This is a genomic window from Micromonospora sp. WMMD964, assembly GCF_029581455.1.
Classification (GTDB): Bacteria; Actinomycetota; Actinomycetes; order Mycobacteriales; family Micromonosporaceae; genus Micromonospora.
The window spans coordinates 3,541,558-3,590,000 of the sequence record NZ_CP120860.1 but is presented as its reverse complement, the minus strand read 5'-3'; the positions used below and the strand labels follow the sequence as shown (position 1 = coordinate 3,590,000).

Genomic DNA, 48,443 nt, shown 5'->3' with positions numbered 1-48,443 from the left:
CTGTACCGGCCCCGCACCCCGCCGGCGCACGTAGTCGACGCCCGCGGTGATGTTGCCCCACTGGTCGGACCCGCCGAACTGGAGCTGACAGCCGTGCCGGCGGTGCAACTCGAAGAAGTCGTTGGCCTGGAGCAGCTGGTAGCTGAACTCGGTGAAGCTGATGCCGGTCTCCAGCCGGGCCCGCACCACCTCCCGCGCGAGCATCTTGTTCACCGGGAAGTGCTTGCCCACGTCCCGCAGGAACTCGACGACCGACATCTCGCCGGTCCAGTCCAGGTTGTTGACGACCTGGGCCGCGTTCTCGCCGGTGTACGACACGAAGGGCGCCAGCTGGTCGCGGATCCGTTCCACCCATCCGGCGATCACGTCGGGCGGGTTCAGGGTCCGCTCGGCGCTCTCCTTCGGGTCGCCGATCTGCCCGGTCGCCCCGCCGACCAGCAGCAACGGGCGGTGGCCGGCGAGTTGCAGCCGGCGGGCCATGGTGACCTGCATGAGCGAGCCGACGTGCAGGCTCGCCGCGGTGGGGTCGAAGCCCACGTAGTACGTGGCGGACTTCCCACCGTCGAGCAGCTCGCGCAGCTCGTCGAGGCCGGTCGAGTCCTGAATCAGGCCACGCCAGAGCAGGTCGTCGGTCAGGGAGTCCCGCCCGGGCGGCGGGAGGCTACTGTCGGTCACGGTCACCGATTCTCCCCCATCGCCGGCACCGACCCGTACCGGGTTTGCCGCAACCCGCCGCGGTTAGGCTTACGCCGAGTTGATCGAGGAGGGTTTTGCCGTGGAGATGCCGGACGTGACGGGTGGTCTCGTCGCCCTGCTCGGCCTGACGTTCAAGGAAGCATCCCCCGACCGGGTGGTCATCAGCTGGCAGGTCCGACCGGAGCTGCACCAGCCGTACGGCATCCTGCACGGCGGCGTGTACTGCTCGGTCGTGGAGACCGCGGCGAGCGTGGGTGGCGGCCTCTGGCTGGCCGACCGGGGCACCGTGGTCGGGGTGTCGAACCAGACCGACTTCCTGCGGGCCGTCCGCGACGGGGAGCTGACCGCCGTCGGCACTCCCGTGCACCGGGGCCGCAGCCAGCAGCTGTGGCAGGTGGAGATCACCGACGCCGACGACCGGCTGGTCGCCCGCGGCCAGGTGCGGCTGCAGAACCTCTCGCGCGACTGAGCGGCGGCACCGGGCCGACTCAGCTCCGGGCCTCGTCCAGCACCGGCTCCGCGCTCTGCTCGGCGTCGCCGTCCGCGTCGGCCTCGACCTCATCGGGTACGCGGCTGACCCGTACCTCGGTGATCGCCCGGTGGTCGATGCCCGCCACCATCAGCACCCAGCCGTCCAGGGTGACGTCCTCCCCGGCCACGGTCGGGATGTGCCCGAGTCGGGCCAACACCAGCCCGGCGACGGTGGTGTAGTCCCCGGCGGGGCGCGACGGCAGCTCGACGCCGATGTCCGGAAGGTCGTGCACCGGGAACGTGCCGGGCAGCAGCAGCGCGCCGTCGGCGTCGCGGCGCACCGAGCTGACATCCCGGTCGGTCTCGTCGTAGATCTCTCCGACGATCTCCTCCAGGATGTCCTCCAGCGTCACGATGCCGTCGACGGCGCCGCGCTCGTCCACGACCAGCGCGATGTGCTGGCGCTCGGCCTTGAACTGACGCAACGCGTCCACCACGGGGAGCGAGTCGGGCAGCAGCATCGGGGGCCGGGCGATCTCGTCGACCGGACGGTCGTCGGGCACTCCCACCAGGTCGCGCAGGTGGATCACGCCCGCCGTGTCGTCCAGGCCGCCGTGCCGCACCACCGGCGCCCGGGAGTGCCCGGTGGCGGCCAGCACGAGCCGTGCGGCCTCCGCGGTGGTCCCGCTGTCGAGCGTGAAGACCTGCAACCGGGGTACGAGGACGGCCCGCAACCGCCGGTCGGCGATCTCCACCGCCCCGGCGATGATGGTGCGCTGTTCCTTGGTGAAGCCGTGGTTGCCCGCGACGATGTCGCGCAGCTCGTCCGGGCCGATCTCCTCCGGCTCGTGCTTGGGGTTGAGCCCGACCAGCCGGACCACCAGGTCACTCGTGGCGCCGAGGGCCCAGACGGCCGGGCGGGTGAACGCGGCCAGCAGATCGAGGGGACGGGCCACCAGCAGCGCCCACCGCTCGGCGGACTGCATGGCGATCCGCTTGGGGGCCAGCTCGCCGAAGACCAGGGTGACGAACGTCAGCACGAGGGTGACCGCCACGATCGCCACCGTCTCGGCGGCGCCACCGAACACCCCGAGCAGCGGTACGAGGGGCTTGGCCAGCGAGACCGCGGCGGCGGCGGAGGCCAGGAACCCGGCGAGGGTGATGCCGATCTGGATGGTGGCCAGGAAGCGGTTCGGATCCTTGGCGAGCCGGGCCAGCACCCGCCCCGCCCGGCTGGTGCGCTCCAACCGCTGGATCTGGCTGTCCCGCAGTGACACCAACGCCATCTCGCTACCGGCGAAGAGCGCGTTGATCACGATCAGGATTCCGACCAGGGCCAGTTGGCTCCCGTAGCTCTGCACGCCCGGTTCGCTCCCTCTCCGGTGGTGGCACCGGCCGGTACGCGCGGCGCCCCGCCGGTCGGCGAGCCCGCCCGGCGTAGGCGTCTAGTTGCCCCGTCCCGCGCCGGCCGAATCCTGCCCGAGCGAGGGTACGCGAATGAGTGCGGTTGCCGCCGTCGGTGACGCTGCTGCCGGACCGACCGTCGGCGCGGCTAGGCCCGATCGGGTGTCGGTGACCCGGGCAGGTCGAGGACGTACGAGTCGCCCTCCGGGCGGAAGCCGAGCCGGTGGTAGTAGGGGGCGACCATCCGGGGTGGGCTGACCACCCGGTGGAAACCCCGTTCGGTGAACAGGTGACTGCGCCGGTAGACGAACTCACCCGGGGTGAAGTCGCGGAACTTCGGGGTCACGTAGTCCAGGTCGATCTGGGCCACGCCCCGCGCCTCGGCGTGCGAGAGCACCACCCCGACCACCTCGTCGGCGGTGACCACCAGGAACGCGGATCGCCCCGAGGCGTCCGGGTCCCAGTGGAAGCCGGGGTTGAAGCGGGCGATGTCGGCGGCGTGCACCCGCAGCGTGTGAGCGAGGAACTGGTCGCCGACGCCGACCTCCACCACCTGGTAGGTCTTCTCGTCGTGGCGGGTGGCGAGCATCCCGCGCAGGTACCAGATGTTGATCACCGCGAGCACGATGTTGAGCCCGACCATGGGCCAGACGCCGATCGCGGCGTTGTAGCCGATCAACACGACGCAGCCGACGAGGTTGAGCGCGCGCAGCCGCAGGACGCGCGACTGCAACAGCGACCACACCAGCACCGCGGAGCCGGCCCAGCCGACCAGATCCAACCAGTTCACCCCGCGAGACTAGTGCCCGCCCAGGTCAGCGCCCTCGGCGGGCAGCTCCAGCAGCCACTCCTCGACGTCTTCGCCGCGACCGTTCGCGTACCCCGAATCCTCACCGACCACCACGAACCCGCACTTGCGGAGCACCGCGAGGGACGCGGCGTTGTCCTTGGCGGCGCGGGCATGCACCGGCCGGGGCAGCTCGCGCAGCAGGGCGGTCAGGGCGGCCGTGGCGTGACCACGGCCCCAGCGCCGCCGGTCGATCCAGTAGCTGACCTCGGTCTGGTCGCCGGCCGGCCAGGCGCTCACGTAGCCGACCACCTCGCCGTCGACCTCGACGGTGCGGACCAGGTTCGCCGGGTCGGTCAGCACCCGGGCCCAGTGCTGGGCGAACTCACGACGGTCGGTCGGGTCCTTGGGACCGAACGCGGCCATCCGGTTGGCCTCCGGGTCCTGCTGGTGCAGGAAGAACTCGACGAGGTCGTCCTCGCGGACCGGTCGCAGCACCACATCGGAGGTCATCAGGCGAGGGTACGCAACGGGTGCGTCAGAAACGGTCGGCGGATGAGGACCAGCGCGGCCGGCTCCGGCGGCGACGGCCGTGGGCGCTCGAAAACACGCCGCGGGAGTGCCGCAGGCGGCGCGTCCGGACCCGCCACCGCTGTCGTACGGTCGACAATGACCTGACCGACCCAGGGAGCGCCGATGAACCGACCCGTCGTGGTGGGCGTGGACGGATCGCCGTCCAGCCTCGTCGCCGCCGAGCACGCGGCCCGCGCCGCGCTGCTCCGGTCCCGACCGCTGCACCTGGTGCACGGCTTCCTGCACCCGCTCGGCTACGGCGTGCCGCTCAACCCGTACGACCTCGGGGTGCCGGCCCCCTCCGAGGAGGCGCAGAAGATGTTGGAGCGTACGGCGGCGGAGCTGACCGACCGGTGGCCCGGCCTGGCCGTCGAGGTGCGTCAGGTCGCCGGCGGGCCCGGCATCACCATGATCGAGGAGTCCCGCCGCGCCGACCTCGTCGTGGTGGGCAGCCGGGGGTTGGGCGGGTTCGCCGGGCTGCTGCTCGGGTCGGTCGGCACGCAGGTGGCCGCGCACGCGCACTGCCCGGTGCTGGTGGTCCGCCCGGACGAGCAGCCGATCCCGGTGGACGGCCCGGTGCTCGTCGGCGTCGACGGGTCGGAGTCGTCGCGGCTCGCCGTGGGCTACGCCGCCGACGAGGCGGCACGGCGCGACGTGCCGCTGGTGCTGGTGCACGTCGGCCCGCCCGACGGGGGCCGGACGGTGCCGGAGGAGATCGAGGAGTCGCAGGCCGCGTACCAGGCCGACGCCGTGCGGCTGCTCGCCGACGCTTCGGCCGCGGTGCGCGCCGCGCATCCCGACCTGGTGGTGCGGGAGCATCCGGTCCGGGCGGCCGGGGCGGCCCAGGGGCTCATCGAGGCCAGCGGCACCGCGTCGCTGCTGGTCGTGGGCACCCGGGGCCGGGCCGGGTTCACCGGCATGCTGCTCGGCTCGGTCAGCCAGGCGGCGATCCAGCACGCGCACTGCCCGGTGCTGGTCGCCCACCCGTACCCGGTCAGCTGACCGGCGCGTCGCCTCCCCGACCGAGCATCTGCAGGAAGTCGGTGGTGAGGGCGAACGGGTCGGCCGGGCCGCCGGTCGGTGGCCGACGCTCGACCTGGTCGGCCAACTCCCCGGCGGCACGCCGGATCCGGCCGCGCAACGCGCCGTCGGCGGCGCCGTCCGACCAGTCCTCCGGTGCGGCGAAGACCGCCGTCGGGACCACCACCGACCGCAGGTACGCGAACATCGGGCGGACGGCGTGCTCCAGGGCCAGCGAGTGCCGGGCGGTGCCGCCGGTGGCCCCGATCAACACCGGCCGGTCGACGAGCGACTCCTTCTCCAACACGTCGAAGAAGGACTTGAAGAGCCCGTTGTAGGAGGCGCTGAAGATCGGGGTGACGGCGATGAGGCCGTCCGCGCCGGTCACCCTGTCGACGACCTCGCGCAGCGCTGCCGGCGGGAACCCGGTGAGCATGTTGTTGACCACGTCGTGGGCGTACTCCCGCAGGTCGACGACGTGCAGCTCCACCTCGGAGCCGCGCCGGACCAACTCGTCGCGGGTGGCCGCGGCGAGCTGGTCGGCGAGCAGCCGGGTCGACGAGGGCTGACTCAGCCCCGCCGAGACCACGGCCAGGGTGCGGCGGGTCATCGCGCCGCCCCCTCCGGTGCCTTGCCGGTCACGTCGTCGACGGCGTGCACGGTGCTGTCCTTCGCGCCGCCGGCGGCGGCGACCAGCGAGGCGTGGGTGGGCGCCTCCGGCACGTGCGCCGGGCGCAGCGCGGCGAACTCCTTGCGCAGCACCGGCACGACCTCCTCGCCGAGCAGGTCGAGCTGCTCCAGCACCGTCTTCAGGGGCAGGCCCGCGTGGTCGATGAGGAACAGCTGCCGCTGGTAGTCGCCGACGTACTCCCGGAAGCCCAGGGTGCGGTCGATGACCTGCTGCGGGCTGCCCACGGTCAGCGGGGTCTCCCGGGTGAACTCCTCCAGCGACGGCCCGTGCCCGTAGACCGGGGCGTTGTCGAAGTACGGGCGGAACTCCCGCACGGCGTCCTGCGAGTTGCGGCGCATGAACACCTGCCCGCCCAGGCCGACGATGGCCTGGTCGGCGGTGCCGTGGCCGTAGTGCGCATACCGCTGGCGGTAGAGCTGCACCATCCGCTGGGTGTGCTCCTTGGGCCAGAAGATGTGGTTGGCGAAGAAGCCGTCGCCGTAGTACGCGGCCTGCTCGGCGATCTCGGGGCTGCGGATCGAGCCGTGCCAGACGAACGGGGGCACGCCGTCGAGCGGACGCGGGGTCGAGGTGAAGGACTGCAGCGGCGTGCGGTACTTGCCCTTCCAGTCGACCACGTCCTCGCGCCACAGCCGGTGCAGCAGGTCGTAGTTCTCGATGGCGAGGGGGATGCCGGCGCGGATGTCCTTGCCGAACCACGGGTAGACCGGGCCGGTGTTGCCGCGGCCCATCATGAGGTCCACCCGACCGTCGGACAGGTGCTGCAGCATCGCGTAGTCCTCGGCGATCTTCACCGGATCGTTCGTGGTGATCAGCGTGGTCGAGGTGGACAGCAGCAGCCGCTCGGTGCGCGCCGCGATGTGACCCAGCATGGTGGTCGGCGACGACGGCACGAACGGCGGGTTGTGGTGCTCGCCGGCGGCGAAGACGTCCAGACCGACCTCTTCGGCCTTGAGCGCGATGGCGACCATCGCCTTGATCCGCTCATGCTCGGTCGGCTCCCGACCGGTGGTCGGGTCGACCGTGACGTCGCCGACGGTGAAGACTCCGAACTGCATGACCAGCTCCTTGCGTGTTGAACCGGGTCATTCGTGGTGCCCGGACGCAGCTGTCAACTTATTTGACGAGTCAACTATTCCGTCGGCGGGCCGGCCCGGTGTGGCGTCGGTCACCTCCAGGAGCGGATCTCGGTCGATATGGGGCGTCGGTCAGCCGCCCGCCACCGACGGCAGCACCTGCACCTCGGCGCCGTCGGTCACCGGCGTGGCGAGACCACCGGAGTGCCGGCAGTCCTCCCCGTCGACGAAGACGTTGACGTAACGCCGCAGCTCGCCGCGCTCGTCACGGATCCGCCGGGACAGCCTCGGATGACGGGCGGCCAACTCGTCGAGGACCGCCCGGAGCGTCCCGGTGGCGGCGATGCTCAGCCGACTGGCACCGCCCGCCTCGCCCCGCAGCGGCCCGGGCAGCAGCACGGTGACCACGTCACACCGTCGCAGCGCGGACGCAGAGCACGTCGGGCAGGTGCGCGGCCACCGTCGACCAGGAGTCACCCTCGTCGCGGCTGGCGAACACCGAGCCGGAACGGGTGCCGAAGTAGACCCCGCCCGGGGTGGAGTCGTCGGCGCACATCGCGTCGCGCAGCACCGCCGGATAGAACGGACCCTCCGGCAGCCCCACCGACAGCGGCTCCCACTTGCCGCCCGCGTCGGCGGAACGGAACACCCGGCAGCGGTGGTCGGTGGGGAACCGCTCGCTGTCGGCCACCAACGGGAAGGTCCACACCACGCCGGCGCGCCCGGGGTGGGCCACCATCGGGAAACCGAAGTCGCTGGGCAACCCGTCGGCGATCGAGGACCACGTGCGGCCGTCGTCGTCGGAGCGGTAGACCCCGTGGTGGTTCTGCGCGTACAACCGCTCGGGGTCGACGGCGTCCCGGGCGACCTTGTGCACGCACTGGCCGAACTCCGGCCACTCGTCGGGCATGAAGTACGCGCGGATGCCGGTGTTGCCCGGCGCCCAGCTGGCCCCCGCGTCCTCCGAGCGGTAGACCCCGCCGGTGGACATGGCGACCAACAGCCGGGCCGGGTCACGCGGGTGCGGCAGCACGGTGTGCACGGCCTGACCACCGAAGCCGGCCTCCCACTGCGGACGGTGCGGGTGGTCCCACAGGGACCGGACCAGCTCGAAGCTGCGACCACCGTCGGTGGACTTGAACAGGGCTGACGGCTCGGTGCCGGCCCAGACCACGTCCGGCTCGTCGGGACCGGCCGGCATCAGCTGCCAGACCCGCCCCAGGGAGACGCCCGTGTCGCTCGGGAACGCGACCGGCGCCTCGTCGGGCTCGTCCCAGGAAGCGCCGAGGTCGTCGCTGGTGGCGACGCTGGGACCGAAGTGTGAGCTGGTCACCCCGGCGAGCAGCCGGGGGGTGGGACGACGCGTGTCGACAGCGACCGAGTAGACACCGGTCATCGGGAAGTGCGGGCCGGTGATCTCCCAACTGCGCCGGTCGTCGCCACTGGTGGCGAGGAACAACCCCTTGGCCGTGCCGATCGCGAGCAGTGTTGCCATCACGTCCTCCGAACCGTCGGTGAGCAGGTGCGGTGATTATGGCCACACCCCCCGACACATTGACCCGGACACACGCCGCGCCCGGCCCGACCACTGGGCACGAAGTCGCCGGTTGGCCGCGGCGGCACGGGTTCTCAGTGGTGGATGAGCCCGCCGACCGGGACGGGGCCGACGTGGCCCGTCGACGGAAGCGTCCGCTCCAGGGCGAGGCCGATGTCGACCACCGCCGATCGGTGCAGGGACGCCACGTCCGGCAGCGGAGTCCAGACCGACTCGGCGGTCTCGCCGTCGGGCTCCGGCCGGAGCGTGCCGCCGACGACGCGGACACGGTAGAAGACCCCGACATTCTGGTGCTCGATCCGCAACCATGCCTCCGCAGCGGGAATCACCCGCGAATCCACACCCAGCAGTCGCTCGACCACCGCCTCGTAACCGGTCTCCTCGGCGACCTCCCGGATCACCGCGTCGAACGGATCCTCCGCGTGCTCGACCTTGCCGCCGGGCAGGGTCCAGTGCCTCTCGCCCGCCGGTGTCACGTAGTGCACGAGCAGCACCCGATCGTCCTTGATGCACACGGCGTACGCCGCCAGCCGGAAACTCACCAGGCACCTCCCGGCGGACCCTATCCCGGTGACCGTGGAGACCGGGTCCGAGTTTCGGCTCGATCGGGGCTACCCCCCGGCCGGTCTCGCGGTCCGACGGCGGGGCGTGTGCCGCCGGTAGCTGCTCACGGTGGCGTCGCCGGTGATCCAGAAACGCCACGGCACGTCGTGCGCGGCGGCCACGCCGACTCGCGGCCCGGCTGAGACGGCCGATCTCTCGACCGGCCTGGTCGGCGGCGTCAACAGCAGCGGCCCCTCGCCGTCGAGCACGGAGGTGCCGTTGGCCGACGCGCTGATCCCGAGCGCGACCACCAGCCGCGCGGGCCCACGGGCGAGGTCGCGATCGGGTACCTGGTCCCCCCGACGCTTTCGGGCGATGTCCAGGCCGTCGACGACCTCGCCGGCCCGTAGCAGGACGGCGGACGCCTCGCCCTCGCGACCGCACACGACGTTCAGACACCAGTGCACGCCGAACACGAAGTAGGTGTAGGCGTACCCGGCCGGACCGAACATCACCTGGGTGCGGGGCGTGGGGCCTCGATGGGCGTGCGAGGCAGGATCCTCCCCCGTGCCCGCGTACGCCTCCACCTCGGTCAGCCTGATCCGGACACCACCTGCCGTGATCTCCCAGCCGAGCAGGGTCCGCGCTGTCTCGGCGACGTCGCTGGCAGGGGCGGTCAGCCAGGGGTAATCCATCCTTGCAGGAAACCCCGCCTCCACCTCGACCTGCAAGCCGAGGATGACTGACGGTGCGGCCACCCCCGTCGGCCAGCACCGTCTTTTCAACATTATGTTGACAACGCTTTGTTGATGGTGTGTGCTCGGGATATGACGACGGACGATCCGTTCAGCGCGCCCCACCCGGCCCGCGCCCGCGCCCACCGCACCCACGAGGCACTCCAGCGGATCAGCGAACGGCACGCCGACACCGACAGCCGGCGCGGACGCTGGGCCCACCCCTACGTGCTGGACCCCTGGGAGGCGGTGGCCCTGATCACCGCCCTCGCGGCGGGCGGAGCCGAGCGCGAACCGGCCGAGGAACCGGTCGACACCGCTGACCTCACCGCCGCGCTGACGCTGCTGCCACACGTCCGCGCCGAGCTGGACGCCCTGGAGGCCGGGCTGATGACCCTGGCCCGCGACCGCGGGCTGACCTGGCAGGCGATCGCGTACGGGCTGGGGCTGGGCAGCGCACAGGCGGCCCGGCAGCGCTACGAGCGGGTCGCCGCCCGCTCGACCGAGCCGGCCGAACCCACCCCCTGACCGCACGGCACAGCCCTGGCGGATCGAGCGCGCCACATCGGCGACGTGGGGGTGTCGGGACGGCGAGAGCGCGCCACGTCGGCGATGTGGAGTCGATCAAGCGGGCTGCGGCGGTGTGGCGGCGGCACGTCGCGTGCCGAGCGGCGGCGCGGCGGGCACACTGTGCGGACGACGAGGAGGCACCCATGGAGCGCGCGGACATGCTGGCGTACTGCCTGGCCAAACCGGGAGCATGGCTGGACCGGCCGTGGGAGGGCGACGAGGTGGTGAAGGTCGGCAGCCGGATCTTCGCGTTCCTCGGCAACGGTGCGGGTAAGCCGACGGTCGGTGTCAAGTGCGGGCCGACCCGGGAGGTCGCCGACGAGTGGCTGCACCGGCACCCGGACGACGCCACGGTGATGGCCTACATCGGCCGGTCCGGGTGGAACACCCTGCGCCTGGACGGCGCAATCGACGCCGAGGAGCTGACCGAGGCGGTCGACGGGTCGTACGACATGGTGGTCGCCAAGCTCCCGAAGCGGGAGCGGCCGACGGCCTGAACCGACCGCGGCGCCGACGCGACACGCCGACGCCGCGGCGAGGTCAGCGCGGTACGACCGACTCGGTGGCCCACTCCCGCCAGCCGGCCAGCCGGTCGGCGGCGGCGGCGAGCTGGTCGGCGACCGGGCCGGGGCCGGTCGAGCCCGGGGTGGTGCGGGCCGCCAGGGCCGAACGGACCGAGAGCACGTCGCGCACCGACGGGTCGAGGTGCCTGCTGATCGCGGCCAGGTCCTCGTCGGAGACGTCCTCCAGCTCGCACTCGCGGGCCGCGCAGAGCGCCACCAACCGGCCGGTGATCTCGTGCGCGTCACGGAACGGCACGTTGCGCCGGACCAGCCAGTCGGCGACCTCGGTGGCCAGGGAGAACCCGACCGGGGCGGCGGCGACGAGGCGGTCCACCCGGACCGACATCGTGGAGATCATCCCCGCCAGGGCGGGCAGCAGCAGCTCCAGGGTGTCGACGGCGTCGAAGGCCGGCTCCTTGTCCTCCTGCATGTCCCGGTCGTAGGTCATCGGCAGGCCCTTGAGCATGGTCAGGACGGTCACCAGGCCACCGACCAGCCGCCCGGACTTGCCCCGAGCCAGCTCCGCGATGTCCGCGTTCTTCTTCTGCGGCATGATCGACGAACCGGTGGCGAACGAGTCGTCCAGCTCCACCCAGCCGAACTCGTGCGACGTCCAGAGCACCACCTCCTCGCCGAGCCGGGACAGGTGCACCCCGATCATCGCGGTGGTGAAGAGGAACTCGGCGACGAAGTCCCGGTCGGCGACCGCGTCCATCGAGTTGGCGAACGACGTACGGAAGCCCAGTTCCTTGGCCACCGCCACCGGGTCCAGGGGCAACCCGGAACCGGCGAGGGCGCCCGCGCCGAGCGGGCTGACGGCCGCCCGGTGGTCCCAGTCGCGCAGCCGCTCCAGGTCCCGCAGCAACGGCTGCACGTGGGCGAGCAACCAGTGCCCGAAGGTGACCGGCTGGGCGTGCTGGAGATGGGTCATGCCGGGCGCGGCGGTGTCGATGTGCCGCTCGGCCTGCTCGACCAACGCCTCGGCCAGCTCGACCAGGCGACTGGCCACGCCCCGCGCGTGGTCGCGCAGGTAGAGCCGCAGGTCGGTGGCGACCTGGTCGTTGCGGGACCGGCCGGCGCGCAGCTTGCCGCCGAGGCTGCCGAGGCGCTCCAGCAGGCCGCGCTCCAACGCGGTGTGCACGTCCTCGTCGTCGATCGTCGGCCGGAACGCCCCGGAGGCGCACGCGGCCTCCAGGTCGTCCAACGCGGCCAGGATCCGACCCAGTTCCTCCGGGTCGAGCAGGCCGGCGCCGGCGAGGACCCGGGCGTGCGCCCGGGAACCGGCGATGTCGTACGGGGCCAGGCGCCAGTCGAACTGCACGCTCACCGACAGTCGGGCGAGCGCCTCGGCGGGACCGCCGGCGAACCGGCCACCCCACAGGCTCGTCCGGTTGGTGGCTGCGCTGTTCTCGGTCAGGCTCTTGTCGTCCACGTCGCCCATCATTTCTCGGCTTGCCTTTCGCTCGCGACTGCGGGGCGCACTCGCGGCGCTCGCTGGATCATGACGTGGTGGTCCCCTCGACGGTGTCGTCGCGCCGGGCCCAGCCGGCGAGCTTCTCGCCGAGCGCGGCCCCACCGACGGCCTCACGGGCCACGACGAGGATGGTGTCGTCGCCGGCGATGGTGCCGACGACCTCCGGCAGGCCCGCCCGGTCCAACGCGCTGGCCAGATACTGGGCCGCGCCCGGCGGGGTCCGCAACACGGCGATGTTGCCGCTGGAGTCGACGCCGTTGAGCAGCTCGTGCAGCAACCGCATCAACCGGGCCGGCGCGGCCTCGGCGTCGCGCAACGGCCGCTTACCGTCCTCGGGGATCAGGTAGACGGCCGGTCCGTCACCCCCGCGAACCTTGACCGCGCCCAACTCCTCGAGGTCCCGCGAGAGGGTGGCCTGAGTGACCCCGACACCGTCGGCGGCGAGCAGGTCGGCCAGCTCGGTCTGCGACCGGATGGCCTTGTCGCGGATCAGCTCCACGATCCGGGCGTGCCGGGCCGCGCGGGTCAACGGGGCGGTCATCGGGACTCCCCGGGCGTGGCGTCCAGCAGGAACGTCAGCAACGCCTTCTGCGCGTGCAGCCGGTTCTCCGCCTGGTCGAAGACCGCGCTCTGTGGACCGTCGAGCACCTCGTCGGTGATCTCCTCGCCGCGGTGCGCGGGCAGGCAGTGCAGCACGATCGCGTCCGGTGCGGCCTGACCGAGCAACTCCTTGTTGACCTGGTACGGCAGGAACGGCGTGATCCGGTCCAGCCCGTCGGACTCCTGACCCATCGAGGTCCAGGTGTCGGTGGCGAGCACGTCGGCGTCGCGTGCCGCCTGCGCCGGGTCGGTCAGCACCCGCACCGACCCGCCGGTCTCGGCGGCGATCCGGGCCGCTCGGTCCACCACGGACGGATCGGGCGCGAAACCCTCCGGCCCGGCGACCCGGACGTGCATCCCGGCCGTCGCCCCGGCCAGCAGGTACGACTGCGCCATGTTGTTCGCGCCGTCTCCCACGTACGCCAGGGTGCGCCCGGCCGTGCCGCCGCACCGCTCCCGGACGGTGAGCAGGTCGGCCAGCAGCTGACACGGGTGGAAGCCGTCGGTGAGCGCGTTCACCACCGGCACGCTCGCCCCCGCCGCCACCTCGGCGATCCGGTCGTCGCCGTGGGTGCGCAGCACGATGGCCGCGACGTAGCGGGACAGCACACGCCCCGCGTCGGCGAGCGACTCACCCCGACCGAAGTGGGTGACCTGCGTGTCCACGACGAGCGGGTGCCCACCCAGCTCGGCGATCCCGGCGTCGAACGAGATCCGGGTCCGCAGGCTCTGCTTGTCGAAGAGGACCGCCACCGAACGGGGGCCGACCAGCGGCCGGTGACCGAACCGGTCCGCCTTCATCCGCTCCGCCAGGTCGAGGACCGCTGACTGCTCGGCGGGCGAAAGGTCGTCGTCGCGCAGGAAGTGCCGGGTCATCGAGTCGTCCCTGTCGTGGTGGTCGGCGTGGTCGGTTCGAGTGCCGCGCCCGCGGCCGCCGGGGCCGTCACGTCCAGCGCGGCGGGCAGCGCGGCGACGAACGCGTCGGCCTGGGCGGCGGTGAGGATCAGGGGCGGGACCAGCCGGAGCACACCCGGCTGCACCGGGTTCACCAGGAAACCGGCCTCCCGCAGGGCGTCGGCGAGCACCGACGCCACCGGCGCGGTGAGCGCCACGCCGAGCAGCAGCCCCGCGCCGCGTACGTCGGCGATCAGCGGGTGGCCCAGCGCCTCGATGCCCCGGCGCAGCCGCTCACCGACCCGCTTGACGTTGTCGAGCAGCCCCTCGTTGGCGATGGTCGCCACCACGGCGAGCGCCGCCGCGCAGCTGACCGGGTTGCCGCCGAAGGTGGTGCCGTGCGAGCCGGGGGTGAGCAGGTCGGCGGCCGGGCCGAAGGCCAGCGTGGCGCCGATCGGCAACCCGCCGCCCAGACCCTTGGCCAGGGTGACGACGTCCGGCTCCACGCCGTCGGCCTGGTGCGCGAACCAGTGCCCGGTACGGCCGATGCCGGTCTGCACCTCGTCGAGGACCAGCAACGCCCCGTGCCGGGCGGTGATCCGCCGGGCCGCCGCGAGGTAACCGGCCGGCGGGACGACCACACCGTTCTCACCCTGGATCGGCTCCACGATCAGCATCGCGGTGGCGTCGGAGACGGCCTCCTCCAAGGCGGCGACGTCGCCGTAGTCGACGTGGGTCACCTCGCCGGGCAACGGCCGGAACGGGTCGGCCTTGGCCGGCTGACCGGTCAACGCGAGCGCACCCATGGTGCGGCCGTGGAAGCCGCCCCTGGTGGCCACCACGTGCGTGCGACCGGTACGCCGGGAGAGCTTGAACGCCGCCTCGTTGGCCTCCGCGCCCGAGTTGGCGAAGAAGACCCGGCCCGGTCGACCGGCGAGCGCCAACAACAGCTCGGCCAAGGCCACCGGCGGCTCGGCGACGTAGAGGTTGGAGACGTGCCCGAGGGTCGCGACCTGCTTCGACACCGCCGCGACCACGGCCGGATGGGCGTGCCCGAGGGCGTTCACCGCGATGCCGCCGACCAGGTCGAGGTATTCCCGGCCGGAGTCGTCGACCACGACGGCACCGGCGCCGGAGACCAGCGCCAGTGGCGGCGTGCCGTAATTGTCCATCATGGACTGCTTCCAGCGCTGCGCCAACGTGCTCACGACACGACCATCCCGTCTCCCGGCACCACCATCGTCCCGAACCCTTCCGAGGTGAACACCTCCAACAACGTGGAGTGCGCCACCCGACCGTCGACGACGTGCGCGGCGGGCACTCCCCCACGCACCGCCCGCAGACAGGCCTCCATCTTCGGCACCATCCCCGACTCCAGACCCGGTAGCAGCTTGGCCAGGTCGTCCGCGGTGATCTCGGAGACCAGGCTGGTGGTGTCCGGCCAGTCCGCGTACAGGCCGGCCACGTCGGTGAGCACGACCAGCTTGCGAGCCCGCAACGCGATCGCCAGCGCCGCGGCGGCGGTGTCCGCGTTGAGGTTGTGCAGCACCCCGTCGACGTCCGGCGCCACCGTGGAGATCACCGGAATCCGACCGGCCTCGATCAGGTCCGTCACCGCCGACACGTCGACCGACTCGACGTCCCCGACCTGACCGACGTCGACCGGCAACCCGTCCACGTACGCCGGGCGGCGCACCGCGGTGAACAGCCGGGCGTCCTCACCGGACAGGCCGACGGCGTACGGGCCGTGCGAGTTGATCAGACCGACCAGCTCGCGGCCCACCTGCCCGACCAGCACCATCCGGACCACGTCCATCGCCTCGGCGGTGGTCACCCGCAGGCCACCCCGGAACTCACTGGCGATGCCGAGCCGACCCAACATCGCGGAGATCTGCGGGCCGCCGCCGTGCACCACCACCGGCTTCAGACCGGCGTACCGCAGGAAGACCATGTCCGCCGCGAACGCCCGCTGCAACTCCGGATCGGTCATCGCGTTGCCGCCGTACTTGACCACGACAGTGGAACCGGAGAAACGCGCCAGCCAGGGCAACGCCTCGATCAGGGTCTCCGCCTTGACCTGGGCCCGGGCGAGATCGGTGGTCAGGCTCACCGCGCCGGCCTTTCGTTCGCGACTGCGGGACTCCGCTCCGCTGCGTTCCTCGCGCTCACGTCGAGTACGCCGAGTTCTCGTGCACGTACGCGTGGGACAGGTCGTTGGTCCAGATCGTCGCCGCCGCCGTACCCGCGTGCAGGTCGATCCGGATGGTCACGCCCCGCCCGGTCAGGTCCACCTTCGAACGGTCCTCGGCGCCCGCACCGCCCCGACACACCCACACCCCGTTGACCGCCACGTCCACCTCGTCCGCATCGAAGGCGGCCCGGGTGGTGCCGACGGCGGCGAGGATCCGACCCCAGTTCGGGTCGTTGCCGAACAGCGCGGTCTTGACCAGGTTGTTGCGGGCCACCGTACGGCCCACCTCGACCGCGTCGTCCTCGTCGGCGGCGTTCACCACCTCGATGGCGACCTCCTTGGTGGCGCCCTCGGCGTCGGCCACCAACTGCTGGGCCAGGTCGTGACAGGCCGCGGTGACCACAGCGGTCAACTCGGCCACCGTCGGCTCGATGCCGCTCGCACCGCTGGCCAACAGCAACACCGTGTCGTTCGTGGACATGCAGCCGTCGGAGTCGACCCGGTCGAAGGTGACCCGGGTCGCCGCGCGCAGCGCCTCGTCCAGCACCGCCGGCCCGGCCACCGCGTCGGTGGTGAGCACGCAGAGCATGGTCGCCATCCCGGGAGCGAGCATCCCGGAGCCCTTGGCCATGCCGCCGACCGTCCAGCCGCTGCCCCGGGCCACTGTGGTCTTCGGCCGGGTGTCCGTGGTCATGATGGCCTCGGCGGCGGCCCCGCCACCGTCGCGGGACAAGCTCCTGATCGCCGACCGGACGCCGGGCAGCAGCTTGGGCATCGGCAGCCGCTCACCGATCAGGCCCGTCGAGCAGACCGCTACCTCACCGGCACCGAGGATCAGCCGCGGGCTCACCGAGGTCAACTCGGCGGCGGCGTGCTCGGCGGTGGCATGGGTGTCCTGGAAACCGCCCGGGCCGGTGCAGGCGTTGGCACCGCCGGAGTTGAGCACCACCGCGCGGACCACACCGCCCTGCACGACCTGCTGGCTCCAGAGCACCGGCGCGGCCTTGACCCGGTTGGTGGTGAAGACACCGGCGACACCGGCGTCCGGGCCGTCGTTGACCACCAGGGCGACGTCCGCGCCGCCGCTGGCCTTGAGCCCGGCGGCCACCCCGGCCGCCCGGAACCCCCGAGGGGTGGTGACACTCACGGCGCCTGCCTTTCGTTCGCGACTGCGGGGCTCCGCCGCGCCGCACTCGTCGCGCTCACGGGCTGACTCCCCAGATCGACAGGCCCGTCGTCTCCGGCAGGCCGAGCATGAGGTTGGCGTTCTGCACTGCCTGACCGGCGGCGCCCTTGCCCAGGTTGTCCAGCGCGCTGAGCACGATCAGCCGCCCCGAGTCGACGTCGACGGTGGCCTGCAGGTGACACGAGTTGGAGCCCATCGTGGCCGCCGTGTGCGGCCAGCGACCCTCCGGCAGCACGTGCACGAACGGCGCGTCCGCGTACGCCCGCGTCAGCACCTCCTGCGGGTCGACGCCGCGCGCCGGCACCGCCGTGACCGTGGCCAGGATGCCGCGCGGCATCGGCGCCAGGACCGGGGTGAACGACAGGCCGGTAGCCCCGGTCGCCTGCTTGATCTCCGGAACGTGCTGGTGGGTGCCGACCCGGTACGGCGACAGGTCGCCCATGACCTCGCTGGCCAGCAGGTGCGCCTTGGCCGCGCGGCCCGCCCCGGAGGTGCCGGAGGCGGCGACCACCACCACGTCGGCCGGGTCGGCCGCACCGTCGGCGATCAGCGGCGCGAGCGCCAGGGTGATCGCGGCGGCGTAGCAGCCGGTGTTGGCCACCCGGGTCGAGCCGGCGATCAGCTCCCGCTGACCGGGCAGCTCGGGCAGGCCGTAGGTCCACTGCCCGGCGTGGGTGCCGCCGTAGTACTGCGCCCAGGCGTACGGGTCGGCCAGTCGGTGGTCGGCACCGAGGTCGACGACGCGCACCTCGGCCGGCAACTGCGCGGCGAGGGCCGCCGACTCACCGTGCGGCAGGGCCAGGAAGACCAGGTCGGCGTCGGCCAGGCTGGTCGGGTCGGTCGCGCCGAACACCAGGTCGAGCCCGGTCAGCTGGGGGTGCACGGCGTCGACGCGGTGCCCGGCCTGGCTGTGTGCGGTGGCGGCGACCAACTCGAACTCCGGGTGCCCGACGACCAGGCGGAGCAACTCGCCCCCGGCGTAGCCGCTCGCACCGGCGACCGCGACTCGAATCCCCATACTCACCTCCGCATGAATATGCAGCGAAGATTAACAGGGGTGACACACGAGTGCAAGTTCATGCAACCCGCTGCATGCTAATGAATAGGGTCAGCTGCACCCGCCTCGTCGATCATGGAGGTGTGGTGGGTGACAAAGCCCCCCGTGTAACACCGAGCCAGGCACCACAACTCCATGATCGACTTGGCTGGCCCTACGCGCCGCGCAGGGTGGCGCCGAGGCGCTCCGTGGCGACGGCGACCGCCGCGTCCCGCGCCGCGACCGCCTCCTCGACGGTCAGCGTGCGGTCCGGTGCCCGGAACGTCAGCTTGTACGCCAGCGACCGGCGACCGGCACCGAGCTGCGCGCCGGAGTAGACGTCGAACAGCCGCACGTCCTCCAGCAGCTCACCGGCGCCCGCCTCCAGCGCCCGGCGCACCTGCTCCGCCGGCACCGACTCGTCCACCACCAACGCCACGTCGATGAGGGCGGGCGGGAAGCCGGAGACCGACGGCGCGGGCGTCACCGGACTCGGCGGCAACGCGTCCAGGTTCAACTCCATCGCGCAGGTGCGACGGGGCAGCTCCAACGCCCCGACGACCACCGGGTGCAGCTCACCGGCGTGCCCGACGACAGTGCCGTCGACAAGCAGCTCGGCGCAGCGGCCCGGGTGCCACGGCGCGTACTCGGCCGCGCGGACCTCGACCTGTTCGCCGGGCACACCGGCGGCGTCCAGCACGTCCCGGGCCGCCTCGATGGCGTCCGCCCAGCCGGCCGGTCGACCGGCACCCCACCAGCCGGCCGGGTCGATGTCGCCGGAGAGCACCGCCGCGACGTGCACCGGCTGCGCCGGGACCACCGCGTCGGCGGCGGCGAACTCCGCGTCGCTGGGACGCCGGTCCACGCCCATCGCCGGCGGGCTGCCCGCACCGACACGCGGGTGGAAGACCGCGCCGATCTCGTACAGGGCGAGGTCACGCTGGCCCCGGCCGAGGTTGCGCTTGAGGACCCCGAGCAGCGGGCCGAGCAGTGTGGTGCGCAGCAGCGGCTCCTCCTCGGACAACGGGTTGGCCAGCCGCACCGCGGGCCGACGCGCGTCGTCGGCCGGCAGGCCGAGCTGGTCGGCCAGCTCCGGCGACACGAACGGGTGCGCGAGCACCGCCACGTACCCCCGCTCCGCCAGCGAGTCGGCGACCGCCCGGCGGCGACGCTGCCGTGGGGTCAGACCACGACCGGGGGGCGCGCTCGGCAGCACCGACGGCACCTTGTCGTACCCGTCGAGGCGGACCACCTCCTCGACCAGGTCCGCCGGGTCGGTCAGGTCGGGCCGCCAGGTCGGCGGGGTGACGCTCAGCACCGTCCCCACGCCGCTGGCCACACCGACCGTGCCCGGGTCCTCGGACAACCGGTCCGCGCCCTGCGCGACGGTGCAGCCGACCCGCTCCAGCAGCGCGACCACCCGCGCCGGCGGGTACTCGACGCCGACCCGCCGGGTCGGCAGGTCCGCAGGCAGGCTGATCGGGGTACGCGGCCGGATGTGGTCGATGTCCAGGATCTCCGCGCTCGGCGTGCCGCCGCCGTGCTCGGTCAGCAGGCCCACGGCACGCTCCAACGCGACGAGCGCCACGGCCGGGTCGACGCCCCGCTCCCAGCGCTTCGCGGCCTCGCTGAACAGCTTGTGCCGACGGGCGGTGCGCCCGACCATCGCCGGGTCCCAGTGCGCCGCCTCGAAGAGCACGTTGGTGGTGGTCCCGGTGACGACCTCGCTGGTCTCACCACCCATCACCGCGGCGAGGGAGATCGGGACGCCGTCGCCCCCGCCCCCGAGGGCGTTGGACAGCCCAGCGTCGCAGATGACCATGTCGTCGGCGGTGAGCACCCGGTTGACGCCGTCCAGGGTGGTCAGCTTCTCCCCCGCCTCGGCTCGGCGGACCACCAGCGACCCGACGATCCGGTCGGCGTCGAAGGCGTGCATCGGCTGGCCCAGCTCCAGCATCACGTAGTTGGTGATGTCGACGGGCAGCGAGATGCTGCGGATGCCGGCCGTGACGAGCCGCTGGGCCATCCACGACGGGGTCGGCGCGCCCGGGTCGACGCCCCGGACCAGACGGGCGGTGAATCGGTCGCAGCCGACCGTGTCGCGGACCTCCACCGGGTACGCGGGCTCCTCGGTGCCGCGCGGCGCGGGCATCAGGGCCGGGTCGCGCAGCGGCACGTCGAACGCGTGCGACAGCTCCCGGGCCAGGCCGCGCAGGCTCAGCGCGTACCCCCGGTCGGGGGTGATCTCCAGGTCGAGCACGACGTCGTCGAGACCGACCACCGGGCGCGCGTCGTCGCCCGGCTTGGCCGCCACGTCCGGCCCCAGCACGATGATGCCGGAGTGGTCGTCGCCCAGGCCCAGCTCCTTCGCCGAGCAGATCATGCCCGCCGAGTTGTGCCCGTACGTCTTCCGGGCGCCGATCGCGAACCCGCCGGGCAGCACACCGCCGGGCAGGATCACCACCACCCGGTCACCGACGGCGAAGTTCCGCGCCCCGCAGACGATCTCCTGCGGCTCGCCGGTGCCGTTCGCGTCACCCACGTCCACCCGGCAGAACCGGATCGGCTTCTTGAAGCCGGTCAGCTCTTCGATCTCGCGTACCTCACCGACGACGAGCCGGCCGGTGACGCTCTCGCGCAGATCCACGACGGACTCGACCTCGATGCCGAGGTCGACCAGGGCCTGCTCCAGGTCACCGGTGGGCAGGTCGGCGGGGAGGTCGACGTACTCCCGCAGCCAACTGACAGAAACTCGCATGACTTCAGACCACCGTTCCCGTGTCTCGTACCCGCATCGCCTACGCCTCGGTCCCGAGCGCGCGGCTGAACCGCACGTCGCCCTCGAAGAGATGGCGGATGTCGCTGACCCCGTGCCGGATCATCAGGGTCCGGTCGATGCCCATGCCGAACGCGAATCCGGAGTAGACCTCCGGGTCGACGCCGCAGGCGCGCAGCACCCGCGGGTTGACCATGCCGCAGCCACCCCACTCGACCCACTGCGGGCCGTCGCGGTGCTCCGGGAACCACACGTCGAACTCCGCCGACGGCTCGGTGAAGGGGAAGTAGTGCGGTCGCCACCGGGTCTTCGCCTCCGGCCCGAACATCGCCCGGGCGAAGTGGTCGAGCGTCCCCCGCAGGTGCGCCATCGTGATGCCCTTGTCGACCACCAGACCCTCGGCCTGGTGGAACACCGGGCTGTGCGTGGCGTCGATCTCGTCGGTGCGGTAGACGCGACCGGGCACGATCACGTAGATCGGCGGCTTACGGCTGAGCATCGTGCGGGTCTGCACCGTCGAGGTGTGCGTCCGCAGCACCAGGCCGGAGCCCTCCGGTGCGATGTGGAAGGTGTCCATCAACCCGCGCGCCGGGTGGTCGGCGGGGATGTTCAACGCGTCGAAGTTGACCCACTCCAGGTCGACCTCGGGCCCCTCGGCCACCTCGTAGCCCATCGCGACGAACAGGTCGCTGATCGACTCCATCAGCGTGCTCAGCGGGTGCCGGGCACCGCGCGGACGCCGGTCGTAGGGCAGTGTGACGTCCACCCGCTCCTCGACCAGCACCCGCTCGGCCTGCTCGCGCTCCACCACCTGGGCGCGCTCGGCGTACGCGGACTCGATGGCGCGGCGGGCCTCGTTGACCCGCTTGCCGGCGTCGGACTTCGCGGCCGGTGGCAACGCGCCGATCTCCCGGCGGGCCAACGAGACCGGGGACCGGTCACCGAGGTGCACCGAGCGCAGCGCGGTCAACGCGTCCGGGTCGGCGGCGGCGTCGAACGCCTTCGTGGCGTCCGCGACGGCCTCGGCCAGGGCGGCGGGGTCGAGCAGGGCGACCTGCTTCGGGTCGTACGGATCGTTGCGGTAGCTCATGGCGTACGGGCACTCCCTCACGGCGGCGCCAGCCCTCATCGGGGCGGCGAAGCGAGTCTACGGACGCGCGGCTGTGCCGCAGCCCGCCGGTAGGAGTTGCGCAGGGAGCAGGTCAGGCCCGCCGCCCGCCGACACCGGCGGGCTGGCTAAACGAACGCCGTGGCGCGTTCATGGACGGACGCTCTCCCCTGCTCTCGGTCGCGCCGGGTGTGTGGACACCGTCAGCGCTGTGCTCTCGCTGAAGCGTACAGGCACACGGCCGCCGCGGCAGCCAGGTTGAGGCTCTCCGCGCGCCCGTACAGGGGAACCCGCACCCGGGCGTCGGCCGCGGCCGTCAACTCCTCGGGCAGCCCGTGCGCCTCCGAGCCGAACAGCCAGGCGGTGGGCCCGACGAGTCGGCCGTAGTCGGTCAGGTCGTCGAGGTCGCTGTCGCCGTACCCGGTGGTGGCGAAGATCGACAACCCGGCGGCCCGCAGCGCGTCGACCACCGCGACCGGGTCGGGCGCGCGGACCACGTCGACGTGGAACAGGCTGCCGGCCGAGGCCCGCACACACTTACCGTTGTACGGGTCGACGGCGTCGCCGGCGAAGACCACCGCGCCCGCCCCGGCCGCGTCGGCGGTCCGCAGCACCGTGCCGGCGTTGCCCGGGTCGCGGATCTCGGCCAGCACCGCCACCAGTCGGGGTCCGCCCGCGAGGGCCTGCTCCAACGGCACGTCCAGGTGCCGGCAGACGGCGACCAGCCCCTGCGGGGCGACGGTCTCGGCCAGCGCGGCGAGGGCCTCGTCGGTCGCCTCGGAGACCGGCACGTCGGCGCGGGCCGCCGTGGCGGCCAACTCCGGGTACCGGTCGAGCGCGGCGGGCGTACCGAACAGCTCGGTCACCACGCCCGGCCGCGCGAGGGCCTCGCGGACCGCCTGCGGGCCCTCGGCCAGGAACCGGCCGGTGGCGTCGCGGTCCCGGCGGCGTTGCAACCGGCGGGCGGCGACAACCCTGGGGGTACGCGGGGTGAAGGCCATGATGTGCGCTCCTCCGGCACGATCGAGGCGCCCCCCGGACGGCGGTGCCGACACGGGAGACGCCTCGCTCTGGTGCGTGGGGATCAGGCGGCCTGAGCCGCCGCGCCGCCGGTGCCCTCGGCCGTGACCGCGGCCCGGGCCAGCTCCACGATCGCCGCGAAGGAAGCGGCGTCGTTGACAGCCATGTCGGCCAGGATCTTGCGGTCGACCTCGATACCGGCCAGGCGCAGGCCCTGGATCAGACGGTTGTAGGTCATCCCGTTCGCCCGGGCGCCCGCGTTGATCCGCTGAATCCACAGCTGCCGGAAGTCGCCCTTGCGGTCGCGACGGTCCCGGTAGGAGTACTGCATCGAGTGCAGCACCTGCTCCTTGGCCTTGCGGTACAGCCGGGAGCGCTGACCGCGGTAACCGCTCGCGGTCTCCAGCAGGGTACGACGCTTCTTCTGGGCGTTCACAGCCCGCTTGACGCGTGCCATCTCAACTCCTTCTTACGTAAAGGTGGCGCGCGTCAGCGGCCGAGCAGCTTCTTGATGCGCTTGACGTCGGCCTTGGCCAGCACGACCGTGCCGGTCAGCCGGCGGGTCTGGGTGGAGGGCTTCTTCTCCAGGTTGTGGCGCAGGCCGGCCTGCTGGGCAACGATCTTGCCCTTGCCGGTCACCCGGACCCGCTTACCCATACCCGTGTGGCTCTTCATCTTCGGCATGTGGAACGTCTTCTCCCCTGTTACTCGCCGCTGGTGGCGGCGGTGCCGGTGTCACCGGCTGCTGCTGCGGTCTCGCCGACCGCCGCGGCGTCATCGGCTGCCGGAGCGGCGGACTCGTCCGCGGCCCGGTCCCGAGGGCCACCGCGAGACGCCGTGGCGGCGACCGCGGAAGCCTTGACGGCCCGGTGCGGAGCGAGAACCATGATCATGTTTCGGCCGTCCTGCTTGGGAGCGGCCTCGACGTATCCCAGGTCCGTGATCTCGGATTCGAGCCGACGCAGAAGCCGGTAACCCAGCTCCGGGCGACTCTGCTCGCGACCGCGGAACATGATCGTCACCTTGACCTTGTCGCCCGCCTTGAGGAACCGCACCACGTGACCCTTCTTGGTCTCGTAGTCGTGCGGGTCGATCTTCGGCCGAAGCTTCATTTCCTTGATGACGGTCTGCTGCTGGTTACGCCGCGCTTCGCGCGCCTTCAGTGCGCTCTCGTACTTGAACTTGCCGAAGTCCATGAGCTTGCACACCGGCGGGCGCGCCATCGGCGCAACCTCGACCAGGTCCAGATCGACGTCCGCGGCCAGCTGAAGAGCGCGCTCCAGCGGGACGATGCCCACCTGCTCACCCTCTGGGCCGACCAGTCGGACCTCACGTGCCCGGATCTGCTCGTTCACGCGTGGTTCGACGCTGATGGGGCCTCCTCGAGTCGTTTCTGCTCAGGTGCCGACCCCCGCGGCTCCCGGATGGGAACCGACCCGAAAAGCAGAAGGCCCCGGCGCATGCCAGGGCCCGCTCGACCGGTCGGCACGATCACAGGATCGCGCATCCGGGACCGGGACATGCCCGGAACCGGTGACCGGACCCGGCCACCGTAGCGGCGACTCGGGTGGGAGCAGGCGCTCCGCTTTCAAGGCTGCCTGCTCGCATGCGGAGACAGCCTGGTCGACTCGACAACACTACACCGACGTCCCGGCCACCCCCAAACCGGGACACCCGGGGCACCGGCCCGGCCCACCTGAACGACCCCGCAGCACTGTCAGACCCGGGCGGCCGTCCCCCGGCAAGCCATGCGCGGAGGCCCTTGCGCTTCCGGCGCACCACGCCCCCGGCGCGGGGGCGCGGGAGCGCCACGCGGGTGCTCCGCACACCATGATCTGCGCACCTTCGGTGAAACTGTTGCCTCAGCGATGCCGGAGGCAGCAGTTTCACCGAAGTTGTGCGGATCTTGCGGTCCGGGGCGGGGTCAGGGGTCAGGGGTCAGGGATTGGCGGCGAACGCCCAGGCCGGCCGGCGCGGCGATCGTCAGAGACCGGCGGCGCGTTCGGCGAGGCGGGCCTGGTGAGCCTGGTGCAGTCGCCGCAGCGCGCGGACACCGTCGACAGCCAACTCCTTGTCGGCCGCCTGCAGGGCGACCATGGGCAGCAGGTCGTCGTCGTGCAGTTCCAGGCTGGCCCACGGCGCACCCCGATCGAAGCGGACTCCCCGCACGACCTCCCAGGGCAGCTCGTAGGAGCTGATCACGTTACGCACCCGGATGCCGCGCTCGTCCGCCTCCACCCGGGGACGGGTGAACAGCAGGAACCCCAGCGCACCGAAGACACCCAGGCCGATCATGGCCACCTGGTCACCGCGCTGGAAGCTGCCGTAGCCGTCGCCGGTCGGCCCAGTCAACGAGGTGGCGACCAGACCGAACACCACCACCAACGCGACCGCCGCCGACCAACACACCACGCGGATGCGGCGGGGCTTCAGGCGGACCAGCTCGGTTTCACTCACCCCACCAGTCTGCCATCCGCACCCGGCCCCTCAAACGCACCACCCACTGACCAACGCCTCAAACCTCAGCGTCAACGGCACGGTCCCGAGATCGCGATCGTGCCGGCCGCCGTCCGGGACGACAACCAGTTAGGTCACGCTCGAACCGGCCGTCCTCCGGGACCACAACCGCAAGATCATGCTCGAACCAGGATGTAGTGGCCTCGGCTCGACGTGGAGGCCACTACATCAAGGTTGGAGCGCGCTCTTGCCGCGCCCGGGGTGGTTTTCCAGCCCTCCGGACCCGAGGCCGGCGCGCGGCAGTAGATCCACTCCGGTTCGGCGAAATGGGGGTGTCGCGGCGAGCGGGACACCCCCACTTCGGGGAAACCGAGTTGATCAAGGCGCAGGGGGCAGGCGCGAGACGCGAGGCGCGACACGCGCAGGCGGGCAGGCGCGACAGCGCGTGCGGCGGGCAGGCGAGACGGCGCGCGCGGCGGGCAGGCCCGACGGCGCGCGCGGCGGGCAGGCCCGACGGCGCGTGCGGCGGGCAGGCCCGACGGCGCGCGCGGCGGGCAGGCGCGACGGCGAGACGGCGCGCAGCCCGACGGGCAGCCGCGAGGCGTAGGCGTCAGAGGCGGCAGGCGTGGATGTTGGTGACGAGGATGGCGCGGGCACCAAGCTCGTACAGCTCGTCCATGATCCGGTGGACGTCGTCGCGGAGCACCATCGCCTGCACCGCCACCCAGCCCTCGCGGTGCAGGGGCGAGACGGTGGGCGACTCGATGCCCGGGGTGAGCCCGCTGGCCCGGTCCAGCAGACCGGCCGGGACGTCGTAGGCGAGCATCACGTAGCGGCGGGCGACCAGCACACCGTGCAGACGGCGCAACAACTGCTCGGCCTGGGGGTGCGCGGGCGCGTCGGCGCGTCGGACCAGCACCGCCGAGGAGCGCAGCAGCGGTTCGCCGAAGACGACCAGGCCCGCCTGGCGCAGGGTGGCGCCGGTCTCCACCACGTCCGCGATCACGTCGGCGACCCCGAGGCGTACGGCGTTCTCCACCGCGCCGTCGAGGCGGATCACGTCGGCCTTGACCCCCGCCTCGCGCAGGTGCCGCTCGACCAGCCCCGGGTACGCGGTGGCGATCCGGTGGCCGCCCAGGTCCTGCACGGAGGCGATGTCGTCGGGGCGGGCGGCGAAGCGGAAGGTGGCCCGCCCGAAGGCGAGGTCGACGACCTCCTCGGCCGGCGCGGCCGAGTCGATCAGCAGGTCCCGGCCGGTGATGCCGAGGTCGAGGTCACCGGAGCCGACGTAGGTGGCGATGTCCTTGGGACGCAGGTAGAAGAATTCGACGTCGTTGGCCGCGTCCCGGCAGACGAGGTCCTTGGGGTCGGTGCGCTGGCGGTAGCCCGCCTCGCGCAGCATCTGGGCGGCCGGTTCGGCCAGGGTGCCCTTGTTGGGGATGGCGACACGCAGCATGACGGAGTGCTCCTTCGATCCGGATGACGATCAACGGGTGAGGGCACTCACAGATGTCGGTAGACGTCCTTGAGCTCGAGACCGCTGGCGAGCATCAGCACCTGGACCTGGTAGAGCAGTTGGGAGATCTCCTCGGCGGTGCGCTCCGGCCCCTCGTGCTCGGCGGCCATCCACGACTCGGCCGCCTCCTCGACGACCTTCTTGCCGATGAAGTGCACGCCCTTGTCGAGGGCGGCGACGGTGCCCGAGCCCGGGGTGCCGGCGGCGGCCTTGGCCTGCAGCTCGGCGAACAACTCCTCGAACGTCTTCACGAGGAAGGATTCTTCCAGCCGGCCGACCGGCACCGCACGTCCGGGTCCGCAGGCACCCAGCCAGCGGGACAATTCCCTACCGACCTGGTGGGGGAATTGTCGATCGACGGCTGTCACGCTCTACGCTGTCCGCCATGGCTAGCAGCTCACGTCTTTTCGCGCTCACCGTCGTCGGTGCCGCCGTGGTCGCCGCCGCCGGATGCGCGCCACAGGACGACACCCCGACCCCCGTCGTCACCGCGGCGCCGTCGTGCGTCAAGGACAGCCTGCCCACCCGTACGCCGGGCAAGCTGACCATCGCCACCGACCAGCCCGCGTACGAGCCGTGGTTCTCGAAGGACAAGCCGGACAGCGGCGAGGGCTTCGAGTCGGCTGTCGCGTACGCGGTGGCCGAGAAGCTCGGCTACGCCCGCGCGGACGTCACCTGGACCCGGGTCAAGTTCGACGCGGCGATCGCACCCGGACCGAAGACCTTCGACTTCGACATCAACCAGTTCTCCATCACCGAGGAGCGCAAGCAGGCGGTCGACTTCTCCGCGCCGTACTACCTGGTGCGGCAGACCGTCATCGCGTTGAAGTCCTCGAAGATCGCCGGCAAGGCGTCGCTGGCCGATCTGCGCGACGCGCGGCTCGGCGCCCAGGTCGGCACCACCAGCTACCAGGCGATCACCGACGTGATCAAGCCGAGCGTCGAGCCGCGGGTCTACAACAGCAACGACGACGCCAAGAAGGCCCTGCAGAACGGGCAGTTGGACGGTCTCGTGGTGGACCTGCCGACCGCCTTCTACATCACCGGCGCGGAGATCACCGACGCGGTGATCGTCGGGCAGGTGCCGCAGGTCGGTACGCCGGAGGCGTTCGGGTTGCTGCTGGACAAGAACTCACCCCTGACGTCCTGCGTGAGCGGCGCGGTCGGTCAGCTCGCCTCGGCGGGCACGCTGAAGGAGTTGGAGCAGAAGTGGCTGGCGCAGGTGGCGGGCGCGGCCGAGCTGCGGTGACCCTCCTGGATCACGTCCCCTCGCAGGCGCAGCGGAGGCGGTCGGCGTACCGGCGTCGGCAGACCGTCTTCAGCGTGCTGGTCGCGGCCTCGTCCACGGCGGTGCTCGGCACGCTGCTGGTCGTCGCGGTGACCGGGGCGCCCGGCTGGGACCGGGTCCGGCAGTCGTTCCTGGACCCGGAGATCGCCCGGGACGCGCTCCCGGCGGTGGTGACCGGGCTGTGGCTCAACGTCCGACTGCTGGTCTGCTGTGCGGCTGGTGCGCTGCTGCTCGGGTTGGTGATCGCGGTGCTGCGGACGGTGCGCGGCCCGGTCTTCTTCCCGGTCCGGGCGCTGGCCGCCGGCTACACGTACACGTTCCGCGGCCTGCCGCTGATCATCGTGCTGTACCTGCTCACCCTCGGCGTACCCGGCCTGCGGTTGCAGGGGATGCCACCGGTGCTGGTGCTGGGTGGGCTCGCGTTGGTCCTCACCTACGGCGGCTACCTGGCCGAGGTGTTCCGGGCCGGCATCGAGTCGGTGCACCCCAGCCAGCTCGCCGCGGCCCGCTCGCTGGGCCTGACCTACCGGCAGACGATGCGGCACGTGGTCCTGCCGCAGGCCGTCCGCCGGGTGGCGCCACCGCTGCTCAACGACGTGGTGGCGTTGCAGAAGGACGTCGGGCTGGTCTCGCTCGCCGGGCCGATCGACGCGGTCCGCGCCGCGCAGATCGCCACCGCACAGACGTTCAACTACACGCCGTACGTCGTGGCGGGGGTGCTCTTCGTGCTCCTCGCGATCCCGCTGATCGCGGTCACCGACTGGGTGACGCTGCGGGCGGCCCGCCGACAGTCGGGAGGCTGACCATGGCGCTGCTGCGCTGCCGGGGTCTGCGCAAGGAGTTCGCCGACCACGTGGTGCTCGACCAGCTCGACCTGACCGTCGACGAGCATCAGGTGGTGGCGCTGATCGGCGCGTCCGGGTCCGGCAAGTCCACCCTGCTGCGGTGTGTGAACCTGCTGGACGAGATCGACGACGGCACCATCGAGTTGGACGGGGAGGACATCTCCGATCCCCGGGTGGACGCCGACCGGGTCCGTCGGCGGATCGGCATGGTCTTCCAGGCGTACAACCTCTTCCCGCACCTGAGCGTGTTGGAGAACATCACGCTCGCGCCGCGCCGCGTACACCGGCGGGCTCGTGCGGAGGCGGAGGCCCAGGCCCGGGAGCTGCTCGACCGGGTCGGGCTCGGCGCGAAGGCGGACGCCTACCCGGACCGGCTCTCCGGCGGTCAGCAGCAGCGGGTGGCGATCGTGCGGGCCCTTGCCAACTCGCCCCGGCTGATGCTGCTGGACGAGGTCACCTCCGCGCTGGACCCGGAACTCGTCGGCGAGGTGCTGACGATGATCCGCGACCTGAAGGCCGACGGGATGACGATGGTGCTGGCCACCCACGAGATGGGCTTCGCCCGGGAGGTCGCCGACCAGGTGTGCTTCCTCGACGCGGGTCGGGTCGTCGAGAGCGGCCCGCCCGAGCAGGTGCTGGGCGAGCCGACCCAGCCTCGGACCCGGCAGTTCCTGCGCCGGATCATCGAGGCCGGTCGACTCTGAGCGAGGGCCGGCGGAGGCGTCAGCCGCCGAAGCCGACCCGCTGGGCGTTGCCCGCCGCCACGGTCCGGACGGCCAATGCGGCATCGAGGGCGGCGACGGTGGCGGCCCAGCCCTTGTCCTCCGCCGAGCCGGGCAGACCGGCCCGGTCCCGGGCCTGCTCGATGGTCTCCACGGTGAGCACCCCGTGCGCCACCGGCTTACCCTCGTCCAACGCCACCCGGGTCAGACCGTCGGTGACCGAACGGCACACGTAGTCGAAGTGGGCGGTGGCGCCGCGCACCACCACGCCGAGGGCGACCACCACGTCGCAGCGGCGGGCGAGGGCCTGGGCGACCACCGGCAGCTCGACCGAACCGGCGACGCGGGCGACGACGGATCGCGCCCCGCACGCCTCGGCGGCGGCCACCGCACGCTCCACCATGTGGTCGGTCAGCTCGCCGTGCCAGCGGGCGGCGACGACCCCGACGGTCAGGCCCGCGGCGTCCACCGCCTCGACTCCCGGCTCACCGAAACCCGCCATCGTCATGCTCCGATCTCGTCGTCGGCGACCGGACGCCCCAGCGGCGCCTCGGACCCCTCGTCCAACTCGTCCAGCAGGTGACCCATCCGGTCCCGCTTGGTGCGCAGGTAGCGCAGGTTCTCCGGGTGCGCCCCGGCCGGCAGCCCCTCGCGGCCGGTGATCGTCAACCCGTACCCCTCCAACCCGGCCCGCTTGGCCGGGTTGTTGGTGAGCAGCCGCATCGAGCGCACACCCAGGTCGTAGAGGATCTGCGCGCCGGTGCCGTAGTCCCGGGCGTCGGCCGGCAACCCCAGGTCGAGGTTGGCGTCGACGGTGTCACGGCCGAGATCCTGCAACTGGTACGCCTGAAGCTTGTGCAGCAGCCCGATGCCCCGCCCCTCGTGCCCGCGGACGTAGAGCACGACGCCCCGCCCCTCCTGCGCGACCCGAGCCAGCGCGGCGTCCAACTGCGGGCCGCAGTCGCAGCGCAGCGAACCGAACACGTCCCCGGTCAGGCACTCGGAGTGCACCCGGACCAGCACGTCCTGGCCGTCACCGAGGTCGCCCAGCACCATCGCGACGTGCTCGGCCGGGTCGTGCTCGGCACGGTAGCCGAGCGCCCGGAACACGCCGTGCCGGGTGGGCATCCGGGCGTCGGCGACCAGCTCGACCTGCTTCTCGGTGCGCCGCCGGTAGGCGATCAGGTCGGCGATGGTGATCAGCGTCAGGCCGTGCTCGGCGGCGAACTTCTCCAGGTCGGGCAACCGCATCATGGTGCCGTCGTCGTTGACCAGCTCGCAGAGCACGCCGGCCGGGCGCAGCCCGGCCAGCCGGGTCAGGTCGATCGCGGCCTCGGTGTGCCCGGGCCGACGCAGCACCCCGCCCTCGCGGGCGCGCAGCGGCACCACGTGCCCGGGGCGGGCCAGGTCGGTCGGGTCGGTGGACGCGGCGGCGAGCAGCCGGATGGTGTGCGCCCGGTCGGCCGCCGAGATGCCGGTGCTGACCCCCTCCCGGGCGTCCACCGTCACCGTGTACGCGGTGCCGCGCCGGTCCTGGTTGGTGTGGTGCATCGGCGGCAGGTCGAGGCGGTCGGCCTCGCTCTCGGTCAACGGCACGCAGACGTACCCGGAGGTGTAGCGCACCATGAACGCCATCAGCTCCGGCGTGGCCAGCTCGGCCGCGAAGATCAGGTCGCCCTCGTTCTCCCGGTCCGCGTCGTCGACCACGACGACCGGCCGACCGGCCGCGATCTCCGCGATCGCGTGCTCGATGCTTCCGAAGCTGCTCATGCCGCCACTCCGCTTCGCTCCATGGCGTCATGAGGCACCAAGTGACTGAACCTGATGATTCGCTCGCTGTGCTCGCTCATGCCACAGCCTCCGTGTAGATGGGTCGGGCGGTGGCCGGGCGGGTCGCACGCGAGGTGCGCCACCAGGCGGCGAAGCCCCAGACGCACAGCGCGCCGTAGATCAGGTACATGACCGCGGACGGGTAGAACCCGCCGCGCAGCAGCAGCGGCACGCCGACCGCGTCCACCGCGATCCACAGCAGCCAGAACTCCACCCAGCCGCGGGCCATGCCGTACGTGGCCAGCAGACTGCCGGTGAGGATCCAGGCGTCGGGCAGCGGGCCCCACGAGCCCAGTGCCTTGAGCACCGGGTACGCGGCGGCGGTGCCGACCACGGCGGCCAGCAGCAGCATCAGCCGCTCCCGCCCGGTGGCCCACCGTGGGACGACCGCCGCCTGCCCGGCGTCGGCGCGACGGTTGCGCTGCCAGCGCCACCACCCGTAGACGCTGACCGCGAAGAAGAACACCTGTCGCCCGGCCTGCCCGTACAGGTCGTGCGCCTGCGGGGTGGCGAACACCCCGCCGAGGAAGACGGTCAGGAGCAGCGCGTTGCCGATCATGCCGACCGGCCAGGCCCAGACCACCCGGCGCAGCCCGAGCAGCGCGGAGATCAGGCCGAACGCGTTGCCGACGATCTCCCGGACCAGCACCGGCGAGCCGGCCACCTGCACCTGGGCGTCCAGCAGCCAACCGAGCGCACCCATCAGGCCACCCCGCCCGTGATCGGAGCCGCCCCGGCGCCGTCGGAGCCGGCCAACCGGTCGCCGAGCAGCCGCTCGACGTACTTGGCCAGCACGTCGACCTCCAGGTTGGCCGGGTCGCCGGCCCCCTTCGCGCCGAGCGTGGTCAGCTTGAGCGTGGTCGGGATCAACCCGACGGCGAACTCGTCCGCGCCCACCTCGGCCACGGTCAGCGAAACACCGTCGATCGTGATCGAGCCCTTCTCCACCACGTACCGGGACAGGCCGGCGGGCAGCCGGAACCGGACCGTCTCCCACTGCTCGGCCGGCTCCCGGGAGATCACCTCGCCGACCCCGTCCACGTGGCCCTGCACCAGGTGCCCACCGAGCCGGCTGCCGAGCGCGGCGGCCCGCTCCAGGTTGACCGGGTCACCGACGCTCAGCGCACCCAGCGCGGAGCGGCGCAGCGTCTCGCCCATCACGTCGGCGGTGAAGACCCCGTCCGCCACGTCCACCACGGTCAGGCAGACGCCGTTGACCGCGATGGAGTCGCCGTGCCGGGCGTCCGAGGTGACCAACGGACCACGGACGCCGATCAGCGCGGAATCGCCCGCCGTCGCCGTGACCCGGACGATCTCCCCCAACTCTTCGATAATGCCGGTGAACATCTCAGCCCTCCCTTTTGCGGGGCAAAGCGGTGATCCGCAGATCCGGACCGATCTGCGTAACGTCGACGAACTCCAGATCGATTGCCTCGGCGATGGTGCTCACTCCCGCGTCGACCAGAGCGGTCGGTCCGGCACCGAGCAGCCGGGGCGCGACGTACCCGATGACCTTGTCGACCAGGCCGGCTTGCAGGAACGCGCCGGCCAGCCGGGGGCCGCCCTCCAGCAGCAGCGAGCGGACCCCCCGCTCGTGCAGGGCAGCGAGCAGCGCCGGTAGGTCGACCCGGCCGTCCGGGCCGGCGCCGACCTCGTCGGCGGTCGCGATCCACGTCCGCGCGGCGCCGTCGCGGACCCGGGCGTCAGCCGGGGTACGCCCGGAGCTGTCCACCACCACCCGCAGCGGCTGCCGGATGGCCAGGCTGCCGTCCCGCAGGTTGCGAGCGGTCAGCCGGGGGTCGTCGGCGAGCACGGTGCCCACCCCGGCGACCACCGCGTCGACGGTGCCCCGCAGCGCGTGCACGTCGATCCGGGCCGCCTCCGAGGTGATCCACATGCTGGTGCCGTCCAGCGCGGCGGCCCGCCCGTCGAGCGTGGCGGCGTACTTCCAGATGACGTACGGCCAGCCCCGGCGCATCGAGGTCAGCCACGCGACGTTGCCGGCCTCGGCCTCCTCGCCGCGTACCCCGAGGTCGACGCGGACCCCGGCGGCGCGCAGGGTGGCGGCGCCACCGGACGCGACCGGGTTGGGATCGGGTACGGCGATGACCACCCGGGCGACCCCGGCCTGGACCAGCGCGGAACTACAGGGGCCGGTGCGACCGGTGTGGTCACAGGGTTCCAGAGTGACGACCGCCGTGCCGCCCTTGGCCCGCTGCCCGGCCTGCGCCAGGGCGACGATCTCGGCGTGCGGCCCGCCGGCGTACGCGTGGAAGCCCTCCCCCACGACCTGGCCGTCCTCGTCGAGCAGCACGCACCCGACCACCGGGTTGGGGCTGGTCGTGCCGAGCCCGCGCGCCGCCAACTCGATCGCACGCCGCATCGCCTCGTCGACGGAGACGCTGGCCATCGCCCTGCCCTGCCCTCTCACTCGCCGTCCGCGCGCTGGCGGTCAGGGAGGCTGCGGCCATGGGGCCGCGGGCAGGCGGAGGCGGAACCCGGGAACGGCACAGCCGCCCCGGGAGGGTGGGCACGGCACGCTGAAGCCAGCGGCCGGGCGGACCCGTCCGTCCCGCGCGCTGTCTCCCATCCGGACTGTCTGGGCGCGGACGAACCGCCCCCAACCGTCGGCCCCGGATTCTCACCAGGTCCACCGGGCGGCAGAGCCGTCCGGGTCGCGGGCTGACCACGGTCGCACCGTGGATCACCGCCGGTTCGGAATTTCACCGAGTCCCGCCAGCGCGTGGTGGGTTATACCGGCAGTCTTACACGCTTCTTCGCCTTCGCCGCCACCTAGGCGAGCTACTTCACAGCGGGATCACGCGTCAGGTGACGCCACGACGCCGGTCCACCGCCACGTACGACCCGGGTTGGCTCTTGGCGACCGTCTTCATCTCCGAGGCCACCGCGATCACCTCGAGGGGGTCGGTGAACCGCCTGCCGGCGTCGGAGAGGGACACCCCGATGGAGAGCGTGACCAGGGCGGCGCGGCGGATGTTGCCCCGCCGGTCCTTCAGCTCGACGAAACCGCGCTCCCGGTCGGTCGGGTCGTAGAGCGTGTCCGCGGCGGTCTCGAAGTCCACCACCGCCTGCGACGTCAGCGGACGGACCTGGTCCGGGGTGCAGACGATGACGAAGTCGTCACCGCCGACGTGACCGAGGAAGGCCGGCGGCAGGCCGACACCCACCACCGCCCGGTGCAGGCTGCGGGCCAACGCGGAGATGAAGTCGTCGCCCCGGACGAAGCCGTACCGGTCGTTGACGCTCTTGAACCGGTCGATGTCGACGTAGCCGACGGCGTAGTCCACGCCCTGCCGCACCCGGTCGCTGATCTCCCGCCGGATCCGGCTGTTGCCGGGCAGCCCGGTCAGCGGGGAGACCTCCCGGAACTCCTTGTTGCGGCGCAGCGTGGACGAGACCCGGGCCACCAGCTCGGCGGTGTCGAAGGGCTTGACCAGGTAGTCGTCGGCGCCGGCGCTGAGCCCGAGCACCTTGTCGACGGTCATCCCCTTGGCGGTCAGCATGATCACCGGCAGGGCGGAGGTCATCGGGTCGGCGCGCAACCGACGGGTCAGCTCCAGCCCGTCGATCCGGGGCATCATGAGGTCGACGACCGCGAGGTCCGGACGCTCGCGTTCGATGACCTCGAGAGCCTCCTGGCCGTCGACGGCGTGGATCACCTCGAAGCCGTGCAGGCGCAGGTTGAACTCGACGAAACGAGCGATGTCCTCGTCGTCGTCGACGACGAGGATGATGTCCTTGCGGTCGCCGTCGGGTTCCACGTCAGGCGCCGGGAGCCGCGCGTTCCGCGAGCGAACGCAGGTGCCGTACGGCCTCCGCCGGGTCGGCGGCGCCGTACACGGCGGTGCCGGCGACGAACGCGTCCGCGCCCGCCGCGGCGGCCTGCTCGATGGTGTCGGCGGCGATCCCGCCGTCCACCTCGATGCGCAGCTCCAGGTGCCCGGCGGAGACGTGCCGGCGGGCGGTACGCACCTTGTCGAGCAGTTGCGGGATGAACCGCTGCCCGCCGAAACCGGCCTTGATCGTCATGATCAGGAGGGTGTCGAAGCTGGGCAGCAGGTCCAGGTACGGCTCGATCGGGGTGTCCCGGTCGATGGCCAGCCCGGCCTTCGCGCCAGCCGACCGCAGGTCCTTGGCCAGCGCCACCGGATCGTCGGACGCCTCGGCGTGGAAGGTGACGTTGTACGCCCCGGCGTCGGCGTAGCCGGGGGCCCACCGCCGCGGATCCTCGATCATCAGGTGCACGTCGAACGGCATCGCGGTGACGGCCCGCAGGCTCTGCACCACGGGTAGACCGATGGTCAGGTTCGGCACGAAGTGGTTGTCCATCACGTCGACGTGCAACCAGTCCGCGGCGTCCTCGACGGCACGGACCTCTTCGGCGAGGCGGGCGAAATCGGCGGCCAGGATGCTCGGCGCGACGATCGGCGGCGGTACGGTCACCTGGCCAGTGTACGAACGTGGCGAGCCGCGACCCGCATCGCGCCACCTTCGGGGACGCGCTGTGACCCAGCAGTGACCAATGGTGCAGAATTCGTTACTCCGGACCCTCGGATCCGGACGAACAGACGGCAATGGCTGGCCGATCGACGGAAAGGCGACGACACTCCAACCGGGACTGTGCCATAGGCTGCACGCCCGCCGGGGTCTCGCCGCGGGGCGCGGTGACCGGCCGCCAGTTCCCGGGAAGGGCGGACGATGCGACGGTGGCTCCCAGCGCTGGTGCTGGCCGGCGTCACGACGATACTGCTGGCCGGTTGCGCACCGGCCCGAGGCGCGGACGGTGACCTCACCGACGACTGGCCGGCGCTGCGGGTGCCGAAGCCGTTCAGCCCGGCCACCGACACCTGCCTGCCCCGGATCATCCCGGTCGTGCAGGCCAGCACGTACGAGACGGTGGACTGCGCGCGTAACCACCTGGCCGAGACCATCCACGTCGGCACCTTCGTCGGGCCCGACGCGCTGGCCGAGGCCCGGCCCGAGCCCGGTGCGTCGGCGCTGCGCACCGCCCGCGCCGAGTGCGACCAGCGGGCCCGGGAGGTGCTCGGCGGCGACTGGCACACCGCCCGCCTCGCGCTGACCCTCGCGTTGCCGTCCGCACCCGCCTGGTCCGGCGGCGCACGCTGGTTCCGGTGCGACCTCAGCGAGACCGGCAGCATCGACAACACCCGCCCGGTCAACCGCACCGGCAGCCTGCGCGGCGCGTTGATCGGCGACAGCCCGCTCACCCACCGCTGCTTCGACCCGAAGCTGATCGGCGACAACCTCAACTACATGGCACCGGTGCTGTGCACCGAACCGCACCGCGCCGAGTTCGTCGGCGTCTACGAGGAACGCGACATGAGTTGGGCCGCGTTCAGCAAGGCCGCCGCGCAGGCGCACCAGCGTTGCATGGGGCTGATCGCCGCGTTCGCGGACGTGCCGGACAACGACGAGTTGCCGTACCGGGCCGGGTCCATCTACTACCCACCGTCGCAACGGGAGTGGGAGGAGGGCGACCGTGGGGTGCGCTGTTTCCTGTGGAGCGACGACCGCAAACTCACCCGTTCGATGCGCGGGGTCGGCCCGGAGGGACTTCCGGCGATCTGAGCAGTGGTGCCGTATGCTGCTGCGCCGTGGCGCTACCGGCCGGCCGGGTACGGTCGGCGGCCACCAGGGGCGGGGAGGTCAGGGATGCGACGGTGGTTGACGGCGTTCGCCGGAGGTGCGGCCCTGGCGCTGGCCGGGTGCAACGCGCCCACCGGACTCGACCGTGACCTCGTCGACGACTGGCCGGCGCCCGTCGCGGCGCAGCAGTTCGTCCCCGCCGCCGACGTCTGCCACCAGACCTCCCAGCAGGTCGGCTTCCTGACCGGCTACAACCCGACGCCGTGCACCGAGGCGCACCGGGTCGAGACCATGCACGTCGGCACCCTCACCGGCCCCGCCGCCGACCCCGGCACGACACCGTTGCCCGGATCGAAGGGCATGCGGGCCGCGCAGGCCGCGTGCGACACCCAGGTCAACAAGGCGGTCGGCGCCGACTGGCGCTCCGGGCGGCTCGGTCTGACCGTCGTGCTGCCGTCACCGCAGGCCTGGGCGAGCGGGGCCCGCTGGTACCGCTGCGACGTCACCGAGATCGTCAGCATCGACGACACCACCGTCGACCTGCGCACCGGCAGCCTCCGGGGCGCGTTGTCCGGCGCGGCGCCGCTGGCGTACCGCTGCTTCAACCCGAAGATGGTCAAGGACGACATCGAGGAGATGGTGCCGGTCTCCTGCACCGCCAAGCACCACGCGGAGTTCGTCGGGGTGTGGCAGGGGCCGGACGTCAGCTACGCCGAGTTCACGCGCACCACCAAGCGCACCCACCGGGCCTGCCAGTCGATGATCGCCAAGTACGCGAAGGTGCCGGACAACTCCCAACTCGAATTCCGCGCCGGCACGATCTACTACCAGCCGTACGAGGAGGAGTGGAAGAACGGCAACCGCGGCGTGCAGTGCTTCCTCTGGATCTCCGACCGGGACCTGACCCGCTCGATGAAGAACGCGGGCACCAAGGGCCTCCCGGTCACCTGAGCGCCGCCGCGTCCGGCCGGGTCGACCGGCCGGACGCGACATCGGATCAGTTTCGCCGCAGGACGGCGAGGAACATCGCGTCGGTGCCGTGGCGGTGCGGCCACAGCTGCACGGTCGGCCCGTCGCCCAGACCGGGCATGCCGGCCGGCAACAGCGGACGGGCATCCACGAAGTCCACGGCTACCCCGCTGCGGCGGGCCGCCTCGGTCACCGTCACGTGGGTCTCGACGGTGTGCGGCGAGCAGGTGACATAGGCGACCAGGCCACCCGGGCGGACCGCCCGCAGCGCCGCACCGAGCAACTCCCGTTGCAGCCGGGTCAGCGGCGGCAGATCCGACGGTTGCCGACGCCAGCGGGACTCCGGGCGACGGCGCAGCGACCCCAGCCCCGTACACGGCGCGTCCACGAGCACCCGGTCGAAGTGCTCCTCGGGCAGCTTCGGGTCCGCGCCGACCTCCCGGCCGTCGGTGGCCAGCACGGCCACCGGCAGACCCCGGGTCGCCTGGGACACCAACCGGGCCCGGTGCTCGGCCACCTCCACCGCGGTCACCCGCGCGCCCCGCTGCGCGGCCAGGGCACCCAGCAGCCCGGCCTTGCCACCCGGACCGGCGCACAGGTCCAGCCAGCGCCCGTCCGGCCCGTCGAGCGGCGCGTCGGCCAGCGCCGCGGCCACCAACTGCGACCCCTCGTCCTGCACGTGGGCCCGGCCGTCGGCCACCGCCGGCACGTCGCCGGGCGCGCCACCGGGCAGATAGACGGCGTACGGCGAGAAGGCGCCGGGCGCGCCCCCGACCTGGTCGGCCAGCTCGACCGGGTCGATCAGGCCCGGCCGGGCACAGAGGTGCACCGGCGGCCGCTCGTTGTCCTCGATCAGCAGGCGGGCCGTCTCGCCCAGGTCACCGCCGAGCGCCTCGGAGAACGCGCGCACGATCCACTGCGGATGGCTGTACGCCAGGGCCAGGTGCCCGACCGGGTCGGTCTCCATCGGCGGGGCGAGCTTCGCCACCCAGGCGTCCACGTCACGGGTGGACACCTCGCGCAGCACCGCGTTGGCGAAACCGGCGGCACCCGGCGCGACCGAGCGGACCAGGTCCACCGTCGACGAGACCGCGGCGTGCGGCGGCACCCGGGTGTACAGCAACTGGTAGGCGCCGAGGCGCAACGCGTCGCGCGCCGGTGGGTCGATGCGGGCCACGTCCCGACCGGACGCGTCGGTCAGGATCGCGTCCACCGTGCCCAGGTGGCGCAGGGTGCCGTAGGTCAACTCGGTGGCGAAGGCCGCGTCCCGGCCGAACAGCCCCTCCTCCCGCAGGATGGTGGGGAGCACCAGGTTGGCGAACGCGTCGTCGCGGTGCACCGCGGCCACCGCCTCGTACGCGGCCCGACGCGGGCGGTCCAGTGGCGGACGGGCCGGTCGGCGGTCCCCGCCACGACCCGAGGGCGGGCCCGAGCGCGTGGGGCGCGTCCCCTCCGGGGCCGTCACGCGAACTCCTCGCCGGTGCCGACGCGGACGCCACGCGCCCAGTCGGTGGCGCCCATCGCCCGCTTACCCGCGGCACGGACCTCACCGAGACGCACCGGCACGGTCGCCGTGCCGGTGAGCACCCGGGACTTCTCCACCAGCAACTCGCCCGGCTTCAACTCCGGGCCGTCCGGCACCGGCACGACCGGGCCGAGCTTCACCCGCTCCCCTCGGAACGTGGTCCAGCCGCCCGGGGCCGGGGTGCACGCCCGCAGCCGACGGTCCACGGCGAAGGCCGGATCGCCCCAGCGCACCCGGGCGTCGTCCACCGTCAGCTTCGGCGCCAGCGACACCCCGTCGACGGGCTGCGGCTCGGCCCGCGCGGTGCCGTCGGCGATCGCGTCGAGCACCGCCACCAGCAGCCCGGCGCCGGAGTCGGCGAGCCGCCCCAGCAGGTCACCGGAGGTGTCGGCCGCCCGGATCTCGTCGGTCAGCGTGCCGTAGACCGGGCCGGTGTCCAGGCCCTCCTCCAACTGGAAGACGCTGGCACCGGTGAACTCGTCGCCGTGCAGCACGGCGTGCTGCACGGGCGCGGCCCCACGCCACGCGGGCAGCAGCGAGAAGTGCAGGTTGATCCAACCGTGCCGGGGGATCTCCAGCGCGGCCGGTGGCACCAGCGCGCCGTAGGCGACCACCGGCACGCAGTCCGGCGCGAGCGCGCGGAGCCGGTCGAGGAACTCGGGCTCGCGGGGACGGGCCGGTGTGAGCACCTCCACGCCGTGCTCGTCGGCCCACTCGCCGACCGGGGACCGGGACAGACCACGACCACGCCCCGCGGGCGCGTCGGGTCGGGTCACGACCGCGACCAGCTCGTGCCGGGAGGCGGCGACGGCGGCCAGAGCGGGGACGGCGACGGCCGGGGTACCGGCGAAGATCACACGCATCCGGGTCACCGCCCCAGGCCGAAGGGGCTGCCCGCGCCGTGCGGGTTGACCTTGACCGTGGGCGGGGCGGACGCGTCGTACCACTCGGCCTGGCGAATCGCCTTCATCGCCTCCTTGCGACCGGCGACGTCCAGCCGGTCCAGGAAGAGCACACCGTCGAGGTGGTCGGTCTCGTGCTGCACGCAGCGGGCCATCAGGCCGGTGCCGACGATCTGCAGCGGGTCGCCGTAGCCGTTGAAGCCCTTGGCGATGACGTTCTGGCGGCGCTTGGTGTCGAAGTAGAGCCCGGGGATGGACAGGCAGCCCTCCGGGCCGTCCTGCTCCTCCTCGTCGGGGAACTCGAGCACGGGGTTGACGAGGTGCCCGAGCACGTCGTCGACGTCGAAGGCGAACACCCGCAGGCCCACACCGAGCTGCGGTGCGGCCAGGCCGGCGCCGCTCTGCTCACGCATCGTGTCGGTCAGGTCGGCGATGAGCCTCCGCAGCTCGACGTCGAAATCGACCACCGGATCGGCCGGCGTGCGCAGCACCGGATCCCCAAACAGACGGATGGGCTGGACGGTCACGCGGGGTGGCTCCTTCACGGGTCGGACGAGCGGTGCCGTACCAGTCTACGGAGTGCCCGGCCGCCCGCCGGGCGGCGTACCTCGATCGGCCACCGCGGGTGTGCCCAGCGTCACGGGTCGGCTCCCCCACCCGGGGCCTCGGCCTCGGCCAGCAGGTCGCGCACCCGCTCGCTGTCCGGGTGACCGAGGTCGTCGAGGATGCCCAGGGCCCGCCGCCAGGTACGCACCGCACCCGCCGGGTCCCCCGCCGCCTGCCGGCTCACCCCGAGCCGGCACAGGGTGTCCGCCTCGTCGTAGCGGTCGCTGATCCGCCGGTACAGCCGTAGGGCCCGCCCGTAACAGCGGATCGCCTCGCGGTGGTCACCCAACCGGGCGTGGATGAAGCCCAGGCTGTCCCAGGTGTTCGCCTCGCCGTGCCGGTCACCGGTCGGGCGCAGCAGCGCCAACGCCTGCCCACAGTGCGTGAGCGCCCGCCCGTACTGACCGAGCTGGGCGTGCGCCCAACCCACCGCGTTGCGGGCGCTCGCCTCCCCGGCCAGGTGGCCGGCGGCCTGGTACAGGGCCAGCGCGCGTTCGCCGTGGTCGAGCGCCTCGGCGTACCGGCCCAAGCCGTCGAGCATCGCGCCGAACGCCCGGTGGGTCCGCGCCTGCCCGGTGTGGTCCCCCAACGACCCGAAGATCACCAACGCCTGTCGGTAGTTCCTCGCCGCCTCGTCCACCCGCCCCAGCCGGTACAGCACCCGGGCGAGGTCACGGTGGGCGTTCGCCTGCCCGAGCCGGTCGCCGACCTCCCGCGCCCCGGCCAGCGCGGCCCGCTGGGCGAGCACCAGGTCGGGCCAGCGACCGCGGCGCTGCAGGAAGTCCACCAGCGTCCAGGCCAACTGCCAGGCATGGCCGTCGAAGCCGGTACGCCTGGCGTACGCGACCGCCGCCAGCAGCACCGGGTACTCGACGGTGAACCAGGCGAGGGCCGCACCGTGGTCGGTGATCTCCTCGGGCACCACGCCCGGCTCGGCGGCCGCCAGGGCGACCGGATCCCGGCCGGGTTGTAACAGCAGGGCTGCCGCGTGCGCGGTGTGCAGGTAGTGGTCGAGACCCCGTCGGATCGCCGCCCGCCGGGACTCCGCCGGTTCGAGACGGTCGGCCTGCTCGGCCGCGTACGCCCGGAGCAGGTCGTGCGCGCCGAACCGGCCGGGGGTGTGCTCGGTGACCAGGTGCGCGTGGGCCAACTCCGCCAACAGTCGGGGCACCCGGGCCCGGGGCAGCCCGGCCAGGCTGGCCGCCGCGGCCACCCCGATGTCCGGCCCCGGGTGGCAACCGAACAGCCGGAACAGACGTGCCGCCGCCGGCGTCAGGTTCCGGTACGACCAGGAGAAGACCGCCTGCACGTCGGTGCCGGCGTCCCCACCGTCGAAGGAGTCCAGCGGACGCGGCGCCTCGCGCAGCTCGGCGGCGAGGGCGGCCAGGGAGAACTCCGGATTCGCCGCGCCCCGGGCGGCGAGCACCGCCAGCGCCAGCGGCAGCCGTGCGCACCGCTCGATGATCTCGTCCACCGCCGTCGGCTCGACGGTCAACCGTTGCGCGCCGAGCCGCCGGGCCAGCAGCTGCCACGCCTCGGCCGTGCTGAGCAGGCCGACGCCGATCGGGCGGGCGCCCTCGGCGGCGACCAGGCCGGCGAGCCGGTTGCGGCTGGTGACCAGGACCAGACAGCTCGGGCTGCCGACCAGCAGGGGCCGAACGTGGTCGACGTCGCGGGCGTTGTCCAGCAACACCAGCATCCGCCGGTTGGCGAGCAGGCTGCGGTAGAGGCCGACCTGCGCGTTCAGGTTGGTGGGTATGCGTTCAGGCGGCACCTCGAGGGCCTCCAGGAAGCCGCGTACCGCCTCGACGGCGGTCATCTCCGTCCCGGTGGAGTCGAAGCCGCGCAGGTCGACGTAGAGCTGGCCGTCCGGGAAGCGGTCGGCGACCCGGTGCGCCCAGTACACGGCGAGGGTCGTCTTGCCGACCCCGGCCGTGCCGGACAGCGTCATGATGGTGACCGGCGTCGGGCCGCCGTCCTCCGCCGGGGCGGGGCTGACGAGCTGGGCGTCGAGCTGGGCGAGCTGGGCGACACGTCCGACGAATCCGGGTAGCGCCGGGGGCAGTTGGCGGGGGACGGGCAGCCGGTTCACTGTCGTACCGGTGCGTTGACCGCCGCTGCGGACGCGGCCCGGCCCGGCGCTCGACCCCTCGGTGGTGGCGTCGTCCCGGTGCGGGCGTCGACGTCTCTCCTCGACCCGGTCCCGGGCGGTGGCCAGCACCCCCTGCTCGGCGGGGCTCGCCCCGAGCAGCCGGATGAGGACGTCGAACCGCTCCGGCGGCGGCAGGATGTTGCCGCCGAAGTACTCCCCGATGATCCCCCGTGACCAGCCGGTCTTCGCCGCCAACTGCCGGTACGTCAGTTGGGTCTCGCCCTCCTGCCGAGCCTCCCGGCGGCGCAACTGGCGTAACAGCCCGGCCAGTTCCTCCAACGTCTGCACGTCGACGCCGCGGCGGACCACCTCGAACGCCCCGGTCGCCCCCTGCTCCGCCTGCCCCGCGCCGGGAGGTACCCGTTGGTCGGACATACGGCTCCCCACCCCCCGATCGCCCAGCCCCCCGGATGTGCACGGGCAGGCTAATTCCACCTCCACCCCTATCGATAGGTGAGCGCCGATGTCTGACAGTTCCACTTCGGACTGCTGATCGTCCGATGATGTCCGGCGGTGTCCAGTGCCGTCCAGGATGCGCGACGTGGAGCCGACGTCCCGTGCCACCGTCCTGCTGCGGGTTCGACCCGCTCCACGATCCCTGGGGGAAGAGGTACTGATGATCCGTCCACACCCGACCGTCCGACGGTCCACGACGATGCTGCGCCGCGTCGCCGTCACCGCGTTCGGCCTCACGCTGCTCGTCGCCGGAGTGACCGCCGCACCGGCCACCGCCGCGCCCGACGGCAAGGCCGGCGTCGCCGCACCCGGCGGCAAGGCTCGCACCGCCGGGTCGTTCGTCGACAGCACTCCGGTGCCCGGTGGATTCGCCTCCTGGGCCGAGCTACTGACGTTGCAGCAGCGGATGAACACCGCCGCCGCCCGGATCACGACCGCGGCGGAACGCAGCGCGACCTCCGGCTTCGCCGGTATCGTCGCCGACCCCACCAAGCGGCAGCTCCAGGTCTACTGGAAGGGAGAGCCCCCGGCCAACCTGGTGGCCAACGCCCGGGCCACCGTCGCGACCCAGGTGCTGTCCGCGCCGTACTCCCAGCGGGAACTGCTCGCCGCGGCCGACCGGCTGCGCGCCAAGGCCGGTGACGAGATCACCACTGTCGGACCGCGCGCCGACGGCGCCGGCCTGCTCGTCGGCACCCAGGACGGGCTGCTCGGCGCGACGGCCCTCGCCGGCGTACCGGTGACCGTGCAGACCGGCGTCGCCGCCTCGCCCGCCACCCGGTGGGACGACACGGCGCCGTGGTGGGGTGGCGCCGCCTGGCGCAACGCCACCACCGGCGGCGGCTGCTCGACCGGCTTCGGGGTCTTCCAGGGCGGGGTCGCGCGGATCCTCTCCGCCGCGCACTGCGGCAACATCAACAACGCCGCGACCGACCCGACCGGGCAGTCGATGGGCATCGTCGGCACCCGCAACGCCGGCACCGACACCCTGCTGCTGTCCGGCAGCTCGGGCGGCCGGGTCTTCAACAACAGCACCAACGCGGCCGGCGGGGTGGTCAGCGAGTTCAGCAACCAGGTGATCGGCGCGTCGGCCAGCCAGGTCGGCAACTGGGTGTGCACCTCCGGCGCGTACTCCGGCACCCGCTGCTCGATCCAGGTGAAGGCGCGCAACCTGTGCATCAACGTTCGCAACTTCGGCCAGGTCTGCGGTCAGGTCCAGGCGGAGAACACCACCCGTACCAACGCCGTCGGCCAGGGCGACAGCGGCGGCCCGGTGGAGATCGTGAACGCGGCGAACACCCTCCAGGTCTGGGCGACCGGCACCAACACCGCCATCGACGACACCAACACGTCGACGGCCTGCACCGGCTACGTCACCACCGGGCGGGTCTGCGCCTGGCGGTTCTACTACGAGGACATCTTCGCGGGCATGGCCGGCGTCGGCGCCTCGGGCGTCGTCCTCGGCTGAGGTAGCTCGGCGACCCGCCGTTCGACCCGGTGGCCGGGTCGGTGCGCAGTCCGCGTACCGACCCGGCCCTTCGCTGTGCGCAGACGTCAGCGGTCGGCCGCGGTGCCCTGCCGCGTGCCGGCCGGCGCATCCCGGGCGTCGACGGCCGGCGTGCCCAGCGTCACCAGCAGGCTCTCGTAGCCGCGCAGGGTCAGCCGGGTCCGGTGCCGGGGCGGCTCGACCAGAGCCAGTTCGGGGAGGCGGCGCAGCAGCATCGGGAACGCCAGCTGCGCCTCCAGCCGGGCCAGGCCGGCGCCGAGGCAGTAGTGCGGGCCGGCGCCGAAGGACAGCGGGTGCGCCTGGCCCCGCGTCGGGTCGAAGCGCTGCGGGTCGGGAAACCGGCGCGGGTCGCGGTTCGCCGCACCGAGCAGCAGCAGCGCCGTGCTGCCGGCCGGAAGGTCGAGCCCGCCGCAGCGCACCGGCGCCGTGCTGGTCCGGGTGGTCAACTGCACCGGCGAGTCGTAGCGCAGCAACTCCTCGACGTACGCCGCGGCGAGCCCGGGATCGGCGCGCAGCTCGGCGGCGGCGGCCGGGTGACCCAGCAGCACGACGAGACCGTTGCCGAGCAGGTTGGTCGTGGTCTCGAACCCGGCCACCAGCAGCACCACCAGGTTGGCCAGCAGTTCGTCGCCGGTGAGCCGGTCGCCGTCGGCGTCGTGCACCTGGACCAGCGCGCTGGTCAGGTCGTCGGCCGGTGCCCGCCGCCGGGCGACGATCAGCTCGACGAAGTAGTCGCGCAGCTCGGCGGCCCCCGCGTCGGCGACCGTCAACTCCTCCGGGGTCATCTCCGGCTCCAGCACCCCGGTCAGGTCACCGGCCCAGCGGCGGAACAGCGGCCGGTCGGCAGCGGGTACGCCGAGCAGCGCGCAGATCACCCCGACCGGCAACGGGTACGCGAAGTCGGCCAGGATGTCGACCGGAGCGCCGCGGGCGGCACGGGACACCATCGCGTCGAGCAACTCCTCGGCCTGCGCGCGTACCACGTCGCGCATCCCGGCGATCCGGCGTGGGCTGAACGCCCCGGCGGCCAGCCGCCGCATCCGGCTGTGGTCCGGCGGGTTGGTCCGCAGCATGGACCGGGCGATGGACGACACCGCCGGGCTCTGCCGCCAGTTCGGCCAGACCTGGTCACGCAACGCGTCGTCGAGCACCCCGAGCCGGGGGTCGCGCAGCAGCTCGTCGGCCTCCGGGTAACCGGTCACCACGTACAGGCCCGGCATCGCCTGCACCACCGGCCCGTGGGCGCGCAGCCGCTCGTACGTCGGGTACGGGTCGACGCGCCCCTGCGGCGACATGAGCAGTGTCAGCGCTTCGGCAGCCTCCATGGCCGGCCCCCCGTCGATGCGTCGGAGGCTCCATCATCCCGGTGCGGCCGTCATCCGGCAGCCCTCGCCGTCGTGCGGTCGGGTTGCTGCTGCTGGTGCCGCCGGTGCGGCGACTGGCCGGCGCCGACGCGCTCAGGCACCGCCGGATTCGACACCGGCGGCCGAGCGCTCAGGCACCGCCGGGGCCCACACCGGCGGGCGGTGCTCAGGCGCCGATGCTCGGGTCCCCGGCGAGCACCGCGTCACCGCGGAGCAACGCGGGCTCGGGCAGCGGAAGCTGGATCTTGTGGGCCGCCTCCCAGTCGTAGATCAGGCCGGGACGGACCTGGGCGGCGAAGTAGTCGATCGCCGTCATCCCACCCACGACCGGCTCGTCGACCTCGGCGACCAGCTGGGCCGGGACGAGGGAGAACCCGTTCTGCAGGGCGGCGCTGAGCCGACGGTGACCGTCGACGACGAAGAAGTACTCGCCGGTGAACCCGATCTTCAGCGGTTCGAGGGCCTCGTCGCCGGCCTCGGCCACGTCGCCGACGAAGTCGGTGTCCCACAGGCCCCGCAGGGTGGCGATGTCCTCGGTCGGGTAGACGCGGGCCGGGTCCAGCAGCAGCAGCGGTGGCGCGTCCCGCAGCACCTCGGCGCCGAGCGTCCCCTCGTACGCGGCGACGATGTGCTCGATCACCTCGGCGGCGGTCGCCCGGGTGGTGTCACAGATCAGGTCGTAGTTGCGCAGTCGGGCCTTGTCCACGCCGTACCGGATGATGAACCGGCTGCGCTCGCTGGCGCTGCGCTCACGGAGCTTGGCCTTGGCCTCCTCCAGTGAGGCGTAGCTCTCCGCCGGACCGGAGGGGCGCGCCAGCACCCGACGGGCCGCCTCGCCCGGCTCGGTGATCATGTGCACCTTGAGCGCGTCGGTGAAGAAGTGCCAGGCCAGCCGGGAGTCCATGATGAGGCGCTCACCGGAGGCGGCGATGTCCCGCTGGAGCTGGTCGACGTAGCCGTCGACGGCCTGGTCCAGCTCGGCGTGCAGGTTGAGCTGCAGAGCCGTCATCTGCCGCTGCTGCGCCATCTCCCGGTAGAGGTCCCCCACGCTGACCCGGCGCATCCCGAGCCGCTTGGCGATCTCGACCGACACGGTGCTCTTGCCGCTGCCGAGGTCGCCGTTGAAGACGATCGATTGTCCAACGGTCACGACTTGTCCACCCCTGATCACCGGCTCATTGACATCATCGACACCGCGTCCGACCGACGCGTTCCCGCCATCGTCGCGACTGCCCGCGGCGGCCCGACTCGGCGTCTCTGACGCTCCGTCGCGACCTGGAGCCGCCGTACGCCTCGGCATGACGGGCGATGCTACCACTCCGGCGGCACCGTCCCGCCGGACGCGGTGTGCGAGGACCCAACCGACGGCGGGGGCCGTTGTCGCCGGCACCAGCCGAAACTCCTCAGAACAGGCTCAGCGGGTCGACCTGGAGACGGACCGGGTCGGTGGCCTTACGGGCGGCGCGAGCACCTGCCGCCGAGTGCAGCGCCTCGGCGAGCGCGGCAGCCCGGGCGCGGGGCACCCGGACCAGCATCCGCTCCCGCCCCTCCTCGGCCGGCACCGGCCCGAGCACCTCGGCGTCCTCCGGCAGCCGGGCGGCGGTGAGCAGGTCCGCCACCGCCTCGGCCGCTCCGGTGACGCTCGCCATCCGGACGGCCGGTGGGAAGCCCAACTCCCGGCGCTCGGCCAGCTCCCGCCCGGCGAACC

General features: G+C 72.6%; 50 protein-coding genes (2 of these 50 only partly in view). 10 read left to right on the top strand and 40 right to left on the bottom strand.

The genetic code is table 11. The features are described from left to right. Positions 1-675, bottom strand: the 5' portion of a protein-coding gene (gene tyrS, locus O7616_RS16670; RefSeq protein WP_282260788.1) for a tyrosine--tRNA ligase. It extends 618 nt beyond the left edge of the window; the window shows 675 of its 1,293 coding nt (coding positions 1-675); the start codon lies at positions 673-675; its stop codon lies off the left edge, out of view. 106 nt (positions 676-781) lie between these two features. Here tyrS and O7616_RS16665 point away from each other — a divergent pair, with 106 nt between their 5' ends. Continuing rightward, positions 782-1,165 carry a PaaI family thioesterase gene (locus O7616_RS16665; RefSeq protein ID WP_282264593.1) on the top strand — a complete coding sequence of 128 codons (384 nt, stop codon included), beginning with the start codon at positions 782-784 and terminating at the stop codon, positions 1,163-1,165. Between the two features lie 19 nt (positions 1,166-1,184). Here the strand turns inward: O7616_RS16665 and O7616_RS16660 are convergent, their stop codons facing one another. The 3 genes from O7616_RS16660 to O7616_RS16650 all read right to left on the bottom strand — a co-directional run bounded on the left by O7616_RS16660 (position 1,185) and on the right by O7616_RS16650 (position 3,871). Next, a complete protein-coding gene (locus O7616_RS16660) occupies positions 1,185-2,528 on the bottom strand; it encodes a hemolysin family protein (protein ID WP_282302817.1) in 1,344 nt (447 codons plus the stop codon). A 191-nt stretch (positions 2,529-2,719) separates the two neighbouring features. Then, positions 2,720-3,361: a hypothetical protein gene (locus O7616_RS16655; RefSeq protein WP_282302816.1), complete on the bottom strand. Its 642-nt coding sequence runs from the start codon at positions 3,359-3,361 to the stop codon at positions 2,720-2,722. Positions 3,362-3,370: 9 nt separating this feature from the next. Next, on the bottom strand, positions 3,371-3,871 hold the full coding sequence (locus O7616_RS16650) for a GNAT family N-acetyltransferase (RefSeq protein WP_282302815.1): 501 nt from the start codon (positions 3,869-3,871) through the stop codon (positions 3,371-3,373). Positions 3,872-4,054: 183 nt separating this feature from the next. Here O7616_RS16650 and O7616_RS16645 point away from each other — a divergent pair, with 183 nt between their 5' ends. After that, positions 4,055-4,933: a universal stress protein gene (locus O7616_RS16645; RefSeq protein ID WP_282302814.1), complete on the top strand. Its 879-nt coding sequence runs from the start codon at positions 4,055-4,057 to the stop codon at positions 4,931-4,933. On the opposite strand, the gene O7616_RS16640 is transcribed toward O7616_RS16645, so the two are convergent. The 6 genes from O7616_RS16640 to O7616_RS16615 form a co-directional block, all read right to left on the bottom strand. Continuing rightward, entirely contained in the window at positions 4,926-5,561 is a 636-nt protein-coding gene (locus O7616_RS16640; RefSeq protein ID WP_282302813.1) for an FMN reductase, read from the bottom strand. The genes O7616_RS16645 and O7616_RS16640 overlap by 8 nt on opposite strands. Beyond that, a complete protein-coding gene (locus O7616_RS16635) occupies positions 5,558-6,700 on the bottom strand; it encodes an LLM class flavin-dependent oxidoreductase (RefSeq protein ID WP_282260796.1) in 1,143 nt (380 codons plus the stop codon). The genes O7616_RS16640 and O7616_RS16635 overlap by 4 nt, the downstream gene beginning before the upstream one ends. Before the next feature lie 150 nt (positions 6,701-6,850). Next, entirely contained in the window at positions 6,851-7,126 is a 276-nt protein-coding gene (locus O7616_RS16630; RefSeq protein ID WP_282302812.1) for a ubiquitin-like small modifier protein 1, read from the bottom strand. Between the two features lies 1 nt (position 7,127). After that, positions 7,128-8,213, bottom strand: coding sequence for an exo-alpha-sialidase (locus O7616_RS16625; protein WP_282302811.1), 1,086 nt, complete (start codon positions 8,211-8,213; stop codon positions 7,128-7,130). 134 nt (positions 8,214-8,347) lie between these two features. Beyond that, positions 8,348-8,815, bottom strand: coding sequence for an NUDIX hydrolase (locus O7616_RS16620; protein ID WP_282302810.1), 468 nt, complete (start codon positions 8,813-8,815; stop codon positions 8,348-8,350). Between the two features lie 69 nt (positions 8,816-8,884). Then, positions 8,885-9,511 carry a DNA-3-methyladenine glycosylase gene (locus O7616_RS16615; RefSeq protein WP_282302809.1) on the bottom strand — a complete coding sequence of 209 codons (627 nt, stop codon included), beginning with the start codon at positions 9,509-9,511 and terminating at the stop codon, positions 8,885-8,887. Between the two features lie 132 nt (positions 9,512-9,643). On the opposite strand from O7616_RS16615, the gene O7616_RS16610 reads away from it, so the two are divergent. Beyond that, positions 9,644-10,078: a DNA-binding protein gene (locus O7616_RS16610; RefSeq protein WP_282302808.1), complete on the top strand. Its 435-nt coding sequence runs from the start codon at positions 9,644-9,646 to the stop codon at positions 10,076-10,078. 185 nt (positions 10,079-10,263) lie between these two features. Beyond that, positions 10,264-10,617, top strand: a complete 354-nt coding sequence (locus O7616_RS16605; protein WP_282302807.1) for an MmcQ/YjbR family DNA-binding protein — start codon at positions 10,264-10,266, stop codon at positions 10,615-10,617. A 43-nt stretch (positions 10,618-10,660) separates the two neighbouring features. Here O7616_RS16605 and argH read toward each other — a convergent pair whose 3' ends face one another. The 16 genes from argH to O7616_RS16525 form a co-directional block, all read right to left on the bottom strand. Beyond that, entirely contained in the window at positions 10,661-12,124 is a 1,464-nt protein-coding gene (gene argH, locus O7616_RS16600; RefSeq protein ID WP_282302806.1) for an argininosuccinate lyase, read from the bottom strand. Between the two features lie 58 nt (positions 12,125-12,182). Beyond that, entirely contained in the window at positions 12,183-12,698 is a 516-nt protein-coding gene (locus O7616_RS16595; RefSeq protein ID WP_282260803.1) for an arginine repressor, read from the bottom strand. After that, on the bottom strand, positions 12,695-13,633 hold the full coding sequence (gene argF, locus O7616_RS16590; RefSeq protein ID WP_282302805.1) for an ornithine carbamoyltransferase: 939 nt from the start codon (positions 13,631-13,633) through the stop codon (positions 12,695-12,697). The genes O7616_RS16595 and argF overlap by 4 nt, the downstream gene beginning before the upstream one ends. Next, the gene (locus O7616_RS16585) at positions 13,630-14,859 is read right to left on the bottom strand and encodes an acetylornithine transaminase (protein WP_282302804.1); all 1,230 of its coding nucleotides are present in this window, start codon (positions 14,857-14,859) and stop codon (positions 13,630-13,632) included. The genes argF and O7616_RS16585 overlap by 4 nt, the downstream gene beginning before the upstream one ends. Beyond that, positions 14,856-15,761, bottom strand: a complete 906-nt coding sequence (gene argB / locus O7616_RS16580; protein ID WP_282302803.1) for an acetylglutamate kinase — start codon at positions 15,759-15,761, stop codon at positions 14,856-14,858. Before argB ends, O7616_RS16585 begins: the two co-directional genes overlap by 4 nt. A 55-nt stretch (positions 15,762-15,816) precedes the next feature. After that, a complete protein-coding gene (argJ, locus tag O7616_RS16575) occupies positions 15,817-16,989 on the bottom strand; it encodes a bifunctional glutamate N-acetyltransferase/amino-acid acetyltransferase ArgJ (RefSeq protein ID WP_282302802.1) in 1,173 nt (390 codons plus the stop codon). A 55-nt stretch (positions 16,990-17,044) separates the two neighbouring features. Then, positions 17,045-18,046 carry an N-acetyl-gamma-glutamyl-phosphate reductase gene (gene argC / locus O7616_RS16570; protein WP_282302801.1) on the bottom strand — a complete coding sequence of 334 codons (1,002 nt, stop codon included), beginning with the start codon at positions 18,044-18,046 and terminating at the stop codon, positions 17,045-17,047. A 193-nt stretch (positions 18,047-18,239) separates the two neighbouring features. Then, positions 18,240-20,822, bottom strand: a complete 2,583-nt coding sequence (gene pheT / locus O7616_RS16565) for a phenylalanine--tRNA ligase subunit beta (protein ID WP_282302800.1) — start codon at positions 20,820-20,822, stop codon at positions 18,240-18,242. Positions 20,823-20,862: 40 nt separating this feature from the next. Then, the gene (gene pheS, locus O7616_RS16560; RefSeq protein ID WP_282302799.1) at positions 20,863-21,930 is read right to left on the bottom strand and encodes a phenylalanine--tRNA ligase subunit alpha; all 1,068 of its coding nucleotides are present in this window, start codon (positions 21,928-21,930) and stop codon (positions 20,863-20,865) included. Between the two features lie 221 nt (positions 21,931-22,151). Next, entirely contained in the window at positions 22,152-22,949 is a 798-nt protein-coding gene (locus O7616_RS16555; protein ID WP_282302798.1) for an RNA methyltransferase, read from the bottom strand. Positions 22,950-23,032: 83 nt separating this feature from the next. Further along, positions 23,033-23,425 carry a 50S ribosomal protein L20 gene (gene rplT / locus O7616_RS16550; protein ID WP_088990288.1) on the bottom strand — a complete coding sequence of 131 codons (393 nt, stop codon included), beginning with the start codon at positions 23,423-23,425 and terminating at the stop codon, positions 23,033-23,035. Between the two features lie 32 nt (positions 23,426-23,457). Continuing rightward, a complete protein-coding gene (gene rpmI / locus O7616_RS16545) occupies positions 23,458-23,652 on the bottom strand; it encodes a 50S ribosomal protein L35 (RefSeq protein WP_030488428.1) in 195 nt (64 codons plus the stop codon). A 20-nt stretch (positions 23,653-23,672) separates the two neighbouring features. Then, the gene (gene infC, locus O7616_RS16540; RefSeq protein ID WP_282260818.1) at positions 23,673-24,323 is read right to left on the bottom strand and encodes a translation initiation factor IF-3; all 651 of its coding nucleotides are present in this window, start codon (positions 24,321-24,323) and stop codon (positions 23,673-23,675) included. 628 nt (positions 24,324-24,951) lie between these two features. Beyond that, complete coding sequence (locus O7616_RS16535; protein ID WP_282302797.1) at positions 24,952-25,425, bottom strand: PH domain-containing protein; 474 nt, start codon at positions 25,423-25,425, stop codon at positions 24,952-24,954. A 610-nt stretch (positions 25,426-26,035) separates the two neighbouring features. Next, a complete protein-coding gene (gene hisG / locus O7616_RS16530) occupies positions 26,036-26,881 on the bottom strand; it encodes an ATP phosphoribosyltransferase (RefSeq protein WP_282302796.1) in 846 nt (281 codons plus the stop codon). 47 nt (positions 26,882-26,928) lie between these two features. Beyond that, positions 26,929-27,192 (bottom strand): phosphoribosyl-ATP diphosphatase, encoded by a 264-nt coding sequence (locus tag O7616_RS16525; RefSeq protein WP_030335709.1) that lies wholly within the window; start codon positions 27,190-27,192, stop codon positions 26,929-26,931. Positions 27,193-27,326: 134 nt separating this feature from the next. Between O7616_RS16525 and O7616_RS16520 the strand changes: the two genes are divergently transcribed. Genes O7616_RS16520 through O7616_RS16510 form a run of 3 tightly spaced genes read left to right on the top strand, consistent with a single transcriptional unit; the run spans position 27,327 to position 29,778 of the window. Next, entirely contained in the window at positions 27,327-28,190 is an 864-nt protein-coding gene (locus O7616_RS16520) for an ABC transporter substrate-binding protein (protein ID WP_282302795.1), read from the top strand. Further along, positions 28,187-29,032 (top strand): amino acid ABC transporter permease, encoded by an 846-nt coding sequence (locus O7616_RS16515; protein WP_282302794.1) that lies wholly within the window; start codon positions 28,187-28,189, stop codon positions 29,030-29,032. Before O7616_RS16520 ends, O7616_RS16515 begins: the two co-directional genes overlap by 4 nt. A gap of 2 nt (positions 29,033-29,034) precedes the next feature. Next, on the top strand, positions 29,035-29,778 hold the full coding sequence (locus tag O7616_RS16510) for an amino acid ABC transporter ATP-binding protein (protein ID WP_282260826.1): 744 nt from the start codon (positions 29,035-29,037) through the stop codon (positions 29,776-29,778). A gap of 19 nt (positions 29,779-29,797) precedes the next feature. Here O7616_RS16510 and ribH read toward each other — a convergent pair whose 3' ends face one another. The 7 genes from ribH to rpe all read right to left on the bottom strand — a co-directional run bounded on the left by ribH (position 29,798) and on the right by rpe (position 36,090). Beyond that, the gene (gene ribH / locus O7616_RS16505; RefSeq protein ID WP_282264595.1) at positions 29,798-30,298 is read right to left on the bottom strand and encodes a 6,7-dimethyl-8-ribityllumazine synthase; all 501 of its coding nucleotides are present in this window, start codon (positions 30,296-30,298) and stop codon (positions 29,798-29,800) included. A 2-nt stretch (positions 30,299-30,300) separates the two neighbouring features. Beyond that, positions 30,301-31,566: a bifunctional 3,4-dihydroxy-2-butanone-4-phosphate synthase/GTP cyclohydrolase II gene (locus tag O7616_RS16500; RefSeq protein ID WP_282302793.1), complete on the bottom strand. Its 1,266-nt coding sequence runs from the start codon at positions 31,564-31,566 to the stop codon at positions 30,301-30,303. Positions 31,567-31,642: 76 nt separating this feature from the next. Continuing rightward, positions 31,643-32,329, bottom strand: coding sequence for a nicotinamide riboside transporter PnuC (gene pnuC / locus O7616_RS16495; RefSeq protein WP_282302792.1), 687 nt, complete (start codon positions 32,327-32,329; stop codon positions 31,643-31,645). Next, positions 32,329-32,973: a riboflavin synthase gene (locus tag O7616_RS16490; protein ID WP_282302791.1), complete on the bottom strand. Its 645-nt coding sequence runs from the start codon at positions 32,971-32,973 to the stop codon at positions 32,329-32,331. Before O7616_RS16490 ends, pnuC begins: the two co-directional genes overlap by 1 nt. Position 32,974: 1 nt before the next feature. Continuing rightward, positions 32,975-34,036: a bifunctional diaminohydroxyphosphoribosylaminopyrimidine deaminase/5-amino-6-(5-phosphoribosylamino)uracil reductase RibD gene (gene ribD, locus O7616_RS16485; protein ID WP_282302790.1), complete on the bottom strand. Its 1,062-nt coding sequence runs from the start codon at positions 34,034-34,036 to the stop codon at positions 32,975-32,977. Positions 34,037-34,451: 415 nt separating this feature from the next. Beyond that, positions 34,452-35,408 carry a response regulator gene (locus tag O7616_RS16480; RefSeq protein WP_282260833.1) on the bottom strand — a complete coding sequence of 319 codons (957 nt, stop codon included), beginning with the start codon at positions 35,406-35,408 and terminating at the stop codon, positions 34,452-34,454. A gap of 1 nt (position 35,409) precedes the next feature. Beyond that, the gene (gene rpe, locus O7616_RS16475) at positions 35,410-36,090 is read right to left on the bottom strand and encodes a ribulose-phosphate 3-epimerase (protein ID WP_282260834.1); all 681 of its coding nucleotides are present in this window, start codon (positions 36,088-36,090) and stop codon (positions 35,410-35,412) included. Between the two features lie 255 nt (positions 36,091-36,345). Between rpe and O7616_RS16470 the strand changes: the two genes are divergently transcribed. Continuing rightward, positions 36,346-37,236: a septum formation family protein gene (locus O7616_RS16470; RefSeq protein WP_282302789.1), complete on the top strand. Its 891-nt coding sequence runs from the start codon at positions 36,346-36,348 to the stop codon at positions 37,234-37,236. A gap of 84 nt (positions 37,237-37,320) precedes the next feature. Beyond that, on the top strand, positions 37,321-38,205 hold the full coding sequence (locus O7616_RS16465) for a septum formation family protein (RefSeq protein ID WP_282302788.1): 885 nt from the start codon (positions 37,321-37,323) through the stop codon (positions 38,203-38,205). 46 nt (positions 38,206-38,251) lie between these two features. Here O7616_RS16465 and O7616_RS16460 read toward each other — a convergent pair whose 3' ends face one another. The 4 genes from O7616_RS16460 to O7616_RS16445 all read right to left on the bottom strand — a co-directional run bounded on the left by O7616_RS16460 (position 38,252) and on the right by O7616_RS16445 (position 43,783). After that, positions 38,252-39,688, bottom strand: coding sequence for a transcription antitermination factor NusB (locus tag O7616_RS16460; protein ID WP_282302787.1), 1,437 nt, complete (start codon positions 39,686-39,688; stop codon positions 38,252-38,254). Further along, the gene (gene fmt / locus O7616_RS16455) at positions 39,685-40,611 is read right to left on the bottom strand and encodes a methionyl-tRNA formyltransferase (RefSeq protein WP_282302786.1); all 927 of its coding nucleotides are present in this window, start codon (positions 40,609-40,611) and stop codon (positions 39,685-39,687) included. The genes O7616_RS16460 and fmt overlap by 4 nt, the downstream gene beginning before the upstream one ends. Before the next feature lie 5 nt (positions 40,612-40,616). Further along, positions 40,617-41,177, bottom strand: a complete 561-nt coding sequence (gene def, locus O7616_RS16450; protein ID WP_282260841.1) for a peptide deformylase — start codon at positions 41,175-41,177, stop codon at positions 40,617-40,619. Between the two features lie 110 nt (positions 41,178-41,287). Further along, positions 41,288-43,783, bottom strand: a complete 2,496-nt coding sequence (locus O7616_RS16445) for a helix-turn-helix domain-containing protein (RefSeq protein ID WP_282302785.1) — start codon at positions 43,781-43,783, stop codon at positions 41,288-41,290. A gap of 241 nt (positions 43,784-44,024) precedes the next feature. Between O7616_RS16445 and O7616_RS16440 the strand changes: the two genes are divergently transcribed. Then, complete coding sequence (locus tag O7616_RS16440) at positions 44,025-45,332, top strand: hypothetical protein (protein WP_282302784.1); 1,308 nt, start codon at positions 44,025-44,027, stop codon at positions 45,330-45,332. A gap of 86 nt (positions 45,333-45,418) precedes the next feature. On the opposite strand, the gene O7616_RS16435 is transcribed toward O7616_RS16440, so the two are convergent. The 3 genes from O7616_RS16435 to O7616_RS16425 all read right to left on the bottom strand — a co-directional run. Next, complete coding sequence (locus O7616_RS16435) at positions 45,419-46,696, bottom strand: cytochrome P450 (protein WP_282302783.1); 1,278 nt, start codon at positions 46,694-46,696, stop codon at positions 45,419-45,421. Between the two features lie 205 nt (positions 46,697-46,901). Beyond that, on the bottom strand, positions 46,902-47,885 hold the full coding sequence (locus O7616_RS16430; RefSeq protein WP_282302782.1) for an AAA family ATPase: 984 nt from the start codon (positions 47,883-47,885) through the stop codon (positions 46,902-46,904). A gap of 253 nt (positions 47,886-48,138) precedes the next feature. Continuing rightward, positions 48,139-48,443: the 3' portion of a primosomal protein N' gene (locus O7616_RS16425; protein ID WP_348773816.1), read on the bottom strand. Its footprint extends 1,612 nt past the window's final position; 305 of the gene's 1,917 nt are visible here — the last part of the coding sequence; its start codon lies off the right edge, out of view — the gene reads right to left on this strand; its stop codon occupies positions 48,139-48,141.

What these genes read in the sequence shown, in the direction of transcription:
- O7616_RS16665 (WP_282264593.1), top strand. Translation starts at nt 782, where the DNA reads ATGCCGGACGTGACGGGTGGTCTCGTCGCCCTGCTCGGCCTGACGTTC.
- O7616_RS16650 (WP_282302815.1), bottom strand. Translation starts at nt 3,871, where the DNA reads ATGACCTCCGATGTGGTGCTGCGACCGGTCCGCGAGGACGACCTCGTC.
- O7616_RS16645 (WP_282302814.1), top strand. Translation starts at nt 4,055, where the DNA reads ATGAACCGACCCGTCGTGGTGGGCGTGGACGGATCGCCGTCCAGCCTC.
- O7616_RS16640 (WP_282302813.1), bottom strand. Translation starts at nt 5,561, where the DNA reads ATGACCCGCCGCACCCTGGCCGTGGTCTCGGCGGGGCTGAGTCAGCCC.
- O7616_RS16635 (WP_282260796.1), bottom strand. Translation starts at nt 6,700, where the DNA reads ATGCAGTTCGGAGTCTTCACCGTCGGCGACGTCACGGTCGACCCGACC.
- O7616_RS16625 (WP_282302811.1), bottom strand. Translation starts at nt 8,213, where the DNA reads ATGGCAACACTGCTCGCGATCGGCACGGCCAAGGGGTTGTTCCTCGCC.
- O7616_RS16615 (WP_282302809.1), bottom strand. Translation starts at nt 9,511, where the DNA reads ATGGATTACCCCTGGCTGACCGCCCCTGCCAGCGACGTCGCCGAGACA.
- O7616_RS16610 (WP_282302808.1), top strand. Translation starts at nt 9,644, where the DNA reads ATGACGACGGACGATCCGTTCAGCGCGCCCCACCCGGCCCGCGCCCGC.
- O7616_RS16605 (WP_282302807.1), top strand. Translation starts at nt 10,264, where the DNA reads ATGGAGCGCGCGGACATGCTGGCGTACTGCCTGGCCAAACCGGGAGCA.
- argH (WP_282302806.1), bottom strand. Translation starts at nt 12,124, where the DNA reads ATGGGCGACGTGGACGACAAGAGCCTGACCGAGAACAGCGCAGCCACC.
- O7616_RS16595 (WP_282260803.1), bottom strand. Translation starts at nt 12,698, where the DNA reads ATGACCGCCCCGTTGACCCGCGCGGCCCGGCACGCCCGGATCGTGGAG.
- argF (WP_282302805.1), bottom strand. Translation starts at nt 13,633, where the DNA reads ATGACCCGGCACTTCCTGCGCGACGACGACCTTTCGCCCGCCGAGCAG.
- argC (WP_282302801.1), bottom strand. Translation starts at nt 18,046, where the DNA reads ATGGGGATTCGAGTCGCGGTCGCCGGTGCGAGCGGCTACGCCGGGGGC.
- pheT (WP_282302800.1), bottom strand. Translation starts at nt 20,822, where the DNA reads ATGCGAGTTTCTGTCAGTTGGCTGCGGGAGTACGTCGACCTCCCCGCC.
- pheS (WP_282302799.1), bottom strand. Translation starts at nt 21,930, where the DNA reads ATGAGCTACCGCAACGATCCGTACGACCCGAAGCAGGTCGCCCTGCTC.
- O7616_RS16555 (WP_282302798.1), bottom strand. Translation starts at nt 22,949, where the DNA reads ATGGCCTTCACCCCGCGTACCCCCAGGGTTGTCGCCGCCCGCCGGTTG.
- rplT (WP_088990288.1), bottom strand. Translation starts at nt 23,425, where the DNA reads ATGGCACGCGTCAAGCGGGCTGTGAACGCCCAGAAGAAGCGTCGTACC.
- rpmI (WP_030488428.1), bottom strand. Translation starts at nt 23,652, where the DNA reads ATGCCGAAGATGAAGAGCCACACGGGTATGGGTAAGCGGGTCCGGGTG.
- hisG (WP_282302796.1), bottom strand. Translation starts at nt 26,881, where the DNA reads ATGCTGCGTGTCGCCATCCCCAACAAGGGCACCCTGGCCGAACCGGCC.
- O7616_RS16520 (WP_282302795.1), top strand. Translation starts at nt 27,327, where the DNA reads ATGGCTAGCAGCTCACGTCTTTTCGCGCTCACCGTCGTCGGTGCCGCC.
- O7616_RS16510 (WP_282260826.1), top strand. Translation starts at nt 29,035, where the DNA reads ATGGCGCTGCTGCGCTGCCGGGGTCTGCGCAAGGAGTTCGCCGACCAC.
- ribH (WP_282264595.1), bottom strand. Translation starts at nt 30,298, where the DNA reads ATGGCGGGTTTCGGTGAGCCGGGAGTCGAGGCGGTGGACGCCGCGGGC.
- O7616_RS16500 (WP_282302793.1), bottom strand. Translation starts at nt 31,566, where the DNA reads ATGAGCAGCTTCGGAAGCATCGAGCACGCGATCGCGGAGATCGCGGCC.
- pnuC (WP_282302792.1), bottom strand. Translation starts at nt 32,329, where the DNA reads ATGGGTGCGCTCGGTTGGCTGCTGGACGCCCAGGTGCAGGTGGCCGGC.
- O7616_RS16490 (WP_282302791.1), bottom strand. Translation starts at nt 32,973, where the DNA reads ATGTTCACCGGCATTATCGAAGAGTTGGGGGAGATCGTCCGGGTCACG.
- ribD (WP_282302790.1), bottom strand. Translation starts at nt 34,036, where the DNA reads ATGGCCAGCGTCTCCGTCGACGAGGCGATGCGGCGTGCGATCGAGTTG.
- O7616_RS16470 (WP_282302789.1), top strand. Translation starts at nt 36,346, where the DNA reads ATGCGACGGTGGCTCCCAGCGCTGGTGCTGGCCGGCGTCACGACGATA.
- O7616_RS16465 (WP_282302788.1), top strand. Translation starts at nt 37,321, where the DNA reads ATGCGACGGTGGTTGACGGCGTTCGCCGGAGGTGCGGCCCTGGCGCTG.
- fmt (WP_282302786.1), bottom strand. Translation starts at nt 40,611, where the DNA reads ATGCGTGTGATCTTCGCCGGTACCCCGGCCGTCGCCGTCCCCGCTCTG.
- O7616_RS16445 (WP_282302785.1), bottom strand. Translation starts at nt 43,783, where the DNA reads ATGTCCGACCAACGGGTACCTCCCGGCGCGGGGCAGGCGGAGCAGGGG.
- O7616_RS16440 (WP_282302784.1), top strand. Translation starts at nt 44,025, where the DNA reads ATGATCCGTCCACACCCGACCGTCCGACGGTCCACGACGATGCTGCGC.
- O7616_RS16435 (WP_282302783.1), bottom strand. Translation starts at nt 46,696, where the DNA reads ATGGAGGCTGCCGAAGCGCTGACACTGCTCATGTCGCCGCAGGGGCGC.